We start from the raw sequence: 57,671 nt of genomic DNA on the forward strand, positions 1-57,671 counted from the left end.
GCTGGAAACGCTCCGCGACGCCAATTCTCGAACGACGGCTTTGAAATGCTCGCCCCTCTCCTCATAGTTTCGATACCAGTCGAACGACGCGCACCCGGGACTTAAAAGAACTGTGTCGCCCGGAGCGCTCGACTCGAACGCTGCTTCTACTGCATTTTCCATAGAAGGGGCGAGTGATACCGAGACTCCTTGAGCTGAGAGCAAATAGAAGAGGTCGGGACCGGACTCTCCGATACACACGACACTCTTCACTCGCTTGCTGCCTGCTATAGCCGACGAAAAAGCTGAGAGGTCGATTCCCTTGTTGCGACCGCCCGCTATAAGCACGACCCGGTCATAAGCGGACACCGCCGCAAGCACTGCGTGCGGATTCGTCGCTTTCGAATCATTCACAAATGTTCGACCGCACACTTCCTCCACCACTTCCATTCGATGTGGGAGCGGTGCGAACGATTCGATCGCAGATAATGCCTGTGTGGGATCTATCCCTACGGCCAAAGCTGTTGCCACGGCAGCTGCCGCATCCTCGGCAGGGATATTGCTAGCGGCCGCGCCCCTAGCGTGCCTGCGGTCCTGGAACCGTGGCATTGCCAGGATCGATCCATCCGGCAATCGCAGCGAGCCGTCTTGTTCAAAGACTACGTCACCGGAAGTTTCTTGGGTGGAAGCGGTAGCGAAGGGGATTCGATGTACTTCCGGTGGAATGCGAGACGCTGCTATGTCGATAACTGAGGAATCCGCGCAGTTGTAGATCGCGACATCCCCCTTGGACTGGTTCGCAAAAATCTTCGCTTTTGCTTCGGCGTAGTCATCTACATCGGGGTGCCAATCCAAATGGTCCGGCGCAAAGTTCAAAAACACGGAAACGTCGGGGCGAAACTCATCGCACAAAGCCAGCTGGAAACTGGACACCTCAACTACAAGCCAGGAATCGGAAGGTGCAGAAAGCGCAGTTTCTATAAAAGGAACGCCGATGTTTCCGCATCCGAAGGCGGTTAGCCCGCAACTTCGGAGAAGGTGCTCGATCAGTCGCACCGTCGTTGTCTTGCCGTTCGTTCCTGTAACCGCAACCAGCGACAGGGTATCGCCCAAACGACGTCGTGCCTCGACGACTCTGTATGCGAGCTCTACCTCTGACCAAACCAACCCGCATGCTTTTTCGCACACCTTCATCACCAATGAACTTTTGGGAACCCCTGGGCTGGGAACGACAAGACCCGCGCCCTCGAGGACCGAGTGGTCTAAAAGGGCAGCGCTACCAAGATGGGCCGCAAACGACACTGGAGCGCCCGAATCGGCTGCAATAGACTCGAGTTGCGCAGCGTTGGATGCTTTCTTCGGATCGCTTGCCTCTTCTACAGCGACTACCGAGACTCCAGATGTCAAAAGGGTTGCCGCTACCGCCATACCCGTTTTTTCGAGACCGATTACACATACTTTCGATGCAATACCGGCGCTCTGGAGCGCTAACAAGACAGCTTCTCTACCACTCGAAGTCGCCCTGTCGTCTTTCGAAGTTCTCTTCACCGATCCAGCCCTTCGTCCGAGAACCATGCTCCTTTACAACCCCGATCTGATGAGGAAATCGCCGTAGAAGATAGCCAGCCCCAAACCGACGAAGAGTCCACTGATAATCCAAAACCGCACGATCACCGTGAACTCAGGCCAGCCTTTTAGTTCGAAGTGATGGTGTACCGGAGCCATCAGAAAGACGCGCCTCTTGAACAACCTAAATGCAATCACTTGGACGATCACCGATATAGTCTCCAACACAAAAAGACCGCCGAGGATAGGTAGCAAAAGTGGGGTCGATGTCATCATGGCGGAGGCTGCAATACCTCCTCCCAATGCAAGGGCTCCTGCGTCCCCCATGAAAATCTTCGCAGGAGCAGCGTTCCACCACAGGAACCCGATACATGCCGCGAACATCGATCCGGCAAAAATCGCCATATCCAGTTGTGCGTCCAGAGCCTTTGTTGCTGGATAAAGATCGGTTGCCCTCTGATTGAATTGCCAGAAGGAAATGAACATATATGCCGCATACACCAATCCGGCTGCACCCGCAGCTAGGCCGTCGAGCCCGTCGGTCAGGTTTACAGAGTTGGAGCTTGCAGCGATCACTAAAAGGGCGAACGGCACGAACAACGCACCCAGCTCGATGCCCCCAGTAATAAAAGAGGCGGTCGTCGGTGCCCCAATGTGCATCGCGCCGCCCGCGAAAACACTAGCTATGGCTATCTGTCCTAAGAACTTGGTCGACTTAGAAAGGCCAGTCTTGCGAATCTGACGAGCCTTCGACCAGTCGTCCGCGACGCCCAAGGCCCCCATCGAGACAACAACGAAGTAACAAAGAATCGCTGGCCACGAAATGGGAACTGTACGCCTAAAAGGGAGATGAGCCACGGAGTATCCAAGAAGAGAGGAGATGACGATCACCACTCCCCCCATCGTAGGCGTACCCCGTTTCGAAATGTGACGCTCGGGGCCATCCTCTCTGATCTCTTCACCGATCCCGTGCCGTCGAAGAATACGGATGAACAATGGGGTGATCAACATAGCCGACAACCCCGAAGCCCCAATTGCCAAGGCGAGACTTACCATTGTGCGCTCCCTGGGCGAGCTTGGCGTCCTCGGAGAGCATGCAATGCCTCTCTTACGACCTCGCGATCGTCAAACGGTACCGTCTCGTCCTTGAAGATTTGCCCTGTCTCATGCCCCTTTCCCGCGATGACCACAACATCTCCGGGACCAGCCATGGAAATCGCAGTATGTATCGCTTTCCGCCGATCGAGCTCTGTCATAAATCGTCCAACTGGTCTTTCCGCTTGCTCGGCCCCAGCCACAATCTGTTCGAGTATGGATTGAGGATCTTCGCTGCGAGGATTGTCACTCGTGAAAACAGCAAAATCCGCTTCCTCGACAGCCGCTCTACCCATCAGCGGCCGCTTCGCCCGATCACGATCGCCACCACAACCAACAACGACAATTACTTTCGCCGTCTCTGAACCCTTGAGCGCACGAGCAGATCTAAGCACTGCTTTTACCGATTCGGGGGTGTGTGCATAGTCAACGACAGCGAGGAAGTCCTGTCCCTTCTGGACTATCTCAAATCGTCCCGGCACCGGTGGTGCAGCCTCGAGCCCAGCCAGCACGTGTTCAAACTCAATGCCCATAGCTGTTGCACACGCCGCAGCTGCCAACGCATTCCAAACCGCGAATGTGCCAGCCAGAGGAATTTCCACCCGAGCTTTGTCGTGCGAGCCAGCTGACCGGAGTAAACCGCTGCTCACACCACCATTCTTGGCACCTTTGGTGTCACCGGCCCGTCCTCTTTCAACCTCATCCGCGCGAGCCTTGCAGTGAAGAACAAAAGAGGTAGAGCTGGCCCCAAAAACCACATCCTCTGCGTACACATCTGCACCATCCTCTTTTTTCCCAAAAGAGACCCAAGGAACTTCTAGGCGTTGGAGTAAGCGCTTACCCCATTCGTCCGAGACGTTGACTGCCGCTGAAGCGGTGTACTCCTTTGAGAAAAGAGAGGCTTTTGCCTCGAAATATGAGTCCATAGTGTGGTGGAAATCCAGGTGATCTTGGGACAGGTTCGTAAAAACAGCCGTTTTGAAACTACAGCCCCTTACTCGTTCCAGAGCAAGGGCATGAGAAGACACCTCTATTGCGCATGCTTTCAACCCTGACTCCAGCATTTCGGCGAGAAGCTTTTGCAAATCGGGGGCTTCTGGCGTCGTGCGCACGGAGGGAAGTCTGCGATCACCGATGCGCACCTCGACGGTGCCTATTAGACCGCAGCGCACTCCGCCAGCTTCAACAATCGATGTCAAAAGCGATGCAGTCGTCGTCTTGCCGTTAGTGCCGGTGACTCCGATCAATGCAAGACCATTTTTAGATGGATCTCCGTAAAATGCCGCCGCCGCAATCCCCATTGCTTTGCGGGTCGAAGGGACTTCGATTACACAAAAACCCCTTTCGCGGTCAACACCGAGCCAATCAGGGTCGAAATGTTGGACAAAGATCGCCCTGGCGCCTCGATTCAAGACGTCCTTTATGTACAGGTGTCCATCTGTCCTTTCTCCGCGGATTGCGAAGAACGCATTCCCGCGCGAAAGTCGCCTGGAGTCGTAAGCTACTCCGGTTACTTCGATCTTCTCGAGATCCCCAGCAGCTCGAAGGTTGAAAGGGATACCTGCTTTCTCCAGAGTACTCAAGAGCGTTACAAGCCTCACGGACCGGAAGGGTTCGGCATCTCCCTTGGACATCGAAATTGAGATCTCCTCATCCGCCAGAGCCCACGCGTGCACGTCCTCGGGCCGAGTTAGAAGCAGTCACAGAGTCTTCCAGAGTCTCAGTGCGAGACCCTTTTGCAAAAGCAGATTGATCCCCAGAAGGGGGGATGTCGTAGTGCCTCAGTACAAAGCCCATGACATCAGAAAATACCGGAGCAGCAGACAATCCCCCGTAGTACGGGACCGGCTCGTCGAGTACCACTGCGACAACGAACTTGGGGCGCTCCACAGGAGCGAATCCGATGAAAGAGGCTACATAACGGTCGAGATACCCACCGCTTTCGGACGGCTTTCTCGCCGTTCCAGTCTTTCCGGCTACCTGGTAACCAGCGACAGCAGCCCGCTTTCCCGTTCCTTCCGCCACTACACCCGCGAGAATCTCGCGCAGCTCTTTCGCCGTTTCGGGTGAGACGACTCGGACCGATGCAGTCGTGGGTGCAAGCTCCTCGACTTTCCTGCCCTCGGGGTCTATCACTCGCGCTTTGAGAAGGCGGGGAGAAACCCGTACACCGTCGTTAGCGATGGTCGCATAGACCTGAGCCAACTGAACACCAGTTACAGCGATCCCTTGCCCTATTGGGATGGTGCCGATGGAAGTTGCCCACCATTTGTCCGCCGGCAGAACGATACCTTTAGCCTCCCCAGGAATGGGAAGCCCCGTAGGCGTTCCGTACCCGAACGCACGCAGATATTTGTCGAGAGTTTGCGCTCCCAAACGCTGGGCAATCTTTATAGTCCCGATGTTAGAGGAGTGAACCACGATGTCTCGTACGGTCCAAGACACAGGGGGGTGCTCCTCGGCATCTTTGAACTCTGCATCGGCGATGCGGTATCTGTTGGGAACCCCGATTTTTTCGTCGAGAGAAATCGCATGCTCTTCGAGGGCGGCAGCTGCAGTAATCACCTTGTTCGTAGAGCCTGGCTCGAAGACATCGGCAGTCAAGCGGTTTCTTCTAGACCAGCCATCTGCCTTCCAAAATTCGTTCGGGTCAAACGTAGGAAGATTAGCCATTGCCAAAATTTCACCTGTGTCGGCCTCCATCACGAGGATGGAGCCACCTTTAGCTTTGTAACGCTCGACCGCTGAGGCTAAAAACGACTCAGCGCGGTACTGGACATCACTATCGATCGTCAGCATTACGTCCGAGCCCGCTACTGGCGGCTCAAAGTGATACTCCGCTTGAGGGATGGGGCGACCTTGGGGATCCTGCTCGACCGCGAAAGATCCTGGGATGCCAGCCAAAAGCTGCTCGGCGCCTTTTTCGAGCCCTTCCAGACCTTGGTTGTCTGTACCTACAAACCCCAGAACAGAGGCAGCGAGGCTTCCACCGGGATATCGCCTGGTCGACTCCTCCACAAGGGTTATCCCGTCTAGCGACGCGGCTCGTATCTTCTCTGCCCTCGAGTAATCGATCTTACGAGCAACATATGCGAACTTCGAGTCTCCAGAGATACGTGCCAATACTTCGTGAAATGGAAGTTCCAAAATGCCGGAAAGGGTCGAGGCAACCTTTTCTTTGTCAGCGATCGCAGATGGATTCGCCACAACGGTCATCGCTTTGACCGAAATTGCAAGGGACTTCCCGTTGCAGTCCAAGATGTCCCCCCTCGGAGTGGAAAGCTGTGCCACTCGAAACCTTTGAGCAGTAGCCAGCTCCTTGAATCTGGCACCTTGAATTCCTTGTAACTGTACGAGTCTCGCTACCTCGCTAGCTGCAACAAGAAGAATGACCGCCAACAGGCCTCCGATCCTCCTGCGTCCCGCCTTGTCCGCTGCTTTTGCGGCACTTAGAGCCGGGTGTTCAACCACAGGAGCACCGGAGTTCATTTGATCTCCCCTGGCTTCGAGGAAACTCCCCCAGCATCGCCGTCATTGGTACTTTGAGCATCAAAGCGAGAAGGCGAGTTATCTGCTTTGAGCTCGGAGTTTGGCACCGAAAAAGAGCTGGGTCCAAAATCTCCGGTCCCAGGAGGTACCGAAGGTCCCATCTGAAGCGGTTCCTCTAGAGGAGCGTCCGAAAGGCCCAACTCGCCTCTGGCTCGCTGCTCTACCCGTTGTGGCAGCTTTGCTTCGGCTTCTTCCAGGCGTGCCCGCTCATACTCGGCTCGAGCCTGGTCGAGTTCCTTTTCCGCCGAAGATTTCGAGTATCCAGCTTGTGCAAGAAATACCTGTCCAGCTACGACAACAAATACGACAAAGGCAAGTACCGCTGCCGAGACGATTGTCGCTACCTTGCGACGCGCTAGTCCGCGCTTGCGTTCAAGATGGACTCCGCTGCGGCCTTGCTGAGTTAGGAGTTCAGCTCTCCCCCGGATCGTCGAGCTTTTAGAAGCATCCGCAAACTCCTGGGCTCTGACTGCTCTCGAGCTCCGAGAGGCGGAGCTTGAATGCCGGCCTTTAGCAGGCGTCCCCTCGCCATGCACGAGCCTCAAACGCGGTTTGACGAGTGTCCCATGCCGTAATCCGGCGTTCGATATATCTCTTTGGTTCTTCGACGCTGTCACCCTCCCCCTCCTCAATTGGCAATTGGAAAATCGATTGTTCTCTCAGCGGCTCTAAGCCGTGCGGAACGAGCTCTAGGGTTCTGCTGGCACTCTTCGCGGGAGGGTCTCACTACGCGTCTGGTGAGCTTCTTGAGAATCGGACGAGCTCCGCAGCCACACACTGCGAGCTCGGGTGGGCACACACATCCGTGCGACAGAGCTCCAATAAAGCGTTTCACAATGCGGTCTTCTAGCGAGTGATAGGAGATGCACACAAGGCGTCCGCCATTCATTGAGGGCGACGTAGGGACTTCGAGCACCTTGACGGCCTTAGACAGCGACACCCGGAGCTCTTCCAATTCTTGATTCACCTCGATGCGGATAGCCTGAAAGGTGCGGCGCGCCGGGTGCGTCATCGAGATGCTTCCACCTTTGGGGCCACCTTTTCTCATGTGGCGGCCCGCGCGATTTTTTGAGCGCAATCTCTGTGGAATCGCCGCCTCGATAGCTTCGACCAGCTCGGAAGTACTCTTTATAGGCCTCCGTCTTACGATCTCGGAGGCAATACTTCGGGCATAACGTTCCTCTCCATAACGCCTTATCACAGCCTCCAGAGCCTCTGCGGTGTAGGTGTTGACAACATCTGAAGCACTCAACGGGGTGTCTGGATCCATCCGCATATCCAGCGGGCCATAGTGCTTGTACGAAAAGCCGCGCTCGGGCTTGTCCAATTGCGGCGAGGAAACACCCAGGTCGTAGAAGACTCCGGCTACCTCGCGTACACCAACTTCTTTGAGCACAGAGTCGATCTGGGAAAAGCGACCTTTCACAATCAAAACCCTAGAGCCGAAGCGTGCCAACCGATCCTTAGCCGCCTCGATAGCATCCGGGTCCCGGTCAAGAGCTATGAGGAGCGCGGGGGGATGCGCTGACGACAAGAGACGCTCGGCGTGTCCTCCATAGCCAACTGTGCAGTCGAGTACCACTTTGCCCTCCGCCGTCGACAAGAGCTCGATGACTTTGTCGGCAAGGGAAGGGGTGTGGGCCTCGCCAGAACGGGAGCCCATTGTCGTCTCCCTCGCTTACGAGCTCCATAGAACTCGGTAACCTTCTCTTATGGTTTTCCACATTTTCGATCCAGCTCTCTGCGTCCCCCAGCAATCCCTCTTTCCTCTTCTATGGAAATAAGCGCTAAACTGAGAGCAATCGGCCCGGGTCATCGCCGGCCCTCCAATGCTTTGACGGAAGCGGGCGGAGTTGGGGCCTTCCACCTACGCAATGGAGGGCCGGGGATCACCCGGGCCTGCCTTCTGGCCTTAGCTGCCCCTTTGCAGGTCGGCCAGGCTCTGGGACACCTCCTGTAAGTGTGCGTCGGCTTCGAGAGTGACGCCGTCCCACGTTTCAGCATCCCAAATCTCTATATGGTCATCGACACCTGCAATGACCACTTCTTTGTCGATTCCCGCGTACTCCCTCAACTTTGGTGGCACGAGCACCCTGCCTTGTCCATCAGGCACCACGTCGGCTGCACTACCGAAGATTGAGCGGGCAAAAGCTCTCACTTTCTGGTCCATCTTCGAAAGCGAGCGAATTTGCTGTGCGTACTCTTGCCAGCCTCCCAGGTCGTAGAGGACCAAACACCTGTCCTGCCCTTTGGTGATAACGCAGCCGGCCCGCATGGCGTCACGAAACTTCACGGGAAGGATGATCCTCCCTTTCTGGTCTACCGAGTGCCGGTACTCGCCTAGGTACAAACCCAATCCTCACAGAAGTTGACTCTCCACTTTCCACCACTTTGTGGAAAGTGTACGCCACCATTCCCCACATTGCAACCCTTTGGCTAAAATTTTTGCTTCTACGTCTTCCTAGTCCCCACCAAGAGCTTTACCGTGGTACATTCCTATCTAACATGGACACTGCACGCGATAGGTCTTCTCAGGGTGAGCGAATAAAAGTCGGCATCGTAGGATGCGGCTTCATAGGCCAGTTCCACTCGTTCATGCTGACGCAGGCTTCCAGGCTGGGCCACTTACCGATTGATCGCGAGGCCGTTTACGACCTCGATCCTCAGCGCATGGCGACTTTTGAGCAGTGGGGGTGGAAAGCCGCTAAGAGTCTGGACCACCTCTTAGAATCCGTTGACGCCGTCTGGGTTTGCGTCCCAACCGCTTTCCATCTGGAAATCGTCCAAAGAGCGGCAGCGGCAGGTGTGGGCGGAATCTTTTGCGAAAAGCCGTTAGGACGTGACTTAGCCGAGGCCGTCAAAGTGGCCAATGCCGCCAAGGGCATACCCTCCCAGGTTGGCTTAGTGCTCCGCCACGCCCCTCCTTTTCGGATCGCAAAGCATCTTGTAGGCTCCGGCCGCATCGGTAGGTTGCAGTCTGTCTTGTTTAGAGACGATCAGTACGTACCGGTGATGGGAATTTACCGTTCGACTTGGCGAAAAGATCCGGAGGTCGCAGGCTCTGGAGTCTTACTCGAACATTCGATTCATGACGCCGACTTGATCGGCTGGATTGCAGGACCCATCGAGTGGGCATCTGGCCATACGAGAAGCCAAATCGGAATAGGAGAAAATATCGAGGATCTTGCCGTAGCAACATTTGGGACAGCTCAGGGATCGGTATCCACTCTAACTACCGTATGGCACAACGTGACAACGAGGTCTTCCAATCGTCACGTTGAAATCTTTGGAACCGAGGGCGTGATCACGATCCGCAACGAGGTGGCTGGGCCGGTGGAGATCGATTCACGAGATGGACGGGAGGTGCTCCAGGGCGACTCTTTGATCAAGCGATTTTTCGAGATAGAGCCTCCCTGGTTTGGTGAGACCGACGCCCTGGCATACGCCGCCAACGAAGACGCGCATTTTATTCGCGCCCTTATAGACGGACGAGATCCTACTCCGAACTTTGACGACGCGCTTAGAGCCCACGCGGTTGTAGAAGCTGTGTACACTTCCTCTCGGGAAGGGGGACAAAAGGTGCCCATTCCAAGCCTGGGCAGTCCTTCGTAAAGATAACGGGAAGTAAAATCGTGAAAGAGGTCCGATGGCTCAAATCCTCGTAGCAGAGGACGAACCGGAGATACGGGAACTTCTAGAACTCAACCTAACGCAGCGTGGTCACGTGGTAAAGCTGTGTCAAGACGGCGCCGAGGCGGTAGAGACCCTAATCGACGGCGATTTATCCCCCGACGCGATGATCCTTGACATCATGATGCCAGACACCGACGGGCTTGAAGTATTGGAGTTTGTGCGGTCCAGGGAAGAAACTCAAACCATCCCTGTGATCCTTCTCACGGCTCTTTCAAAAGAAGCGGACAGAGTAAGGGGTTTCGAACTGGGAGCCAGCGACTACGTGGTAAAGCCGTTCTCTGCCAAAGAGCTGGTCCTGCGTCTGGAGAAACTCCTTGAAGACCGAAGGAGAGAAGCTCAGCTTATAAAAAGAACGTTTCTCGATCCGGCCACTGGGTTTTTGAATGCCCGATACTTTTATTCGAGACTGCCCGAGCTGCTTGCCAGGTTCCAAGGGGAACTGAGTCTAGTTTGGATCCGAGTCGAAGGCTTTGAGAGTGCTCTTACCAGGGTTGGACACAGAAAGGTATACATAGCCATCGGGCTCGCCGCTCGGCGCCTCGGCCAACTACTCGAACCTGGAGACGAGGCATTTGGAATGGGTGGTCCTGACTTCGCGGTCGTGACGATGAAAACTGGCTCGGAAGCTTTGGGGTTCGCAACCAAAATCGAGGAGGAACTGCGAGGCGCTATATCGCCAGAGACAGTCGGCATTGCCCTGGCAGTAGACGCGCGTGCCTTTGTTCCTAGGATCGACGAGACTGTCGACGAGTTCGTGGCGCGCGCTTCGTCGTTCGGAGCAGTAGACAAGCGACTCGAGCAGCCCGCTCTCACTCAGAGGAAAAAGTCCATCGCTCAGATAATCGCTGAGCGCCACCGCCTGCGCAAGCAGCCGCAGTCGATCAGCTCTGAGGTACCTCAATCAAAGCCCTCGAATAGCGAAAGCCACCGGTTTCAATCCGGCGAGTATCTTCCGTTTCGTGGTTTCGTCCAGCGGGGAAAGCCCCCTAATACATTCACCTAAAAGTCCTGGACAGTAGCGTTAGCGTGTTTCGTGTGGCTGAGCGCGGACACCGGGTGCAAGCCGTCGGCACCAACATAGAAGGTCACTTTCTAACTTCTAGAGCTTGCTCCGGGGGGCGCGATTTGGGCGTGGTGTCGGTACGGATCGAAGAGGGAAAAATCTCTCAGATAGAGCCCGGCAAAAAAGCAGGCGCTTTAGTACTCGACGAATCTTTATGGCTAGCACCGGGGCTCGTCGACCTGCAGGTAAACGGCGGCTATGGTATAGACCTTCTAACAGCTCCAGATCGACTAGAAGAACTTTCGAAACACCTGGTTTTCACAGGAGTCTTGAGCTATCTCGCTGCTCTACCCAGCCCTTCAGCCTCCGATGCCATCGAGCTCGCTCGAGAGGTTATTTGCACCAATTCACAAGACGGCTTGCAGAAATCCCCCGCCGCTCCCAAGGCTGAAGTTTTAGGTATGCACCTGGAAGGACCAGTTCTGAATCCCACCAGAAGAGGTGTTCATCCACCTGAACGCCTTCTCTCGGGCAGAGACGCCCTGCGATTCTTCGAGGAGGTGATCTCGGTTGTGGATCCTAATGGAAGACCAGCGGTGCGAGCCCTCACTTTGGCTCCTGAAATAGATGGAGCAAAAGAGCTTGTACCTCTCGCAAAACGACATCAGGTGATCATTGCCGCTGGTCACACGGACGCCTCCTATGAAGAGGGCACCGAGGCAATTGCACTCGGGATTCGGGTCTTTACGCATGTCTTCAACGCGGTACGCCCCATCCATCACCGAGACCCTGGGATTTTGACGGCATACCTGTTGGATACCTCAACGATCTTGACGCTTATTTGCGACGGGGTTCATGTCTCCGAGCAAATTGTGAGGCTGTTGACGAAAATCGCCGGGCCGGCTCGGATCGCCCTCGTAAGCGACGCTGTCGCGGGCTTGGGCGACACGAGCGCCGGAGAAAAGTCGTTGCTCATATCCCGTGCCGCTACGGACTCCACAGGCCGGCTTCTGGGAGGGACTACACCGCTGTCACTGTGTGCCGCGCAGTTCGCCCGCTTTGCTCAGATATCATTCCCAGCAGCGCTTCACTGCGCCAGCGGGATACCGGCACGAATTCTTAAGCTTAGAGACAGAGGGGTTCTCAAGGTGGGTGCTCCAGCCCAGCTCATCGCCGTTTCCGAGGAGGGAGAAGTCAGCGCGGTTATACAGGGAAACAATCTGTTTCAGCTCAGCTCCGGAGATGCTGCTAATCGCCGGAGCACATAATGCTAATCGGCTCAAGATTTAGCGGATGGATTTCCGAATTACGTAGGAGAAGGTGGTATATCCGGCTCAGGTACAAGCGACCAGGAGAAGGTTATGCAAGGGAGGGTGCTGGTCGTGTCGGCGGATCCCGCCCGCCGACGGACATTCAGAGACAATCTGTTTCTAGCGGGGCACACAGCCTTTGACGCTCCGAACAGGTCAGCTGCTATCGAAGCATGCGAAGACTTCAAGCCCTCGGTAGCTGTCATAGACCTTGCCGGATCCGCACTGCGGGCTCAACAGCGCGCAGCTCGAGGTAAATCGGGTAAAACGTCCGTTGACTGTAACCTTCTTCGACAGATAGCGTCGCGTTTTCCGTCCGTTAGACTGCTGGCCATTTGCGACGGGGAAAACGGGCCGACGCCCGAGAGCGCTGTCCAGGCGGGAGCCCACGACTATCTGCGGGAACCAGTCTGTATCGGAGAGCTTCTTGTACGCGTCGACAAGCACCTTGGCATCTCTACGAAAGTCAAAAGGTTGCGTCGAGTATCACCTAGGCCGCGGAAGAAGATCATCCTTCGTTACATGGCCAGCGATTCCGCGCTGGAACTCGCCAAGACTTTGGCTTCCCAACTGTCAGAGAACGACAAATCTCAGACGACGCCAACAGACCCACCCTATGAAGTCCCTGTGCAAGTCTCCGAAGCAAACAGCGATCTTACTGCCTCGGGCTCACCGGAGCCTCTCGTGCGAGAAACAGGAACAGACAACTGGACCCTTCTCGCCAGAGACGGTTCAATCTCCGATACAAAGCGTCTCAGCGACCTCGTATCGGCAGATCATGCCAACGACGGCGCTACGATGGCTTGGATCTCCATGCAGGGTCTAGACAAAGCGATAAGCTTGGGCCTAGTTGCTTACGAGTCCGTCTCCAAGGCGCTTGATCCAGCAATTGACCACTACTTCCCCAATGCATCAAAGTGGTGGGCAGGATCGGAAGCAATTGTCGCGCTGAGCACACACATCGCATCCCCGGTCGAGATTGCAATAGAGCTGAAATCTGCTATTGCCGACATACTGGGGACGTTGGGGATATCAGACCAGATCGCCCTTCGAGTCTCGGCTACCACGAGGCGATGGGGAGAGGGAAGAGCGATCTTTCTCGCGAGAGCGACCGGAAGGATATCCAACGGATCTTTGCCGGTATCCCCGTTTGAAGCGGGATCGCGTCCACATCCAGAGGTCACGCTCCCCACCGAGGCAGCCAAGATACGCTCGACCTCGTCGAGCTCTACCGCTCCGACCTCGAGATATTCTTCCCGGGTAGAGGAAGAAAACGGTGTCGGGCTGAAATTCTAATTCGGCGTCGATACGTCGATACCTTCGATCATCGGAGACTCGTCCTTCTTACGACAATTGGACAATGCGTGAGACGGTTCTTTGGGAGCGCCCTCCTCTCAGCTGTATCCTGGTCATGTGGCCACAAAGAAAAAGTACGTCATCTCTCCTCCCGCCGGTGTCTCTACCCACGCGGATCCATACGCCGACCGGCCCCAAAAGTCCGAGCGCGTCCCTTCTAGGTTTTCGTCACCTGGCACTAATACCGAAGACCGACCTAGGTCACGAAAGGTAGCGAAACGCTTCCTGAAGTGGACAGCGTGGGCACTGCTCGTGACCTTGGTGGCCTCGGCTACATATGCATTTGCACTGTTGTGGAGGTTTAACTCGTCAATGCGCAAGATAGGCCCCGATGCCTCGTCCGCCCTTGCGCCGGGGGGTCTGTCGACTATCAATATCCTCGTCTCCGGCTCCGACACGAGACAAGGCGCCAACACATTTATTCCTGGAGACGTTGGTCCTGGGTTAGCCGACGTGATCATGATCGTTCAAGTTCGCTGGAACAAGGTCAAATTGTTGTCCATCCCGAGAGACACCCGAGTGGTCCTCGGTCGCCACGGCCATCAAAAGATCAACGCTGCTCTTCCCTTAGGTGGCCCGCCCCTATTAGTTCAGGCAGTTTCTGAACTGACGGGGCTTCGAATCCACAGATACATGGCGATAGACTTTGCTGGATTTGTCGCTCTAACAGATTCACTGGGTGGAGTCGAACTGTGCTTGGACGCTGCTGAGAGAGATTCCTATTCTGGGCTGTCACTGCCTGCAGGATGTCAACTCGTCAGGGGAGAGCAAGCGCTGGCATACGTAAGATCGCGGCACGCAGAAATCTACCGAAATGGCAAGTGGATACCGGACACAGGTGGTGACTTCAGTCGCATGCAGCGACAGCAGCTTTACTTCGACGCACTCGGCTCCAAGCTAAAAAACCCCTGGGTCGCGATTACCAATGGCTGGTCTATCTCCCGGAGACTGGGCGAGGCCCTAGCCTCCGATCGAGGATTTGGCTACTACACAGAGACTCGCCTCGCCTTTGCCATGGCGGTCTCGAAGCCTCAGGCCTACTCGTTGCCGGGAACTCCCCTCGAAAAAGGTGGCGTCTCATATGTCGAAATCGACAGGGAAAAGGCCAGATCTATCTTGGACCAATTCAGGTCCTGAACTCCCAGAGCGGCACCTAGCTTCTAGCTCACTGAATTTTGACAACCCATCCCGCAGGGATACGCTGCTCAGCGCCGCTTACGTGTTCCTCTTCGCCGTAGCTACCAGAGTCATATTCGTCATTTACGACGGCGGCTTCGGGTATGAACCTAAGGCAGACTCTCGAGACTTCCAGATGATCGCGGTATCGATAGCGAACGGAACGGGATACTCTCGGCTATATCCCGACCTGTCGTGGCGTCCTACTGCGTACAGGATGCCGCTCACCCCTCTCTTTTTGGCTGCGATCTACAAAACCTTTGGGCTAAGACCATTCACGGCTCGCCTCATATTGGCAGTGCTTGGAGCTGTGGCATGCACGCTTCTGGTCGTCGTCGGGATCTGTGTACTGGGGCGGCGCGAAGGGTTGCGCGCAGGGTTTTTTGCAGGCGTCCTTGCAGCTGGCGACCCCTTTTTGGTCATGAATCAGACGCTTATTCTTCTTGAACCCCTCCACGTTTTACTCGTTGCTTTCCTCCTGCTATCAGCGCTCAGCTACAGCCGAAATCCCAATGGCTTCCGACTGTTGATATTGGCAATACTTTCAGCGCTGATAGCCTTGAATCGCCCCGATGGAATAGCCTACGCTCTCGTCGCGGCCGCTGTTGCGGTTCTCAGCAGTCGACCTAAACCATCACGGTTGGCGCAACCTAAATTAGATGATTCGATTAGAGTAGAACGCCCTGGTGGAAACCGCAGCCAAGGGCAGTCAGGATGGCTCGCTTCTCTAAGGGGGCAACGTGTTTTCTCGGCCGCTACGGTCCTCGGAGTTACTATCCTTGCGATCATCCCCTGGAGCATTAGAAACTATCGCTCTCTCGGTACGTTTGTTCCACTAACAACAGCCAGTGGCGACCTGCTTTTGGGAGCAAACAACCAAGCCACGTACTCTCCAGGCCCTTTCTATGGATACTGGGCCTATGGTGCCCTCACCACGGGGGAGGCCGCCGCTTACGGCTTTGCAGGAGAAGTGAGAGCGGACCGAGAGCGGCGCCGCCTTGCCTTCGAATACGCATATCATCATCCACTAGAGGCAGCAGCCGTAGTACCCATCCGTATCTTGCGAGGGTGGGACCTCTTTGATCCGATCGGCAACGCTCGTTTTGGCGAGGCTTGGGGGCGTCCCAAAGCCCTTTCTCTGGTCGCGCTCGCGCTCTACTATCCTGGCCTAGCGCTCGCTGCTGTGGGAGGGATAGCGTACCGTCGCATGTGGAAAAGGATGGCTATTCTTTACTTACTCCCAACCTACGTTACCCTGCTTTTCGCTGTAGCAACCGGAGAGCCTCGCTACAGAGCAGGTGCTCAGCTAGCAATTTGGGTCCTCGCAGGAATGGGGGCATCCAGGCTTCTGAAACAAGAATCAGAAGACGTATCTTTAGAAAACGAATAGACACGCTAGAGCTAAGGGAGTCGTCCTGAGGTCCTGAGAATCAAGCGGAGGCAGCAGCTCTAAAGTATGGCTCCCACTCCGGATCAATCCGGCCATAGGAACCTCCTCTGAGGATTGGGTACAAAGGAGCACCAGGGCGACGCCTTAGACGCATTCCGGCCTCCTCGGGAGTTTTGTTTTCCTTGCGCGTGTTGCATCTCCGGCACGAAGCCACGACGTTGCTCCAGATGTGCGCTCCCCCGCGACTTCTAGGGACTATGTGATCTATGTTCTCTGCAACGCCGCCGCAGTACTGGCATGTGTGGCCATCCCTGGCAAAGATGGCTTTTCTGTTCACACCAGTTCTTAGTTGAAATCGAACATGCACGTAGTAGCGGAGTCGTAAAACAGAAGGCAGCGGGAGGGAGAGCTGTTCGCTTCGCACTACCTCGTCACGAGCGCGGAGCACTTCCGCCTTTTCCTGCAACACCAAAACGATCGCACGCTTGGCCGGAAGAACCATCAGTGGCTCCCAGCTCGCGTTGAGAAGCAAAGAGCTTCTCCCATCGAGCGGTGTGCTCACTCGAAGTCCTTTACGGTCACGCTAGGCTTGCCCGTCAACTTGCGAAACGCGATGATCGCCGCGCCTACAGCGATATAGGTAGGGGTAAGGAGAGTGTCGATAGTCTTGTCGAGCGGGCTATCGCTCGAGGCGCTATGGGTCCGCGCCTGCTGGGCCGCCCGCTTCACCAGCCACTTTTTTTTCAGTTCTTCTCGCCGCGACTTCTTGTCAGGAACAGAGCTGGAGTCGTGTCCCGGTTCCAGCGACATTTAGCCCCTCCTAAAGGTCGCTGTATTGCAATCAATGGTACGGTATCGACCCAAATCCCGACACCACTTGCCGAACTCTAGGAGATCCTCGCCCAGTGCATACACACTCTTGCGCCTCCCTCTAGATGCATAGACCTGGCTTCCATAAGCTGTCTGTATTCGCCACCGAACGACTTGGTCGCGGCCGGGAAAACAAATCAGTCTTAGCGCATATGCCACCAGCGACACTGCCACCGACGGCTGGCACAATAACGCTATGACAAAACCTCCAACCCCAGAAGCACCTAGTGAGGCGCGCCCGAACCCAAGACTTTCCTCGGGGTCAGTTGTCAACTGCGCCGCCGACCCCCTGCTCACGTCTGGCTGACCAGCCACTCATCTTCATCTGGATGGAGTGTCGAGCAGCCTTGCCAATCCGCGTAACCTCCGTTAGCGCAGACAACACAGTCGCTACGCACACTAAAAAACCAAAAACCGAGACCACCAACACGCTCGTCACGAGGCCAACAAAGATCATCCCTATGCCGAACAAAGCCCCGAGTCCTGCCTTCACTAAGGCCTTGGCAGAACTACGAAAGACGGAACTTTCTTCTACTTGCCGCACCAGATCGGGCGCCTCCCTCGACAGCGCTTCCTCGATCTGGTTTAAGATCCTCTGTTCATCTTCTGACAGAGGCACTTCTAACTCCTCGACGACAAGACAACTCGCAGGATCCTAAGGCCCAACATCAGACCCTTCCCCTTTCCTGCATTATAGACACTCACGCAAGAGGCGAACTTCGCCGCGCTGATCCGATTAAACATTTCGGCCCAATGTCTTCGTTGTCTGAGCGCGGCCTGGTCTTTTAGTAGCGGGATCGACACCCCTCCACAGAGGTTGTAACCTTAGAACCGTGCCTTAACTGGGGTTTTAAAAGACCGTGAAACAGTGGGGTACCAGAAAGCGTAAAATCTAGTAAAACGCTCTACGGAGCACTCTTCTGTGTCAAGCAAGCTGGGTGCGGTCTTTACGGCTGGGGAACGGGGGCTTCAAGATCCTTCCCTTCAGACCCGATAGACCAATAGGGCAATTCAAGGCGTAGCGGGAGTACTTGCCCGCTGCAGCTGCGGTCGGTTTTCTGGAGGCGTCCGGGTGCCGCGAATACTTGTCGTAGACGACGAAGACTCCTTACGAACACTACTAAGAACCAATCTTGAAGAGCATGGCTACGAGGTCATTGAGGCGTCCAACGGCGCTGAGGCTCTAGACAAGGTAGCGCTAGACACACCAGATCTGGTTCTTCTTGACTCGATGATGCCAGAACTAGATGGATACGAGGTTCTGGCCCAAATCCGGAGCGTTAGCCGGTTCAAAAACCTTCCGGTCATCATGCTCACTGCTAAGACCGCGGAGGCTGACAGGGTCAAAGCGTTCACTGCTGGCGCCAACGATTTCGTTCCCAAACCCTTTTATCTAGGGGAGCTCTTAGCGCGTATCAGAAGCCTGCTTACGAACTCGAGGCGCATGCAACAGCTTGTTCAGATGTCCACGACGGACCCGATTACTGGTTTGTCCAACTGGCGGTATCTAGAAAGCCGCCTTCGTCATAGCTTTCCTGCAAAAGCCACGCCTATCTACGGACTCCTTCTTGAACTCACAGGGATTGAGCGAGTACTGAAGAAACACGGAATTCGGGTAGCCAATGAGATCATGGGGAGTGCCGGCGACATTGTCTCGCACTGGGCTCGCAATCTAGGGAATGCACAAGGGTTTTATCTGGGAACTAGCCAGATTCTCGTGTTGGCAACCGGCGAAAAGAGCGACATCTACGAGAAGGGATCGGAACTTCAAAACGAAATTCATCAGGTTTGTCACTTTACGCCAGGGGCAGAGGGGATCGTCGTGCATCTAGCCTTTGTCGAGAGCGAAGAGGGCGAGACTGCCGAGTCATTCTTGTCCAGGCTAGAAGGTGCCCTTATGGAGTCCAGAGTGGACGATCCTGGCGGCATGGCGGTTGTCGAGGGTTCCCAGGCTCGATCAGCCTCGCTCGGTGCTGACCTTGAGCTCGCCGCTGGCCCAGGCATAGGTTCCCGTCCCGGCGAATTAGGAGCGCAGGCTACCCAGCCACCCCAGCGGGTTTCGACTTTCGACCAACCGTCTCCTGTCGGCCCTCCGCCGCAGGCTCCGGTCTCAGCCCAGGCCACACCACCGCCTGCTGCGGTAGCACATCAAGCCGCGACCACAAAAGCTGCGCCGGTACCTGCCGGGCGGGTCGCGCCTCAGCAGACAGATGTCCCCACTGCCGTAAAAGGAACCCAGTGGGAACAAGTTGCCTCCATGGAGGCTGCTGTCGATGCCGTCGGACCTCCGCCCGATGCCGAGGAGTTGTTTTCGCAAACCGTAGCAGCTCAGCAGCAAGAGACCGACGAGACAGCCAAGCAGCGGAAGCGCCGCTCCCAGCGGCTATCTATGCGAATGCTTTCACGAGAATTTAGCGGATTGAGAGACCTGAACAAGGAGTGACCCCAATCGCCTATTGTGGGTGTTGCGGGCGGTGCTCTCCACGCTTTAGTGATCTTCGTGTTACGCTTTTGTAATCAGTTTTCAAGCCGCGATATATCTCTGCTGGGGAGCGCAAATGGCAAGTAGGAGCGCTATCCGCCATGGCCGATATCCTCGTTGTCGAGGACGACGAAAGCGTTAGAACCCTCTTAGAGACTAACCTGTTGATAAAGGGGCACAACGTGCTTCGTGCCCAGTCCGGAAGCGAATGTCTATCCATTCTCGAAAAACAGGTTCCTAACCTGATCGTGCTCGACCTGATGCTTCCTGACGCTGACGGGATCGAGCTTCTAGAAATGATCAGAGAGAGGCCGGACTCCGAGCGTATTCCTGTCCTCATCCTCACAGCCAAAGGGGATGAGAGAGACAGGGTCCGAGGGTTCGCAGCCGGTGCCGATGACTACCTCGTAAAGCCGTTCTTCTCGACCGAGCTTCTACTTAGGATAGACCGCTTACTAAGCAACGCTGCGACCGGCTCTAGTTTCAGACAGCTCGCTCTTACCGATCGAGTCACGGGGTTGGGCAACCGGTCCTACTTCGAAACCCGTGTCGAGCAATTAAAAGATCAATCCGATCGAGAAGATGTCGACCTGACGTTGATGATAGTAGACCTTCCCGCCCTGCCCGAACAGGTACGCAAGTCTGGTTGGAAGACCACGGACATGGTGCTAGCAAAACTGGGATCGGCAATAAAAAGTGCTCTTCTAGACAGGGAGGAAGCGTTTTGGCTTGGAACGCAAGCTGTAGTAACTTCCTTGCAAATCGATACTGCGGCTGCTGCTCGGTGCCGCCTTGACGAATTGAAAAAGATCGTAAAGGACTGTTTGGACACTCACCGAAGGCAGGTTTCCCTGATCCCCTACTTTGGCTTTTGCTTTTACGAGCCCCCCGAAACAATCCCAGACCTGTTGGACAAGGCTATTCGCTCTCCCTACGGTGCCCTTCCCAGGGTAGCACCCAGGGAATCTGTGAAAAAGTCTCCAGAAGATGCTGTGGAGGCCGCATTTGGCGGCAAGCTAACTGGGCTTGCACCCGTCGATTACGTCCCTGAGGTTTCCACTCGACGGAGCCACCGTAGTACTGGCGAGCACAAAATCGATAAAAGATTAGCCTTGAGCCAGATAAGTCAAATCGCTGCCTCGCTTGAGGCCGTCTCTCAAGGAGAGGACGAAGATTCCGACACGATCCAACCCCGACCCGATCAAGCTGGCTCGCCCAAAACTCCAAGTCGACCGCGGCAAAGTTCGCCGCTGCAGACGTCCGGGTCGAAGACCACTACTACTCAACCCATCCCCATCACTCAGTCGGCAACCACCAGGCTCCCAAGATTGGATGAGAGCCAAGTCGCAGCTGCACTTCAAGAAGTGCTTGATGAAGCGACGAGAGATGTGCATGACGTGGCTGTGTGCTGCCTCGCCTTCGAGGGAGTTGAGGAAGTCAAAGGTAGGCTTGATCCGCAAGCAGTAGAGTCGCTTTTCGATACGATCGCCACCGAAGTCGCCACGGAAGCCGGTCTGGACAGATACGAATCCGCACAAGCGTTTTGGACTGGGACACACCTTTTTGTCACGCTGGCGGCCGCAAAGGTTCCGGATGCCAGGGAGGTCGCCAAGTCGCTCTCGGAGGCTGCTGCCACAAAACTCGCGCCCCACAGATTGAACCTCAAAGTCTCCGCCGGAGCCGGATACGTGTTCTTCGAATTTGAAGAGGCCGCTTCTGACCTTCTTGAGCGGGCCAAAGGATCTCCTTATAAAGGGGGTGTCCTGATCACACCGCTGGAGGCACGCAACCGATCTGTGGGAACTCCAGAATCGTAGACACCTAGAAGAGATACAACCTGTTTGCGGAAGATCCCACCCGCTATCGCCGGCCAAGCTCGGCGAGGACTTCTTCGTATACCCTGTAAGTACGCTCGTCGAAGCAGCAGAATCTTACCAGCTCGATAGCTGAGGAATTCTGGGTCCAATCATTACATACAGTGACCGCAATCTCTGTCGCGGGGCGAAGCGGATAACCATAAGCTCCAGTCGATATAGCGGGAAAAGCAATACTCCTAGCGCCCAGCTCCGCAGCGACCTCTAAGGACCTTCGATAGCAACTGGCCAACAGCTCAGGCTCTCCGCTGTCGCCTCCTCGCCAAACGGGCCCCACGGTGTGGATTATCCACTTTGCCTCTAGCCGGTATCCCTTCGTTGCTTTGGCATCACCAATTCTACAGCCCCCAAGCTGCTTGCACTCCTCCAGCAGTTCGGGTCCCGCAGCTCGGTGGATAGCTCCGTCGACACCACCTCCACCCAACAAAGACTGGTTTGCGGCGTTTACTACCGCGTCAACGCGCTCCTTTGTGATATCGCCTAGTACTATTTCAAGCTTTGCTGGCATTGGTACATTCCTTTAGACCACCTACCCTCGTCTAGGGCGCTTACCACATTGGAGAATGCGCTTACCGAGGCAGAGAAATCCTCGCTTTGTCGCCAACGCCGAAAGCGGTTTTCACGGCGCTAACCACCTCGGATGGTCCATCCCAGTGAGCATCCAAAATGTCTACCAGTGACGTAGACGAGTTGTCCATCAAAAAGGCCTCGAAGATTTCAGGGTCGCCTATCCAGCCCCCGTTCACTCGAGCTGCTGTCACGACCGACGGGATGACCTCCCCTTCTGTGACAAAGGCGCTTGGGGAGAGCCAGAAAATCCACCCTAACCAATCTCCTCTATCGAAAGCCACCAGCTTGCACCAGTTCTGAGTGTGAACTCTGATCGCAATCGTTGGACACCTCAGGGTCTTAGAGATCGACTCTGCGGTCACCTCGGCATCGGAGTCAACTTCCAAAACGACCGCACCGTCGAAGTTCTTGGGCCGCCCAACCACGAGACTATTGGGACAAAACAAAGTCTTGGCTTCCTCTCTTTCATCCTCCGACTCCCATAACGGCCCCATAGCCTCGTCCACCTCCGACCACAACTCGGAGGAGTATCGCTTCATGGCGGCGTAGCACTCCTCGAGGCTGACACCAAAGGCAATGACTTCGTCGAAGAACTGCCCCATCTGCGGGTATCCTTGATTCCAGGCTCCAGCAACATACCGAGCTCACAGCGACCTGCTCGAGGCGATGGTGTTCTCGCCGAGAGAGAAGGCTGTGTAGTAACACAGAGTACATTTTGTCTTCAACCATCGGTTTGGAAGCGGATTTGAGCACCGACTTTCAGAGGAAGTCGTGCAGAAGAATTGAGCAGGCTGCGTCTTGGCTTTATACTGCATCGCCGTTCGTCCTCGAAAACGAGGAGTGCTTAGTTTGTAGTCATAATCCGTAAAAATTCGAAGATGTCGGCCATCATCTGTTAGGAGGCCCAAGTTGGTAACCCTTCTCGCTGCAGCAGGAGAGGCACAGCGCCAAGACATTCGACTCGGGAGCACCGAGTGGGTGATCCTTGTGGGCGTACTATCGGCAGCACTGCTCGCCATAGCTCTGGCCTTTGTGCTCACCAGACTCATACTCGCCGAGGATCAGGGCACTGAAAAAATGAAAGAGATTGCCCGCGCCATTCAAGTGGGAGCACAGGCCTACCTGAACAGGCAGATCAAAACAATCTCGGTAATGGTCCTAGTGTTGTTCGGACTCGTTTTAGTCTCGGCTCTCGGCGATGGCGTAGGGGCTGCCTTGGGGCGCTCTGTGGCATTCGTCGCTGGGTGTTTCCTTTCAGGCCTTACAGGGTACTTAGGAATGAGCCTCGCAGTTCGAGGAAATGTTCGGACGACAGCAGCAGCATCCTCCAAAGGTCTCCCGGACGCACTGAGAATCGCTTTTCGGACGGGAGGAATAGCTGGTCTTTTCACCGTAGGACTGGGTCTTCTGGGAGCCACTCTAATTTTCATGATTTACCAGGGCTCAGCAACGCTCGTTCTAGTCGGATTCGGTTTCGGAGGCTCCCTGCTCGCCCTTTTCATGAGGGTTGGTGGCGGCATTTATACCAAGGCAGCAGACGTAGGTGCCGACTTAGTGGGAAAGGTAGAGAAAGGGATCCCCGAAGACGATCCCCGGAACGCCGCTGTCATAGCTGACAATGTCGGCGACAACGTAGGTGACTGCGCTGGAATGGCAGCCGACCTTTTTGAAAGCTATGAAGTAACCCTCGTAGCATCGATGATCTTGGGGTACGCAGCCATCGAATCCATCATGCCCGGCAAGGGAACCCTGGGTGTCATATTCCCCTTGGCGGCGAGGGCAATAGGGGTTCTTGCCTCGATAGTTGGAATCTTTTTTGTGAAAGCCCGCAAAGACGAAACGCGGGCCACAACTAGACCTATACAAAATGGTTTTTTGGTGTCGGCAATTCTCACCGCGATAGCAACTTACTTGCTCGCCCACTTCTACGTAGGAGATCTTCGTCTGGCCCACGCTGTTTTGGTGGGCCTGGTGCTCGCCGTTGCAGTGAGTTTTCTTACCGACTACTTCACTTCCACGCAGCGCGCACCAGTGTTGGAAGTAGCCGAGTCGACTCAAACAGGTCCAGCTACGACTATTCTTTCCGGATTTTCTGTCGGCCTCGAGGCTTCCGTGTGGGCCATTGTTGCGATCGCTGTTGCGATCTACGCCGCTTTGAAGCTCGCTGGTGGCAATGTTCAGCTGGCGTTCTATCTCGTCTCGCTCACGGGCATGGGTATGCTATCTACCACGGGCGTCATAGTCTCGATGGACACCTATGGGCCTGTAGCCGACAACGCAGCCGGCATCTCTGAAATGGCTGGTGAAACCGACGAAGAAGCTCTAAAGGTCATGGTCAGCTTGGATGCCGTAGGCAACACGACCAAAGCGATCACCAAAGGCTTCGCAATCGGTTCGGCAGTGGTAGCAGCCGTTTCCTTGTTCGCAAGCTATATCGAGGTCATCGGTACTCGACGGGGACTGGGCGTTACAGAGGCTCTGCGCGACATCCAGATAAACATCGCAGATCCCAAAACTTTCATCGGGCTACTCGTCGGAGGATCCATTGCCTTGCTTTTCTCGGGATTGGCGATAAAAGCTGTGGGCAGAACTGCAGGACGGGTAGTCCAGGAGGTGCGTCGACAGTTCCGGCTTCACCCCGGGATCATGACAGGCAACGAAAAACCAGACTACGCAGCTGTGGTCGACATCTGCACTAGGGACTCCCTAAGAGAGCTCGCAACCCCAGCTCTTCTAGCCGTTCTAAGTCCGCTCATCATAGGTTTTGCCCTCGGTGAGTACGCGATGGGAGCGTTTTTAGGAGCTGCTATTCTCACTGGGCAGTTGATGGCTGTAATGCTTGCAACCTCGGGTGCAGCATGGGACAACGCTAAAAAATACATAGAAGATGGACACTTAGGCGGAAAAGGCTCCGAATCGCACAAAGCAGCTGTGATCGGGGACACCGTCGGAGATCCCTTCAAAGACACAGCTGGACCCGCTATAAACCCGCTCATCAAAGTCATCAATCTGGTCGCAGTGTTAGCCCTTCCTGCCATCATAAGCTCGGCAGGCAACAAACCTTTGCGGGTCACGATAGTGCTCGTTTGCATAGGAGTACTCGGCGCTGCGATCGCTTTTTCGAAAAGAAAAAGTGAGTCTCTCTTAGAGGAAGAAGGAACACAACGGGAAACAGCCAAAGAGCCCTCGATCGAGCAGGCGAGGGCAGGAAGCGGAAACTGAAAACGGGGCAGGTGTGGCTCGTTCGCCACGGAGAAGTTTATAATCCATCAGCAGTCGTCTACGGAAAACTCCCCGGTTTCCCGCTTTCGGAGAGAGGCGCTAGGCAAGCTCGATCACTTGGATTGCGCCTTGCCAGCACGGGCGTAGCAGCCGTTTATTCAAGTCCTCTCGAAAGAGCTCGACAGACAGCGCAAATTCTCACCGAGACCGCAAGACTTCCAGATCCGGTGATATTGGAGGACTTAACGGAGTGGGAGCTTGGATCCCGTTGGTCCGGCCATACCTGGGATTGGATCAAGCAAAATCGTCCCAAAGAATGGGAGGCATACCGCTCGCATCCTGCTTCAATTCGGTTCATCGATGAGACCTTGGAAGTCTTGGCCCAAAGAATGCGGCGAGCACTGCGACATGCCTTGCAAGAGACCCCGGACTTTCCCCAGCGAGCGGTCTGTATCGTCTCTCACGCAGATCCCCTCAAAGTCCTTCTTCTGAGCCTGATGGGGGAAGACCTCAACAGCATCCACTCCGTCGAACTGGACGTCGGCTCGGGCATCCTCGTAGAAGTTAAAGTGGGCCCGTCTGCGGACCCTTCTAGTGTGAGCGGGACAAAAATCCTCGATCAAGCAACTGGTGACTAAAAGATGCAAGGCAGGAATACGAGCCAAGAGTCTTTAGCCCAGCGAATACCCGATGCGAAAGACCCCCTCTTGCGTCGCAGAAAGCTCTCTTGGCGTTGGCGCCTGTTCGTCGTTTTTACCGTGGCTTTGGCGGGAGTTGCTGGAGGGGCTATCGGCGCAGCTGTAGCTAGGCTCGGGTGTGAAGAGTGCAGCGCGCCCTCCGTTGCGCTGGGAGCAGCGCTAGGAATGGCGTTTGCAGGGATAGGAATGGCCATCCTTGCGGTGTTAGTGGCGAGGTCCTTCGTGGAATGGGAGGACTCGCGCCAATGTAGCTCGCCCTAGCGAAGCGGATGACCTTCAGGCTGCTAGGGTAGGGACGAGGTCCAGACCTACCGGTGGCCGTGACTCAGCGACAGAACCTTTTGAGCCAGCTCGATGTGGGGGAGCTCACCCACATCAGAGGAAAGTTCGCTCACGCTCCAGCGAGTGAGATCTCGCATCGAAACAATGCCTACGAGCTGGTTCTTGTCAATCACCGGAAGATGACGGATCCCTCTCATGACCATCGATCGTGCCGCCTCTTCCAAGCTCGTTTGGGGAGTCACGTACACGACATCGTGGGTTTCGTGATCCTTGGCTTTCGTTGTGTACAAGTCAAGTCCCTCCGCTACCGCCGCGATTACATCTCGCTCCGTGAGGATGCCCAAGACCCTCCCTTCTTCGACTATGATCACCGATCCAACACCTCTCTCATGGATGATCTTTGCCACGTCGGAGAGGGAAGCTTCCCCAGAAGCAGTAACAAGGTTTCTCTGCATAATCGATCCAACTTCCATAAAGCCTCAAAACCTCCGCTTGGCCAGAGTGAATATGTCTGGTGCCTGCGGTATCATGTTACCTAACGACACACGCGCTCTAACAGGTGATGCACACTTCCTTTGAAGAAATGGACAACTCTGTAACCACAGACTCTGGCCTTGTTGCTTTGGTCATCTGCGCCTTCTGAGTACCCTACTCCCTCTGGCTATGTCCGAAGAACTTCGTCCGAACCTAAAGTCGATGCTGTCGGAGGCGAAAGATACCTCCGAGATAATGGTCGATCTAGCGTATGCAGCTCTTTTCTACTTATCACCTGACATCGCTGAAGAACTTGATCGCCTAGAGAAGAGACTCACAGAGCTCATTTTTGACATGAGAATTTTGTGTTTGGTAGCGGCGAGGTCTCGTGAAGACGCCGAGGGTATGGCCTCAGTTCTTCAGGTAGTGGGAGCGATCGAGAAGATCGCTAACGCAGCAGTAGACATCGGTCGGATCGTCACGAGAAACCTCGGAATTCCAGCTGGCCTCATTCGAGACTTGTCCCAGGCCGAGGAAGTTGTGACGAGGGCCAGAGTGCGAAGGAACTCTCAGGGATGCGGTGCCACCCTTCGGGACCTACAGCTACCGACAGAGTTCGGTGTGAGGGTTATAGCCATCCGACGGGGGGACGACTGGGTCTTCGATCCAGCCGGACCCGACGTGGTATCCGAGGACGACGTTGTTTTCATGCAAGGGCCTCCCGACGGGATCGCAGCAGTCAGGGAGCTGTTCGGTGCGCCTCCCCTGTCTCCTCCTCCTTACGACCCCGAGGAAGAGTTCACGGATTTGGGCCGAGCCATAGACGTTCTAGTGGAGATGAAGAACATCTCCGAGGCCGCCGTTGGCCTCGCATACTCAGCTTTGATGTTCAACGACAGGAGCCTTGCGGCCGAAGTCCGTCGTCTCGAAGAGCGCATGGACGAGATGCGAGAACAGCTAGAGCTATGGACTCTGAGAGCGGCAGCGGCGTCGATTGACCCGAGGCCACTTAGAGGCCTTTTACACCTCGGCGTGGCGAGCGAGTCGATCGGAGACGCAGCTGTCGATATGGTGTGGCTCGTAGAAGAAAACGAGGAAATCCACCCCGTTTTTGCGCTGTCAATGGGCGAAAGCGACGAAACGGTTATAAAGACCCGAGTGGCAGAAGACAGTCGAGCCGCTGGTTCGACGCTCGGAGACCTGCGCGTAGAGGTCGAGACTGGGGTGCGGATTTTAGCCATTCGGAGAAAGGCGCGGTGGATATACCGACCACGCGGCTTTACACGACTAGAACCGGGTGACGAACTTATAGGAGTGGGCCCCCCAGAAGGAGAGGAAAGTCTTGCATTCCTAGTCGGCTCCACCGCTACTGCAGCCCGATTTGACTGATGGCTAAACCTCTTCTATTCGTCATGATCGATACGGTTTTAACCGAAATTCAGCATTGCAACCCCAGATGGTTTCTGAGGGTGCCGCGTGAAGCCCTTCTTCTAGGCGGCTCCTAGAAGGTAGGATGCTGTTTTTGCTCCTCAGTCGATGTAATCCGGGCGTGCAAAAACCAGGCATGCGTTGTGTCCGCCAAATCCAAACGAGTTCGACATAACTACATTCACTTCTGCGTTGCGTGGCTTGTGGGGCACGTAGTCGAGGTCGCACTCTGGATCTGGATCGTCGAGATTAATCGTGGGCGGCAACATCTGAGACTGCAACGCCATCACCGACACAACTGACTCCAAGGCTCCTGCTGCGCCGAGAAGATGGCCTGTCATCGACTTGGTAGAACTTACTGGGATTTCGAAAGCGGCACTGCCCAACGCATTCTTGATAGCCATCGTCTCCGTCCTGTCGTTGTAAGGGGTCGAAGTCCCGTGGGCGTTTATGTAGTCAAGGTCAGATGCTCCAATACCTGCGTCCTCCAGGGCCGCCAGCATACAGCGCCGCGCGCCATCGCCCTCAGGATCCGGAGCAGTGACGTGGTAGGCATCGCTCGAAAGGCCATATCCCAGCACTTCGGCGTAGATGCGAGCTCCCCGAGCCAAAGCCGCTTCTCTTTCTTCTAAAACCAGGCAAGCTGCTCCCTCTGCTATTACAAATCCATCCCGGTTGCGATCGAAGGGCCGGCACGCCTTCTGAGGCTCGTCGTTCCTAGTGGACAAAGCCTTCATAGAGCAGAACCCACCGACCCCCAGACGACAGATTGCTGCCTCCACGCCGCCTGCTAGCACCACATCTGCGGCTCCTCGCCTTATCAACTCGGCTCCATCACCTACTGCATTGGCGGAGGCAGCGCATGCCGTTAGCACACAGCTGGATGGTCCCTTTAGCTCCAGGCGAATTGAAATTTGGCCGGCAATGAGGTTGGGGACGAACATTGGAATCAGATACGGGCTGAGTCTTGTAGGCCCCCTAGTGAACATCAGCTCGAACTGTTTTTCAAGTGTGGATATCCCGCCAATCCCAGACGAGAAAATCACGCCGGCACGATTGGGGTCGTAGCTCCCCTTGTCGAGTTTGGCATCGGCGTATGCATCGGTGGCTGCTGCGATCCCCATCTGGCCCGCGCGATCCAGATGCTTTGCGTCTCGGGGCTCGAAGTATTTCGATGGATCGAAGTCCCGGGCCTCGCCGGCTATCCGCGATGCAAGATCCGAGGCATCAAAGAGCGTGATCTCGCCGATCCCACTCTTGGATTGCATCATAGCTTCCCAGGTGGTCTCCACACTCGCCCCGAGGGGCGTGATTGCTCCCATTCCGGTTACTACTACCCGTCGCCTATCGCCTTTTACGTGACCCATTTCTCAACCCTCTGATTTCTATTTCATTTAGGTTGCTTCGAGATCCCGACCGCACAACGTAAGCCCCTTTTTTCAGAGAGACAGCTTAGAAGCAACCAAGTCGATCGCTTCACCCACGGTGGTAAGTTTCTCGGCCTCTTCGTCGGGGATCGTGATGCCGAACTCATCCTCGACAGCCATGAGCATCTCTACAACCCCCAAAGAATCGACCTTCAAATCGTCTCCGAACGTCGCATCTTTTTTGATCTGTTCCTTGGGGATCTCTAAGTGCGAAGCCATCAGGTCAATCAGCTTGGCTTCCAGCTCTGCTCTGTCCATATTCTCTCCTTTCTCGTTATTTTGGATCAGTTCCTCGTTCACTGTCTTCGGCGCCTAAAACTCGCTGCGCGCCACTCGACAGCTCAGAGCCCGCCATCGACCGTGATGACGGCACCGTTTATGTAGGACGCCTGGGGAGTGCAGAGAAAGCCCACTATTGGCGCTATATCGGAAGGGGCGCCTAAGCGCCCTACTCCAATTCGCCGTCGCACCTCCTCGATCAAATCCTCTGGCAGGTCCGAGGTCATTTCAGTTTCAACAAAGCCAGGCGCCACGACATTTGCAGTGATCCCCCTGGATCCGACTTCCCGGGCTATCGACTTTGCAAGTCCTATCATCCCGGCCTTCGAAGCCGCATAGTTGGCCTGTCCGGCGTTGCCCTGTAGTCCGGCCACAGAGGACACAAAAACGAATCGTCCCCACTTGTTGCGAACCATGGTCTTGAGACAGGCTCGGGTGACATAAAAGGCTCCAAAGAGATTGACCCTCATAACCTCTTCCCAGGCTTCGTCGGAGATTCTCATAGCGAGGCCGTCTCTTCGTATGCCCGCGTTACACACCACGATCGAGGGGTCGCCGAGAAGCGAACCTACCTCTTCGACGAGGGCTGAAGCGGCAGCCGACTCCGAAACATCGGCCTGAACTACCGCGGCTTTGCTGCCCTGTGCCTGCACTAGGGAAGCCGTCTCGGAAGCGCCACTCGCATCTTTCGAAAAATTGATAGCCACTGAGGCGCCGAGCTTGGCGAGCTCTGCGGCGATCGCCTGACCTATCCCCCGGCTGGCGCCCGTTACGAGTGCTACTTTGCTCTCGAGGGGTCGCTGCATGAAGTGCGTACTCATTGCGTACACCGTGCCCTTTGCTTCTCACTACCACCTGACGAGCGCCGAGCCCACCGACAATCCTGCGCCGAAAGCAACTAGCAATACCAGATCTCCTTTGTCGAGCCTCCCCTCCGAAACCGCTTCTGCCAAGGCTATTGGAATGGTCGCCGAGGAAGTGTTGCCGTACCGCTCAATGTTGCATACAACTTTGTCGTGAGAGAGTTCCAAGCGCTTGGCCAGTGCATCTATGATGCGCTTATTGGCCTGGTGAGGAACTACGAGCTGAATCTCGTCTAGTGATGTCTTGGTCTCGTCCAAAAGAGCTCTTACAGTTTGTTCCATACCTACGACCGCGCGCCGAAACACCTCCGCACCCTCCATCTTCAAGTAGTGGAGACGTGAATCGACAGTGTCATGCGATGCGGGACGCTCGGCCATTCCTCCAGGGACGGTTAGAAGCTCAATCGCGGAGGCATCTGAACTAAACTTGGAAGCCAAACACCCCTCTTCCCTAGATGACGGTTCTAAAACGATGGCGCCCCCTCCATCGCCAAACAAAACACAAGTCGAACGATCAGTGTAATCGGTGAATCGAGTGAGGCCTTCCGCCGCAACTACAAGAGCCCTCTCAGCTGCTCCCGTCGAAATCATGCTCGTTGCGATCTGGAGCCCATAGATGAACCCCACACAACCTCCGTTTACGTCAAAAGCGGCAGCCGTGTCGTTTCCCAAAAGGTGCTGGACAGAGTTGGCTGTTGCTGGGATCGACCTGTCTCCCGTGCACGTAGTGACCACAATCGTGTCGACTTCTCCCACATCAAGTCCCGCCTTCTCGAGTGCCTCCTTGGCTGCCTGCGCTCCAAGCTGAGAAGGCTTTTCTCCCTCAGAGAGGACATGTCGCTCTATGACACCAGTTCGTGAGCGAATCCACTCGTCGGAGGTTTCTACGATTTGTTCTAAGTCGCTGTTGGTGAGCACTCGCGGCGGGACCGCCATACCCCAGCCAGTAATGGCAGCGAAGCAATTGTTCGGGGTCATAGCGATTCGCTCCTTGTCAACAACAGTGCGCGCTCGAAATAGTGACGGTGGCCGCCGTCGGTATATATGCGCCGGATTCGGATGTCACTCGATTAGACGCCTCACCCATCTACGGTCTCCACCGTGGGATTGGACGCGGAAGCGAACGTTTCGATCCTCACGATTCTCGCAGCGTTACCTGTTCGCTCTTTGTTATTCGCTAGAAGACAGCGCCTGGCAAGGCCGGCCATTGTATCCGAAGGCCCAAAACACACAAAGGCCGAGACCCCTGCGGTTTCCAGGTTCTGAAGAGTCTGCTTCCACCTGACGGGTTCTACCAGCTGGCGAGCAAGCAGCTTGGGAACCTCTTCTGGAGAAGGATATGGCTGAGCAGTCACGTTCGACCATACTGTCACAGGTGAGGACTTGAAATCGACCTTACTAACAGCATCGGATAGCAACTTCAAGGCCGGCTCCATGAGCGGTGTGTGGCACGCTCCTGCCACATCCAGCATCACTGCCCTGCGCGCACCAAAATGTCTAGGATTGGCTAGAGCCTGCTCCACTTCGGCTATATCTCCCGATATCACCACTTGCCCAGGACAGTTGAGATTGGCCACCCAAACTGCGCCGCCTCGAGATCGCCGCTCAGCACAGACTTCTTCGACTCTCTTTTCCTCTGCCCCGAGTAACGCAACCATGGCCCCTTTCGTCATTGCGCACGCCATTTTCATAGCCTCGCCTCTGGTAGCGACGAGTTCGAGACCTTCCGCAAAAGTGACCATCTTCGAGGCGACTAAGGCCGTGTACTCGCCGAGGCTATGGCCGGCAGCGCTACCGAACGAAAAGCCATCTGCAGTCTCGCTTATCTCGGCCACAGGAGGATCGGAATGAATGGATAAGAAGTTGGCATCTCCATCTAGACAGCCAGATGCAGTTAGCAGGGCAAGGGAAGTAACAAAGATAGCTGGTTGCACGAACGCGGTGTCGCTAAAGCTTCGGCTGTCGGCTTCTCTAAGCGCTCCCAAAAGGTCATAGCCCAGAACGCGTGATGCCTCCTGAAACAGATCCATTGCAGGCGGGCACTTCTCGACCGCCTCGACCATCCCCTGGAACTGGCTTCCCTGCCCCGGAAACAACAGAGCCGTCGTAGACGCCCGCTGGCTACCAGTACTCATTCGCACTCCCTGGACCCTGAAGCGGTAGACAACACCCCTACGGCAACTGCGCACTGGTACCGCGCGTCACCCCGCTAAATTTACACCACCTAGGGAGACGTATCTTCCCCGATGAAGCGAGGCTTTGTCACATCTAATCGCCTCTTTCTTATTTGCTCTATGCCTAGCTGAGCTCGTTGGAGAGGATCGCCATTTGAATGAAACAAATGCCGGACCGCTAGTTGACAACGTGTCGGAGTGTCTCACCCAGAATCGCCGCCGCTATATTCGAGGCTGTAACTTGCATGATGCGGCGTCTGGACTCGTCCGTAACCCCTGCTACGTGAGGCGTAACGATTACGTTCTCCAGAGAAAATAGCGGATGATCCGGCGGCGGCGGCTCTTCGGCAAAGACGTCGATGGCAGCGCCCTTGATGACCTTATTTTTTAGAGCCTCCACCAAAGCCTCCTCGTCGACAACCTCTCCCCTAGCCACGTTGATAAGGTAACCACGCTTTCCAAGCTTCGACAGGGCAGAGGCATCTATGAGGTGGTGTGTGTCTGGCGTGAGAGGCACGTGGAGAGAGACTACATCGGATCTAGACAGGAGTTGATCAAGGTCGCAACGGGACACTCCCAGTTCTTCTTCTATTTCCTGAGACGCAGGGACCACGTCGTAGTAGATAATTTGGCAACCGAAGCTTTTGAGTCGGCGAGCCACCTCTTTGCCTATACGCCCGAACCCGACTATCCCCCACGTTTTGCCGGCTAGCTCTAAACAACCCACCGACCCCACAGCCATCTGCGGCCACTCGCCCGCCCTCGTGTGAGCGTCGGCCCAAAACAAGCTTTTCAGAAGAGCGAGGCCGACCATTACCGTGTGCTCTGCGACAGATACGTCGTTAGCGCCACCAGTGTTCGCTACGGGAATACCCTTCCTTCTAGCGGCCTCAATATCTATCTGTTGATATCCCGCAGATGGCTGCTGAATGAGCTTGCACTTTTCCAGCCTACCCACGACCTCGGCATCAATGGGAATCTCGAAAGTGTAATCACCAAGGAGAATATCGGCCGACGGGGCCAGCTCCAACACCGCCTGTTTGGTACGCTCGGGCAAGGTCAGGACCTCGACAGCAATGTCCGTTCGCTGACGCTCGGCGAGAGCCGACTCTATTAGTCCTTTTATGATTAGCGCCGGTAGGGGCGCCGTGGAAACAATCGTCGTCAACGGTTCCTCCTTACTTGTAGTACACCACAAGGTATGGAAAAGTCGAAAGCGCCACAGTTCTCAGGTCGGGTTCAAGATTCGCTTTCCTTGCGACACATCGGATACGACACGAAACGGCCACACCTGTGCCGCCATCGATTGCTCTAGCCGCTCCGTTTTCGCCTCAGCGCGCGTGGCGGTTGAAAGCAGTACTGCTACGCCGTGTACATTAGCAGGGACCGCGAGGTGAACTGATTCCAACTCCGGCCGATCTAGGATCTCACATAACCAGGGAGGTGTTCGACAGTGGGAGTGATAAGAGCGCGTCGGTCGTGTCTGTCGGTGCCTGGCTCCAGTCCCAAGATGATGGCGAAAGCCCCGACTCTTACTGCAGACGAGGTTTTTCTCGATTTGGAGGACTCCGTCGCACCCGCAGCTAAAGAAGAGGCCCGGCCCCAGGTCATAGAAGCACTGAAATCGGGTGAATGGGGAGACAAAACAGTAGTCGTTCGAATCAATGCGATAGACACGCGCTTTGCCTATAAAGACTTGATCGAGATTGTAGAAGCTGCCGGCGACGTCATCGATTGCATCATGATTCCCAAGGTGCAATCACCTAACGACGTCACCTTCGTCGACACCACTCTGCGCATGATAGAAGACACGATTGGCCTAGAAAAACGCATAGGGATAGAGGCTCAAATTGAGAACCCCAAAGGGCTCAAAAACATTCACGACATCGCTCAAGCGTCCGATCGGCTGGAAACTTTGATATTTGGACCGGGAGACATGGCGGCATCGATGGGAATGCCACACTTGACCGTCGGTGACATCGTCGAGGACTACCCCGGTGACCACTGGCACTGGGTTCTTATGGAGATATTGAGCGCCGCTCGATCCGCGGGTTTGCAGGCTATCGATGGTCCCTACGCGAAAATCAGAGACCTAGACGGATACAGAGTTGTTGCTACCCGCTCTCGTATGCTCGGCTTCGACGGAAAGTGGGTCCTTCACCCAGACCAGATTCCAATAGCTAACGAGATATATACCCCTGATCAAGATGCCTACGAGAGGGCAGAAGCAATTCTGGAAGCCTACGAGAAAGCCACGACCCTTGAGCGTCGAGGCGCTGTCATGTTCGGGGATGAGATGATCGACGAGGCTAGCCGCAAAATGGCCGCAGTTACTGCAGAGCAGGGCCGCCGTGCAGGCCTTGTCCGTCAAAAAACTCTCGCAGACTTCATCGGGCAAGAGTAGAAGTTGCTCAGCCCGTATCGGCGACAAGAGGAGGATGATTCAGGTGCTTTTCGAAGACACGGAAGACCTGACTGACTTTCAAAAAGAAATCGTTGCTACCGTACGCGACTTCGTAGACAAGGAAGTCATCCCAGTTGCTGACGAGCTTGAGCACTCTGATACCTTTCCAGACAAAATCGTCGAGCAAATGAAAGAAATGGGGATATTCGCGCTAACGGTCCCCGAAGAGTACGGAGGGCTAGGGGAAGGTCTTCTGACTTACGTGCTCGTCGTTATGGAACTATCCAGAGGCTGGATGAGCCTTGCGGGAATTATAAACACTAACTTCATTGACATTTACCTCATCAACACTCATGGGACAAAGGATCAAAAAGAGAGGTTTTTGCCGCGAATAGCAGCTGGTGAGATCCGCGGGGCATTTTCGATGTCAGAGCCGGGAGCAGGATCAGACGTAGCGTCAATTAAAACGAAAGCTAGACGCGAGGGCGATGTGTATGTGATCGACGGCGAAAAAATGTGGGTTACTAATGGGCTAAGGTCTGGGTTTGTCGCAACTCTTGTAAAGACAGATCCAAAGGCCGATCCACCCTACAAGGGCATGAGCGTGTTCTTGGTTGAAAAAGAACCAGGTGTGGAGAAATTGGATGGCCTTACGGTAACACCCAATATTGACAAGATGGGATACAAAGGCGTGGAGACGACGGCATTGATATTCGACGGATATAGATGCCCTGCAGAAAATCTACTTGGAGGTGAAGAAGGGCGTGGATTCTATCAAATGATGGACAGTATAGAAGTGGGGAGAGTGAATGTGGCCGGCAGGGCAGTGGGGCTTGGAATGAGGGCATTTGAGGAGGCAATTCGCTATGCGCAGCAGCGTGAGGCCTTCGGCAAACCAATTGCGCAACACCAAGCTATTGCACACAAGCTAGCTGAGATGGCGACTCAGTTAGCGGCAGCGAGGGCACTCACAATCAATGCTGCGCGAAAAAAAGATGCTGGGGGAAGGGCAGATCTAGAAGCGGGTATGGCGAAGTTGTTTGCATCGGAGGCCTGTCACAACATCGTCACAGATTCTCTAAGGATACATGGCGGGTATGGATACTCGAAGGAGTTTACTATCGAGCGTCTTTACCGGGATGCTCCCTTTCTACTAATAGGTGAAGGCACCAGCGAAATCCAAAAAAACATCATCTCGCGACAATTGCTCAAACGGTACAAAGTAGACACGTAAAATTGCATTTTATAGTTGGCTTGGCCAGCTGAGCTCTGGCTCAAAAACGTGGGAAAAAGGTGCTGGTCTAGGATACGGAGTTGTAAGGATCGAAAATGGGGTTCGGAAGGTACTTAGAAGACTTTGAGGTAGGGGCCGTATACAAACACTGGCCTGGAAAGACGATAACAGAATACGATGATCACCTCTTTTGCATGATCACAATGAATCACCACCCACTCCACATTGACTCTAGGTATGCAGAGAACGAAACGCAGTTCAAACGCAATGTCGTTGTAGGAAATCTCGTGTATTCCCTAGCGTTGGGTATGAGCGTTCCGGACGTGTCCGGGAAAGCAATTGCAAACCTAGAAATTGAATACTTAAGGCATCCGGCGCCAGTCTTTCATGGCGACACTATCTATGCCGAAACGGAAGTGCTTGAAGTAAAAGAGTCAAAATCAAAGCCGGACCGCGGAGTCGTCAAAGTAAAGACCATCGCATACAAGCAGGATGGCACGGTTGTGTGCGAGTTTGTGCGGCGCGTAATGGTGCCGAAGCGCTCCGCTTACCCTAACGAGCAACCTGGTAGGCCCGAACCCAAAACCGAGGAAGTTGGCTGAGACAAGCTCCTGCCGAAATCGAGAGCATAGCGCGCAACCATCTTGGCAAGAGAGCTTCTATCACTATGATCGAGGAGTGATTTCCTTCCTAACCTGATCGCCGCTCGAAGCCGCCAGATCCGCTTCGACCATCATCTTCACTAACTCCTCGAAAGAAACTGTCGGTTCCCATCCCAAAACAGTTCTCGCCTTCGTCGGGTCGGCTCTTAGCTCTTCTACATCCGCGGGTCTCATGTACCGTTCGTCTACTGCTAGGTACTTTTCGTAATCGGAGATTCCGATGTGAGCCAAGGCCAGCCTGGCAAAGTCAGTGACACTGTGCGACTCGCCAGTCCCTACTACGTAGTCGGACGGCTCGTCTTGCTGAAGCATCAGCCACATCGCCTTTACGTAGTCGCCGGCGAAACCCCAGTCGCGGCGGGCGTTCAAGTTACCCAATACAATCTTGTCCGCTCTTCCCGCAGCGATATCAGCAACGGCTAGCGAGATTTTCCGGGTCACGAACTCTGGCCCCCGGCGAGGGGACTCGTGGTTGAATAAAATCCCGCTGCACGCAAACATTCCGTATGCCTCTCTGTAATGAACCGTTGCGTAGTGGCCCATTGCCTTGGCTATCGCGTACGGGCTGCGAGGGTGGAAGGGAGTGAGCTCATTTTGGGGCGTCTCTCTTACCTTCCCAAACATTTCGGAAGAGCTCGCCTGGTAGAAACGAACATTCCCTCCCGCACCTTGATACCTGCGAACTGCCTCCAACATTTTGTGGACTCCCAGGCCTGTGATAGCGTATGTAAGCTCTGGCTGCTGAAAAGAGACGTGGACGTAACTGATGGCGGCGAGGTTGTATACCTCGTCGGGTTGAGATTCTTCAAGGACTGACAGCAAAGAAGAAAAATCCGTCAGATCGCCGAATACCAGCTTGACCTCGGGAACCGTCTCTTTCACGATAGAGACTTTTGGATTCGCCTGGCCACGCACCATCCCGTAGACCGTATAGCCTTTCGACAGCAAAAACTCCGCAAGATATAAGCCATCCTGGCCAGTTATCCCGGTGATAAGTGCAGTCGGCATCCTACCCCGCTATCTCCTCAACACCGTTCCGGATTGATATGGCCGCTTGGGAAGGGGATCCACTCCTTGGTCGAGTAATAACTCTGCAGAAACCCGCTCAACGGAAACATCCACAGGTTTTACCTTTACGTACTTGCCCACAGTGCCTACAGGACCCGAGGTCTCAATCTTTACGTAATTGTCAGTGATACCGAAAAGGGAAGGTGCGACTCTTTGAGTTGCCGCACCCGAACTATCGGAAATACACCCTGATTCGGCTGGACCATGGCCCTCTATGAGCACCCCTTCTATAAGTCCTGCTTTTGCTTGCAGTTGGTGGAATTCAAGCCTAAGCTTGTCTCCTAACTCCCTCAGAGTCTTCGACCGTGCCCGTTTTTCATCCTCGGGTACTTGGTCTTCCCGCGAAGCCGCGGGAGTTCCTTCCCGCGGGGAGTAACGGAAAACATGCACCTTGGCGAAGGCAACACGCTCCACTATGTCCAGCGTGTTGCCAAATGCGACCAGGGTCTCTCCGGGAAAACCTACCATCACGTCTGTCGTGAGAGCAACTCCGGGGATTTTTTCTTTGATAGCGCTGACCACCTCCAAGTACCTCTTGGAGTCATATGGCCTTCCCATCGCGTCAAGCACTCCGTCGTCTCCCGATTGCAGAGGGATGTGGAGGTGCCTACAGAGTCGTGGCTCGCAAGCAATCAGTTCAACGAGACGCTCGTCTATAGAGGTCAGCTCTATCGAGGAGAGTCTGATCCTAAGGCTCGAGGGGAGCGACTCAAGCAAGCGGCAGACCAACTCATAAAGACCCACTCCTGTTCCAGAGTCGATCCCGTACCTGCCAAGATGCACTCCAGAAAGTGTCAGTTCGACTGCTCCTCGCTCCGCAAGAGAAACTCCGGCCGACACAACGTGTTCGATGTCTCTGGAATCGAGATCCCCTCGCGTGTAAGGCACTATGCAAAAAGTACACATCTCGTCACATCCGCTTTGAACCTTCAAAATCACACGGGGAGGGACTTGCGGCATACACGACGACAGCTGAAGCGTGCGAGGGAAGTATTGGTTTTGCAGGAAACCTACGATGGAGTCCTTCCCCTTGTTAGGAATGACATCGTCTACGCCGTCTACCGCTCTAACCTCCTCCGGTGCAGCAACCGCATAACATCCCGTCACTATGAGGCGGGCATTGGGATACTCCCTAGCGGACCTCGAGATCAAGCGGCGAGATGATCGCGTCGAATCCGAAGTGACAGTACAGGTGTTTACGATTACGACATCGGGGGTGTCGTTTGGCTCCGCCAGCTCGAACCCGGATGCCAAAAGCCCTTCCTCTATCTCGAAGCTTTCAGCCTGGTTCAGCCGGCACCCCAGTGTTCGTAGAAGAATTTTGGGCATATCTATCCTCTGTTCGCTTCGAAAGCGACTTTTCCCGCCTATCTCCGCCTTCGACGGATTTTTGCTCTCCTGCCTACACATGTGTGGGCAGGGGCTATCATTGACGCGGCCCCGCCTATCTGGGCGCATGGGCGTTGCGGCGCCCAGCGACAACACCCATTTGCACCAAATGGCGGAGGAACTCTTCTTCGTCCATATCCAAAAAAGCAGCGATAGCTTTGATGTCCTCTCGCCTGATTGCTATCTCCGTCTCATCGAGACTGCCCCGATCGATGCGAATCCGGTTTACATATCGCTCTACTATTCGGGCCTCTGGGTCTTGAGCAGTCTCCAGCGCCACCAAGTCGAGCCTCAGAGTGTCAGCGTCAGGTGTACGAAGCCCGGGTGTGTGAACGTGCTCGTCTTCGGTAGGCAGGAGCTCTTCCAAAGTCACCCCGTAATACTCCGCTAACCTGGCTAGCCTTGGAACGCTAATCGAACGCTCCCCTCTCTCATATGCGCCTACCACGGAAGCCTTAAACTCACCTTTACTGCGACGCTCTACATCACCCAAGGAAAGGCCGCTCTGTTTACGGATACTCCTAAGACGCTCTCCCAAGCGCCTAGAAAAATCGGGGGGCTTACGCATTTTTTGAAGAAGTTTCTCCTCTCAAGCCATGTTTGATCGCGAGATACACCGAAATATGATCACGCTTTGGACATCGTAGTCCTGCTATAAGATCCTCGCCGCTTGCCTCATTCAAATGCACTGGTCTACTAAATTGTCCAGCCGGCTCATTCTCAGATCCTCTTCTGTGCGGTCTCGGCACTATGATCATGTTTTAGTACACGCTCTCTTCGGATCTCGGCTATCCGTTCCAGCAGGGCCCGCTCCTCTGGATCCAATTCTGAAGGTATCACGACCCTCACCTTGATCACGAGATCGCCACGGCCGCCCCTATCGAGACGAGGAACACCGTGGCCAACGAGCCTAAGCTCTTCCCCGTCGGATACACCTCCCGGAATCCGCACGCGCAAGTCGCCGTCGAGAGTAGGGACTAGGACCTCGGTTCCCAGGACAGCTTGGACATAACTTATCACTACGTCGTAGAACAAGTCTGCACCGGAGCGTTTGAGTACAGGGTGAGGTCGAACTCGAACGCTAATGTACAAGTCGCCCGAGGGACCACCCCGAACTCCAGCATGCCCACGGCCGGGAACTCTTAACTGAGTCCCGTCCTCGATTCCTGGTTGAATAGGAACGGTGAGCTTCTCTTTGTGCAGAATTCGTGACTCGCCGCCACACTTTTTGCACGGCTCTACAACTACTGTGCCCTCTCCCTCGCATTCCGGGCACAGATAGCTAGTAATCATGCTTCCTAGGAGAGAGCGCCGGCGCTCTGTGATTTCGCCAGTACCGCTACACGCGGTGCAGGTCGCTCTCTTCGACCCTAGCTCCTCACCCGTGCCTTTGCACTCGTCACACTCGACCCACAACTCCAAATCGTCGAGGGTGAGTTCGGCACCGACTACAGCCTGCTCGAAATCAATCTCGACCTCGACTACGACATCTCTCCCTGGCTCCCCACTTCGGCGGGCGCGCCTTGCTCGTCTCGCGCTCGAACCAAAAGCAGAGGAAAAGAAATCCTCGATGATGTCGTTCAATGGGGCAAAAGGATCGTATCCGCCAGCTCGGAAACCGCCGAATCCAGATATATCAGTGGTTCCGAAAGCGTCATACTGAGCTCTTTTTTTCGGGTCGGAGAGGACCTCGTACGCCTCGTTTATCTCCTTGAACTTGTCCTCTGCGGATGGATCGTCTTTGTTAGCATCCGGGTGGTACTGACGAGCCAGTCGGCGATAGGCTCGCTTGATTTCGTCCTGAGATGCTTTGCGCGACACGCCTAGGATTTCGTAGTAGTCCTTCATACCGACACTCGCCTTCGAGATGTGGAAACTAAAGCAAATGCGCAGCCGGACAAAAAGGACTACCCGTAGGCCGCCACAAGCCAGTCGCCTATGCGCGACGAGATCTCTCGCACAACCGGCATAACTCGCGCGTAGTTCATCCTCGTAGGCCCGACGACACCGACCGATCCGACAACTTTGGAGTCAGCAACGATACTCCCAGCCACTACCGAGCACGATCTTAGGAGTCTAGACGGATTCTCCGAGCCAATGAAGACGCTAACAGACCCGCCCCCTGAGAGGAGCTTCAGTGCAGATATAACCGGCTGTTGCTCCTCCAGTGCTCTAAGAAACTCTTCGAAATCGTGCCACTCGTTGGTGGGCCACTTCCTCGCAACCCATGAAGTACCCCCCACGAAATATGGAATCGGAAATCGCTGTACGTCAGCGAACTCGCTCGCGATAACCCCAAAGAGGTGAAATGTCTCTTCCCGTAGTCCAGGGTCGTCGCCAACGCTTTCTCTCAAACTCTCGAAGGCCCGCGCCACGCTCAAAATAGGAGTGCCCCTCAATGACCTACAAGCTCGATAGGCTCGCTCTGCTGCCCTTGGAGAGAGAGGGCGATTCAGGCTGAGACTCTTCGCCACCGCGCGCCCAGAAGAGGTGACGAGGCTCACTAACACTAACTCGTCAGAAAGAAGCGAGAGGTGGACGTCTCTCAGAGTCTCATCCTCTGGATATGGCCCTACTACCACCGTCGCTTGTTGAATCGCGTCGGATACGAATCGCGAGATCGTCTGCAGCAACTCCTCTATTTTGCCGGTGCGATGAGCGAACAACCGGTGCACGGTTGCGCTCCACGACCGGGGAAGAGATTGCTCCCTCAGCAGATAATCTACGTAATAGCGATAGCCCTTCACTGTCGGTACCCGGCCTGCCGAGGTGTGGGGCTGATCAATAAGCCCCTGCGCCTCTAAAACTCGCATCTCGTTTCTAATGGTGGCCGCCGAGACGCCGAGTCTAGCGCGTCTGGCAACCGCGACAGAGCCTACTGGCTTCTCGGTCTCGGTATATAGCTCCACAACGGAAGCGAGAATTTTCTCCTTACGAGGGTCCAGTCGTTCGAGTTTCATCTCAGTCAAGCCTGTTTAACGTCCGCAAGCCCATCACCGCTGTAATTACTCGACGAACTCGAATCGAAATCTTACTCACGGTCCTAGCCGAAAACCAGGCCTCGCAAGCGATTTTATCAATCGTGTAGCTAGAGTGATAACAAACATCTGGCACGCTCAACCGGAGCAGCAAGCTTAGCCCCCCAACTACCCTGCTTCGATGAGATCCTGTGCCACTGCGACAACCACCTCGTTCAGGAGCGCCATCCCTTTGTGAGTGGCACGCAGGCGACCCCTTTCCATAGCTATCAAGCCCGAGGCTACAAGCCTCTGGGTCCGTACGCCTCCCACAAACGAGTCGGGGATGTCGATTCCTACCGACCTCCTCAACCCCATAAACACTCGGTCCATAACGAGAGTCTCGTCGTCCAGCGATTCTTTTCCAGCGGGAAGTGCCTCCTCCCACACGGCCTGGATATAGCAAACAGGATGTCGGGGATTCCAATACCTTGAGGTGCCGTCGAACGAGTGGGCTCCCGAGCCGAATCCCTTATACCGCCCGAATCCCCAGTAAATAAGATTGTGAAAACACTCGAAGCCTGGCAAAGCCCACGACGAAACCTCGTAGCGCCGGTAACCGGCGTCCTCCAAGAAGTTGGCTGCTAATTGCATCTTGTCGGCTTGATCGTCGGGATCCGGTGGCTGCGCCTTTCCCAACGCAACCTTTCGATAAAGTGGCGTGCCTCGCTCCAAACTTAACGCGTAGCAGGAAATGTGCTTGGGTCCACATCGCACAGCTTCCTCGAGTGTGCGTTCCCACGAAGAGAGGGTCTCTGAAGGAGAGCCGTAGATAAGGTCGATGTTGAAATTCGTAATACCGGCGGCGTCGAGGGAATCGATAGCAGCGTACACCGCCTCGGTGCTGTGAGTCCTATCGAGGTATCTAAGTACGGATGGATCGAAAGACTGCACACCTAAAGACACGCGACTGACGCTCCAGCGCGCCAACTCTTTCGCCTTGGCTCTGTCCAACGAGTCGGGATTGGCTTCCACACTCACTTCCAAGGGGCGGGTATCCAGCAGTGGTGCCACCGCTTCCCCAAGACAGTCCGGAGCGATCAAAGTCGGCGTACCACCGCCTATATAAAGCGTGGTCCCCGCCTTCGTTGGGCCCTCTAACGTCGACGCATCTGAACTAAAAGAATGTTGACTACGAGCTGCCGATAAACGAATATCCGTCTCCCCACAATAAGAGGAGAACCTATCGATCTCGTAGCGCAGCGCTCTCAGATATCGATCCGAGATACCTTCTAGTCCTTCAAAAGTTGCAAAGTCGCAGTAACCGCAGCGGCGTGCACAAAATGGAATGTGGACATAAAAGCCAAAAAGAGATGAGGCGAACTCGGCTTTATCCACAAGATCTTCAAAAAGATCAAATTCACCGTGTCTGGAAGGTAGGTCAGAGCTTGTATTAGAGTCACGCCCAGTCTTACTAGAACGTTTCACCTTTGGCGAGCGCCTTTTATCTCGTCGATGGCCATAACCGCGGTGAAAGCTTCTTGGGGTATCTCCACCTGGCCTATCATCTTCATCCGTTTCTTGCCCTCCTTCTGGCGCTCTAAAAGCTTGCGTTTTCTAGTTACATCACCTCCATAACACTTGGCGAGAACATCCTTTCGTTTGGCCTTTATGGTTTCCCTAGCTATTACCCTGTTTCCAACAGCAGCTTGCAGTGCTACATCGAAGAGTTGGCGAGGAACCACCTCCTTTAGCTTTTCTACAATTCGTTTGCCGTAGGAGTACGCCTTTTCCTTGGCGACAATGGCAGAAAAAGCATCGACAGGAGTGCCCGCTACCAAGATGTCGACCTTTACTAATTCCGCTCGCTCGTATCCTGCTGGCTCGTAGTCGAGAGAGGCATACCCCCGGCTACGAGACTTAAGCTGGTCGTTGAAGTCGAAGACCACCTCTGAAAGGGGAAGTATGTAAACGAGCTCGACTCGGTCCTTCGAAAGATATCGGAAATCGACCTGACGTCCACGGCGCTGCTGGCATAGATCCAAGAGTGCTCCAGAAGCCCACGCCGGGCCCAGCATGGTAGCCCTCACTACTGGTTCTTCCACATGGTCGACTTCAGGACCGGTCCGCCACTCAGCAGCGCTTTTAGCCAGAAGTACCCTGCCATCCTTCATATGAATCCTGTACTCGACCGTGGGTGCGGTGGCTAGTAACTGGATCCCATACTCCCTCGAAATGCGTTCTTTCAAGATGTCCATGTGTAAAAGGCCCAAAAACCCGCAGCGGAATCCAAAACCCAACGCCTGAGAGGTCTCAGGCTCGAAGCTGAACGAGGAGTCGTTTAGGGAAAGCTTTTCCAGCGCTGCCCGGAGATCTGGGTACTGATCGCCGTCGAGAGGATACAAACCGCAGAAAACTAGCTGCTTTGGTTCCCGGTAACCCGCAAGAGGCTGCGGTGCCGGTCGTTCGGAGGATGTGATAGTGTCACCGACCTTGGCAGCCTGGACAGACTTGATGCCAGCTATGACGTAGCCGATTTCCCCGGGGACGAGCCGGTCTACAGGGGTCATGTAGGGTGAAAATACCCCGACTTCTTCTACAGAGAAAGTCTTCTGCGTCGCCATAAGCTTTATAGATGTTCCTACTTCGAGAGTCCCCTCGACCACTCGCACCGTGCATACGACGCCGCGGTACTTGTCGTAGTAGGAGTCGAATACTAAAGCCCTAAGAGGCTGCTCAGGATCCCCCCCAGGGGGCGGAATGTCGGCTATAACTCGCTCTATAAGCCCTCTAACTCCCTCACCAGTCTTTGCGCTAACCCGCACCACTCGCTCTGGATCAATGCCCAAAAGAGAACCTACTTCTTCAGCTACTTCTTCAGGTCGGGCCACAGCTAGGTCGATTTTGTTCACTGCGGGCACGATTTGGAGACCTGCCTCGAGGGCCATGTAGCAATTGGCGAGAGTCTGTGCCTCTACTCCCTGAGCCGCATCGACGAGCAGTACAGCGCCTTCGCAGGATGCCAACGAGCGTGATACCTCATAGGCGAAATCTACGTGCCCTGGAGTGTCGACCAAGTTCAAAAGGTATATCCGGCCGTCGCCAGCCTCATAGGTCATCCGGACAGTCTGGGCCTTTATCGTTATCCCCCGCTCGCGCTCCAAGTCCATGGTGTCAAGAAATTGCTCACGCATCTGCCGCTCAGGTATCAGTCCGGTGAGCTCTAAGAGTCGGTCGGCAAGCGTCGACTTGCCATGATCGATATGGGCAATAATGGCGAAGTTTCTAATATGGAGACGGTTTTTCAAACGATACTCCAACTCTTTGAGCTGATAGCATCTAAAGCTCGCCGAAAGATCTAGGGGATGGCGAAGTGGCAAACATAAAGTCTCAGATCAAGCGCATCCGACAAAACGAAAAGCGGCGCCTGCGCAATAAGGCTGTGCGCTCGGAAATAAAGACTCGCATAAAGAGAGTCAAAGCCGCTGTATTGGAGGGAGACAACCAGGCACTCGAAGAGAAACTACGAGTCGCCACCAAACGCATCGATAAGGCTGCCTCAAAGGGCATCATTCACAAAAACAAGGCTGCACGGCTCAAATCCCGGCTTCATCGCTTCGTGTCAAAAGCTCACGCTGAATAAGATGTGCAAGGGGGTTCTTCGAATACGAGGCACAAACATGCTTCCTGAGCAAGTGAAGCCTCACGCCTCGGATAGCGCATTTGGTGTGAGAACTCAAGCGTAGCTGTTTTAATTTCACTTGCCCGAAAATGCCCAGCAGGTCGGCAGCCCCAGCAAGTATTTATTCCAGCGAGCTGACTTTCGAAAGGTCATGTTTTCCTCGAGATCGTGCGCGTGGGAGCCGAGACGACTTGGTTCGACCTTCCTCCTAGCAATTCGCAGACCTCGACAACTAGCTTTTCCAAAACGATACGAGGATCCAAGCCAGAGTCCCCCTTCATGTCCAGTTCCGCCTGTGCCAAGGTCACCAACAGCTTCTTCGATCCAGAGGCACCAAGCCTGCGCGCCAGCGACGAGATTCGAGACCTTACAGAGGGGGGAAGCTTCATTGAGGCCAAAAGCTCCTTATGTGTTACGGGAGCGAGGGCCAGATATGCAATGCGCCTGCAGCTTGTGTACAGCATCGCCAAAACTTGCAACGGGTGGTACCCTCCGTCCAGAAACCCTTCCAGACTCATTAGGGCAGTAGATACGTCTCCGCGCTCCACTGCCTGAATGAGCACCCAAGGAGGATCATGACGAGCCGGATCAAAAATCCTTTCTAAATCGGACAACCCTAGGCGGTTTTTTGATTCTCCACTCGGATACGCGTCAGCGAGCTGGGCTACTGCTGATTTCAATGCATTCACATCACCACCTGCTACAGCCGCCAGATATGCAGCTGCATCGGATGCAAGACTCAGGCCAGCTTCTCGTGCTAGTTCTATCACGAAGCGAGGCAAATCCGTATACGAAAGGCGCTCTACAGACTCGATGCGCGCACCAGCCGCTTCGAGTATTCGTCGGGCTCTTTGAGAGGGAGCGCGTTCACAACAGATCACAACAACCGCTGGGGGGGACGGGACTCTCTCGGCAACCTCGGCACCAGAAATCCACTCAAAGACGCGCTGTGCGTCGGTGACATCCAAAGTCCTACACTGCACCACGATCGCTCGGGGCTGGCCCGTAAGAGAGGGCGTGGCCGCAGCCCTGAGAGCTGAAAGGAGAAGTTCCGATCCCTCAAATTTCTCCACCAGCAGCTCGTTTGATGTACTCGATACTATTTTCCCCTCGAAAGAAGCGGTAAAACTTGCCAACAGTTCTCGTACCGCTGTAACCCTGGTAGATTCGTCCTCCCCCTCCACGACGATGACCCTCGGGCTAGGTGGATCCGGCTTTTCGTTACGAGACTCGACACCTTTCACGAGCGTAAGATCGCTTCCAGCATCTTCATAGCGAGCTTTACTTCGGCTACATTGTGAACCCGAACGAGCCGAGCGCCCTTTGCGACAGCGTATGACACCGCCGCCAATGTAGGAACGAGACGCTTTTCCACCGGTAGTCCCAAGGTAGCCCCGATGAAAGGCTTGTTGGAAGCTGACACGAGCACTGGGTATCCCAACGAGGTGATCGAAGACGTAGCTTCTAGAAGAGCCAGACTCTGCGCTGGGGACTTGCCAAGATCTAAGCCGGCGTCCAAAACGATACTGCGTGGATCGACGCCGACCTCAACCGCGTATCTGACTCGATCCGCGAGGAACTCTAACACCTCGGCCACAACATCTTCATAGTGTGGACTTGGGTTAGGTACCCTCGGTTTGCCTTTGATGTGAGTAATGACTAATGCTGCGCCCTTGGCTGCAGCGACACTTGCCATCTCAGGATCGGCGAGGCCCGATATATCGTTCACAATTTGGGCTCCGGCTTCGAGAGCCGCCGAGGCAACCTCAGCTACGAATGTGTCGACTGACACAATGGCTCGCTTTTCTGCAGCAAGCCTTTGTATAACAGGACACACCCGGTCGATCTCTTCTTGTGGCGAGACATGATCTCCAGGACCCGCTTTCTGCCCGCCTACATCGACTATGTCCGCGCCTTCTTCGATCATGCGCTCGGCGCGCCGCAAAGCTGCATCGAGCTCGAAGTAGCGGCCTCGGTCGTAGAACGAATCAGGAGTGCGGTTCAAAATCCCCATGACCAATATTCGGGATTGGAGGTCGAGATCCTCGTCTCCGACCCTCAATGAAAACGGCGACCTAATCGCACCCTCACCGTTCACGAGCTGCTTCGATTCGGAAATCAAGCTAGAATCACGCCTTGTAGCACCGCTTTCGGGTTCTAATACATCAAAAGATTTAATTGGTCGTTCATCTTGCCTCATTCGACCTTACGGAACATTGCCACAGCCACCACACACATGCACACACCAAACGCCAATAGGATGGAGAGTTCAGCACCCAGAGAGAGAGTCCGGCCAAAGACATTTATTGAGCTGCCGAAGCCAGCGGTGGAGTTCGATCCAAGCATCACACGGCGAAGAGATGTAACTGCGTAAGTAGCAGGATCGAGCTTTGCAAGTACTCCCAACCACGAAGGCAGTGTTTCGACAGGGTAGAGAGCGCCGGACAGAAAGAAGATCGGCATCAGGAAAAACTGCATGACCGCTTGAAACGACTCGATCCGCTGAATGCGTGCAGCGACCACTATCCCGAAGCTTGTAAGGGTGAAGGCCGCAAGCACCATGATCCCAAGAGAAGCCAGAAGGGCCCAAACCGAGAGATTGACCCCGACTGCGGGCGCTAAAAGAAGTACCAAAGAGCCTTGGATAGTCGACACAGATGCCCCTCCAAGGGCCTTTCCGACGACGAGTCCCGATCTTGGAACCGGTGCCACAAGCATCTCTCGCATAAATCCGAACTCGCGGTCCCACACGATCGAGACCGCTGAGAACACGGCACTGAAGATAATAGACATCACTACAACGCCGGGGAACAAGAACGCCTTGAAATCAAAACTAGGAATGGAGCGACCGATCAGTCTTCCCAAGCCCACACCAAATACGAACAGATATAGGATCGGCTGAGCAAGAGATGTGGTGACTCTCATCCTAGATCGAGCGAAGCGAAGTAGTTCACGACGCCATACGATTTCCACTGCGCGTAAAAATGCCTGCATCCGATGCTCCCCCACTGGAGCTTCAATGGGCGAGCCCCTATGGGGATGCTCGGCATGTGTGTTGGTCGCTCGTTCGGAAACCCCGACAGCAGCTTCTTGCACTTTCACTGTTGCTCCTGTTTCACCAATGTCCTGCCCTCAACTGGAATGTTCTCCTAGCGCCTTGCCAAGTGACCCCGTACCCAGGGGTTAGCCCGATTCATTTCCTCGGCTCCGGCTTCCGAGTCACGCATGGCTCTGCCCGTGTACTTCATAAACACATCGTCAAGAGTCGGACGCTGGGTAGCTATCGAGCGCACCGGAGTATCTATTGCCTCGAATACTTTCGGGATGAATGCAGCCCCTTCTGTCACATGGAAGATAATCTCCCCATCGCGAATAGAAGGTTCCACTCCTAGCTTGGCTCTGAGTTCTGCTGCAGCCCGCTCGTTGTCTTCGGTGGACAGCGTCACTCGATCCATGCCTACCGAAGCCTTGAGCGCCGAGGGAGTGTCGATGGCGACGATTTCTCCAAAATCAATAATGGCGATGCGACTACACCTTTCGGCTTCCTCCATGTAGTGGGTTGTCAGGAAAATCGTGACCTCTTCCTTGCGGCGCAATTCGTCGATGTACTCCCAGATATGGGCTCGAGTCTGGGGATCCAGGCCGATGGTGGGCTCGTCCAAAAAAAGTACTCTTGGGTTGTGCATAAGACCCCTGGCAATCTCGAGACGCCGTCGCATCCCCCCCGAAAAGTTTCTCACCAATTCTTTTCGCCGCTCCGAAAGGCCCACCATTTCGAGCACTTGGTCTATCCTCTTGCGCATCTGACTTCTGGGAAGGCCATAGAGCGCACCATGGAATTGGAGGTTTTGCTCGGCCGTGAGAAGATCGTCGAGCGTAGGGTCCTGAAACACTAGGCCAATGGAGCGTCTCACAGCATCGGGGAAAGCCACCACGTCGTATCCTGCCACCACAGCCCGCCCTGAAGTGGGTCGCAGCAGAGTGCATAGTATGGAGATCGTAGTGGTCTTACCGGCGCCGTTGGGGCCTAAGAACCCGAACATCTCTCCAACTTCTACGTCAAAGCTAACCTCTTTGGCGGCCTCTACAGGGCCGAACCGCTTTGTGAGCTTGTCCGCAACTACAGCTTTATCCGTCGATTCGGTCGTGTTTTCCCTCATATAACAGTTGGTCTTTCCGTATAGCTCGCCCAAAGCGCGCCCAAAACCGCATAGAGCGAAGCCTTAGACACGCCGCAATCGAAACAAAAAAGGCAACGGCAATGATTCCCCGCCACGTCTGCGGAATCGTCACTTCCAGCTTTGGAAATCGAGAAAATCCTTCGGCTGTCCGCGCGATTAGCGAGAGCGAGGGGCCAACGGCAATGTACGCCTTTCCTACAACCCTCGGAAATGCCAACGCGGGAATGGCCAAAGCGAAACCGTATAAAGATGCGAGTTCTGCTAGAGGAACTGCGAGCAAGTTCGAAAAAACTCCGGCAAGCTGCACCTCTCCGAATCGCCAGAACAGGACTGGCCAGACGAAAGTTTGTGCAGCAAAACAGATCGCAGCCGGCGCAGGAACTGCCGATATAACCTTCGCCGCAATGGGGTCGAATCCGCGACGCCCAAGGGTTGCTAGCATCTGCATTTTCGCCCACTCTGCCCACCGGAGTCCAAACACCAAAATCCCAGCTGTTGCCGCTACAGATAGCTGAAAACCAGCTGAGTCCAACAGAAACGGATCCAAAAAGAGCAAAAGTGCCACGCTGAGAGAGAGGACTTCGAGAGAGCTAGGCTTCCTACGCCATACCCAGAACAGCCCTAGTAGCATCATGAGCGCAGCGCGCATCACGGAAGGCTCCCAACGGGTCAGCACAGCGAAGAAAAGCGTCACCCCAGACAGTATGACCACCTTTCCCCAGGTGCGCCCCGACTCCCTACCAGTCGGGTTTCCTCTACCCACCAAAAGATTTGTGGCGAATGCCACCATCCCCAAAACTACGGCAAAGTTCTGCCCGGATACCGCAGTGAGATGTGACATTCCAGCGTTTCGAAACGCATCTTTTACTTCAGGGGGTAACCGAGTGTCTTCACCGATGAGTAGTCCTAGCATGAGGGCACTTTCGGTGCGGGGTAGCGAATAATAGACAGCCATACTCAGTCGATCTCTTACCCAGTTGCTGGCAGCGATCAATCGCCGTGGTGGCCCGCGAATTTCTACGTGCTCGGCTCGAAGAGCTGCAACTGTGTGGATCCGATCGTAGTAGGAGGACCGCGAGGACGGTAGCGGGGCCACAATTCCGACGATGCGAATTGTTTCACCCAGACGCGCGCCGACTAATCCTTTGTCTGTTGTCAAGACTCTCAACTGCTGTTGTAAAACCACATCGTCCGCCCGAAGCTCTGTAACCCGCAGCGTGAAGGTGTCAGCACCCCACAAGCGCTTCGGTTCGGACACCACCTCGCCCCACGCCTCGACTCTTCGATAAAAAAGGGTCGCTACAGATTCTTTGGCAGAGACTATTGCGTGCTCCTCGGCATAACTCCGCCACCCACAAGCAATTCCTATAAGGATCGGCAATGCCAGTGCGGTACTTCGACGTAGCGAGCTTGGCCTTGTGATTCCGGAGAAAGGCTCCGAGGCGACTCTCAAGTTGGAAGGGTCGGAGCTACTTTTTTGCCTTAGGACGATCTTTGGTCTTGAAGTTCCGCTGCCGTTGCCGGATTGCAGTGACCACGCCCCAACAGTAACGACACTTCCTATCCCCGCAACAGCGAGGCCTATCCAAACCAGACGATTCCCTGCTTGTAGTAATCGTCCAACTATGACGAAAAAGATGCAGACAGGCCCTGCACTGGCATACAGCCCAACTGACCTGCGCGGCAAGCAGCTTTGCTCAGAACGTAATGAGAGGAACGAGCTGTGCGATCTTGACATCGCCGATTCCAGGAACTCGTGCAAGATCCTGGGCTTTCTGGAACGGCCCGTTCCTCTTGCGATCAGCTACTATGCGCTCAGCGAGGGCTGGGCCGATTCCAGGAAGCTTTTCAAGTTCGGAGGCGGAAGCCTTGTTGATGTTTATTTTGGCAGAAGAAAACCCTGACTGACTTCTCGAGCCTCCCGCCTCCGAGCCTCCTGGCGACAGCGCTCCGGTTGCCGCCTGCGCATCCGGTGGATCTTCCCCAATCTGCGGAACATATATTCGAGTCCCATCCTCTAACGGAGCAGCAAGGTTGAGTCTTGAGATATCAGCTTCGGGCCTCGCTCCACCCGCGGCCTCTAAAGCCTCGACGACACGTCTCCCCTCCGTAAAGTAGTACACCCCCGGGGAGTTCACGGCCCCAGTCACATATACCGCCACAGGCAGCCTCCGACTCGAGGCACCAGTGCTTGAAGCCGGCGAAACCCCGTCGGAGCTATCCCCGGCCTCTTCAACAAAACGGGGAGCAAGACCCAAATCGGCTCTGGAGCTTCGAGATCCTGCCACGGGAGCCGGCTTTCCTAGTAAGAAAAAGCCTGCTAAAGCAACGATTCCAGCCCCGAGAAGAATCAGTGCCAACCTCCCGACAGCAAGACGGCTAAACCCAATACGAAAACCGCCCCGCTCTGGAGTGGACAATGACTGCCTGCTGTAGCGACTGACGCCCCAACTTCGCTTATCTATTCGCGCAAGACCGATCGGATTTCGACGAATGAGAGACAGGTATCCTTCTCGATCGACCAACTCCCCCCTCTTTTCTGGTTCTAGGCTCAAGCTCTTTAGCTAAACGCCCGCTCAGCAGATGATTTCTTGGCATGCCCAATTGGACAGAGAATAAAGGACGACTGTGACATTTTCGGATTCCGTCTTTGGGTAATGTCTCGGTATCTCACGCCTGCTGGATACTCTGGGCCTTCCGCCCTCAATTCGGTCTCGACCGTTCTGCAAAAAGCTCGCTACGTAGGGAATGTATCCAATTGCGAGAAAGTTCGCCGCTATCGACGCCCTACAAGCGGGTCACGTAACGATGTTTACGAGATGCCGCTGGGGGACAACTACAACCCGAGCAGGTTCTCGATTACGAAGAGCCTCCCGAATTTTCTCTGAGGAAAGAGCTACGCGCCTTTGCTCGTCTTCGGAGGCCGCTGCGTCGATCTCAATTCGGTCTCGAACCTTGCCATCGACTTGCACTACCAACGTGACCGTGCCCGCTCTAGCCAACTCGGGATCGGGCTCCGGCCACGACTGGGAATGTACATCGCCTTCAAAGCCCAGTCGCTCCCAAAGCTCGGCCGTGATGTGCGGGGCCATGGGAGCAAGCATCCTCAAATAGATGTGCATCGCTTCCCTCAAGGTCGCGGACCTTGGTCCTCTAGGCGACTGCGCCCACCTATAGGCCTCGTTCAAAAACTCCATAGACATAGCGATCGCAGTATTGAAAGAAAAGTTCTCAATGTCTTTGTTGAAGCGCACAAGTGTGCGGTGTAGCAGCTTGAGAATAGCTCTGTCTTCTGGCTCCTCCTCTCGGTCGATAGGAGTTGCGAGCTGGCCGAGAGCGAGACGCCATATTCGTTGGAGAAATCGGAGAGCTCCATCCACGCCCTCGTCCTGCCAGTCGAAATCCTCAGCAGGAGGACCAACGAACAGGTGGTAGACGCGCAAGGCGTCTGCCCCGTGGCTGCGGAAGTACTGGGTCGGAACTGCCACGTTCCCCTTGGACTTGGACATCTTGGTACCGCCCATGCGAACCATTCCTTGAGTGAACAAGCGGGCGAACGGTTCTTTTATGTCCATGAGTCCGAGATCCGAGATGGCCTTGGTGAAAAAACGAGCGTAAAGCAAATGCAAAATGGCGTGCTCCACTCCTCCTATGTACTGGTCGACCGGCATCCAGTGCTCGACTTTGGATCGATCGAAGATAGCTTGGTCGTTCTGAGCATCGCAGTAGCGCAGGAAGTACCAGGACGAATCCACGAAGGTGTCCATTGTGTCGGTCTCTCTCCGAGCTTTCCCTCCGCATCTGGGACACCTCGTTGACACAAACTCCTCCGACCTTGCCAGTGGCGACTCTCCTGTTGGCTTGAACTCGATCCCTTCTTCAGGAAGGAGCACTGGAAGCTGTTCCTCCGGTACAGGCGCTATGCCGCACGAATCGCAGTAGACAATTGGAATCGGGCATCCCCAGTACCGCTGGCGCGATATCAGCCAGTCGCGTAGGCGATAGTTCACTTTTCTTTTCCCGATACCTCGCCTTTCGAGCCACTCGATGACCGCCTCTTTTCCCCTCTGGGAGTCCAATCCCGTAAACTCGCCAGAGTTGATCATCCTGCCTTCTCCGACATAAGCAGCCTCTAGAGGCGTTCCACCCCAGCCCGGTGGCTCTATCACAACCTCAATTGGGAGGCCATGGGCCTTGGCGAACTCGAAGTCGCGCTGGTCGTGTGCAGGAACCGCCATGATGGCCCCTGTGCCGTATGTCATGAGGACATAGTCGGCGATGTACAGAGGGATTTTGGCTCCAGTGAATGGGTTGATTGCGTGCCGTCCAGTAAAAACTCCACGTTTTTCCCCGATAGATTCTGCAGATAGCCGCTGGACCTCCGATTCCCGCTTTACTTGTTCCACAAATGCTAAGACAGAAGCCTCTCTGTCTGTCCCAGCAACTAGCGGCATAACTAGAGGGTGCTCTGGGGCTAGTACGGCGTAGGTCATCCCATAAACCGTGTCAGGACGGGTGGTGAACACTCGAATCTTGCGCTCTTCTTCGGACAGCCCCGGTATATCCTCCGCAACAGTCAGTTCGAACTCACAACCCTCCGAGCGGCCAATCCAGTTGCGCTGCATGACTTTCACGCGTTCGGGCCAGTCCAGGGAGTCGAGATCTTCGAGAAGCTCTTCTGCGTACTTAGTGATTGCAAAAAACCACTGTTCGAGGTCCCGCTTAGTCACCCGAGTTCCGCAACGCTCACAGGTGGAGTCCTCCCCTACTACTTGCTCATTCGCTAAGACTGTCTGACACGATGGACACCAGTTGACGGGAGCCTTCTTGCGATATGCCAATCCGTTCTCAAAAAACTTCACAAAGAGCCACTGCGTCCAGCGGTAGTAGCGGGGATCGAGAGAAGAAATTTCGCGGCTCCAGTCATAGACCGCGCCAAGCCGCTTAATTTGTGCCTTCATGTTGGCAATGCGCTCCCGCGTATAGATTGCGGGATGGATACCGGTCTTTATAGCTGCATTCTCAGCAGGCAACCCGAAGGAATCCCAACCCATGGGCGAGAGGACCTTGTATCCCCTCATGGTCTTATATCGGCAGATTACGTCCCCCAAGGTGTAGTTGCGAACGTGACCCATGTGCAGATCGCCGGAGGGATACGGATACATGCACAAGTCGTAGAACTTAGGACGTGGGTCGTCCTCGGACACGTAGTATCGCTTCGTCTTATCCCAATGCTTCTGCCACTTGGCTTCGATGGCTTGGATAGTCTCGGCGTTGTAGGGCTGGGAAGCGACATCCGGCGAAACCCCATGGTATTTCTGATCTACCCGCTCGGAATGACGGGCTTGGGCGAGGCGGCCTTGGGGTGCGGATCCATCCGGGAACGGCTGGCCCGCGTCGCTTCCTGGCCGTCCATCCGGCTCTTGTTTTGTCGCTGATTCTTTATCTCCGTCTGCCCTCATATAACGATTCATCCTATTTCGTCTCATAAATTCTCTTTTGTGATCCGACACAAGTATTGCAACGGGTGCTGCGCGCCCTCACATTGCTTTGCCCCCCGCCTGTGCGGGTGCAGGCTCAACCGAAGCAGTAGACCTTCACCCGTTGGCGCTCACCCCAAGCTGAGAGTGAAGCCAGGAGAGAAAAGGTGGCGGAATCGAATTCCAATGAAACTACCCAGAAAACTGGGCTTGACGCGCGACCGAGGGTTCTTGTAGTAGACGACGAGCCTGGGGTTCGGCAAGTCATCAGAGTGAATCTCGTAATGCAAGGCCACGACGTCGTCGAAGCCAAAAACGGCGCTCAAGCGCTAAAAGCGATCGAGGAGAATGGAATCGACCTCGTCATCTTGGATCTCATGATGCCTAAAGTCTCGGGGTGGGACGTCTTAGAGGAGGTTCGTCAGCGAAGAGGATTGCGGGCCCTGCCAATCATCGTCCTCTCGGCGGTAACCACCGAAGATGCCAAAGTAAAAGCCTTCGACTTAGGCGCGGTCGACTATGTAGTAAAGCCTTTTGCGGTGGGAGAACTGCTTGCTCGTGTAAACCGAACTCTTCACGAGCGAAAGGAAAAGCAAGTCCTAGCTGAGTTCTCTATAACCGACTGGGTCACTGGATTGTTTAACCGCCGATACCTGGAGCTCCGGCTTCCCCAAGAAGTCTCCAGGGCTCATCGCTACGGTACACCCCTTACCGCCTTGTTCTTCGAAATCGACCAGCTTCCTTGGCTTCTGGAACAGAGGGGACCCCACTTTGTAGACGGAATACTTCAAGAGGTAGCTACTCTAGTACGGGGCCAAACTCGGGCATGCGACGTGCTTTTCAGATATGATGGTGACTTTTTTATCGCCCTCTTGCCCGACACGCCAATGGAAGGAGGTCAGGAAGTCGGGGACCGCATCAGGCGAAAATTACTCGAAACGGAGTGGCACCAGGGAGTCGGAATCTCGGGAAGTTTCGGAGTCGTCGAGCTCGAAGAGGGAGAGGAGGCAGCACATTTTATTGGCCGGGCCGAAGATGCTTTGATGCAAGCCAAGAGGCTCGGTGGTAACGCTCTGTGGCCGCCCAAACCAAGCCCCACTTACGCAGGAATGGGGAGTTATCCACAGAGTACCGCTGGGACAACTGCTTCGGCTGCCGAGGAATCAGAAACCATGTGGGAGGCTACCGAAGCTGGTTCGACATACTCTGATTCTGCTGGATTTGGCGGTGTCTTTGATCAGTATCCCGTAGAAGAGGGCGCCCCAGGACCTCTTATCCAGCAAGAGGTGGAGCCAATAACTCCGCATCCCAACCACACACAATGGGATGAGCTTGAATCCAGCACGACTCAGCGCATCGACCCCTCTCATTTGGCGCAAGTACGGCAACAGTTCGGCCGCGGCGACGAGGAAGGTTACTCAACCGACTTGAGCGATGCCGCTGCGACGTCGATTGGGGGAGCCGACTATGCCGAGGGCTACCTTCCGGGCCACTCTGAGCCCTACACCCACGGCGAGCAAAATTTTCCCACTGAAGTGCAGGCCCAAGAGTGGTATCACCCCGAGTATCCGCAGCAGTGGCCAGAATCCCAAGGGAATGACTCCCAAGAGTGGGTGACTCGCGACAAGACCGAAACGCTAAGTGGGGGATATTCGCACGATTCCCCATACAACGAGAGCTCTCCGCATGGTTCTTACTGTCCCGATCTTTCTGAGCCCGAGAAGTAGTTGCCAGGGACGCAACCGTTCTTAGATTCAGTAGGTAGGCTTCAGATAACAGGTTTCTATCGAAAGATCATCTCTCCTTTTGCCGGAAGGCACATGACTGATCAGAGGACAAGCTAAGCAAGAACCG

Annotated in this window: 54 protein-coding genes (2 of these 54 cut by a window edge); 17 read left to right on the top strand and 37 right to left on the bottom strand. The window is 54.9% G+C overall.

Annotated elements, in window-relative coordinates; translation table 11 throughout:
• A protein-coding gene (ftsW, locus tag C4318_02605; GenBank protein ID MER3454035.1) for a putative lipid II flippase FtsW crosses the window boundary here: on the bottom strand, positions 1-65 show its beginning. The gene continues 1,264 nt to the left of window position 1, outside the view; 65 of the gene's 1,329 nt are visible here — the first part of the coding sequence; its start codon is at positions 63-65; its stop codon lies off the left edge, out of view.
• Positions 1-1,554, bottom strand: the 5' portion of a protein-coding gene (gene murD / locus C4318_02610) for a UDP-N-acetylmuramoyl-L-alanine--D-glutamate ligase (protein MER3454036.1). It extends 21 nt beyond the left edge of the window; 1,554 of the gene's 1,575 nt are visible here — the first part of the coding sequence; its start codon is at positions 1,552-1,554; the stop codon falls past the left edge of the window. The genes ftsW and murD overlap by 86 nt, the downstream gene beginning before the upstream one ends.
• Before the next feature lie 6 nt (positions 1,555-1,560).
• The gene (locus tag C4318_02615) at positions 1,561-2,601 is read right to left on the bottom strand and encodes a phospho-N-acetylmuramoyl-pentapeptide-transferase (GenBank protein MER3454037.1); all 1,041 of its coding nucleotides are present in this window, start codon (positions 2,599-2,601) and stop codon (positions 1,561-1,563) included.
• Positions 2,595-4,274, bottom strand: coding sequence for a UDP-N-acetylmuramoyl-L-alanyl-D-glutamate--2,6-diaminopimelate ligase (locus tag C4318_02620; GenBank protein ID MER3454038.1), 1,680 nt, complete (start codon positions 4,272-4,274; stop codon positions 2,595-2,597). The genes C4318_02615 and C4318_02620 overlap by 7 nt, the downstream gene beginning before the upstream one ends.
• Positions 4,275-4,290: 16 nt before the next feature.
• Complete coding sequence (locus C4318_02625) at positions 4,291-6,129, bottom strand: peptidoglycan glycosyltransferase (protein ID MER3454039.1); 1,839 nt, start codon at positions 6,127-6,129, stop codon at positions 4,291-4,293.
• Positions 6,126-6,806 carry a hypothetical protein gene (locus C4318_02630; GenBank protein MER3454040.1) on the bottom strand — a complete coding sequence of 227 codons (681 nt, stop codon included), beginning with the start codon at positions 6,804-6,806 and terminating at the stop codon, positions 6,126-6,128. Before C4318_02630 ends, C4318_02625 begins: the two co-directional genes overlap by 4 nt.
• Before the next feature lie 11 nt (positions 6,807-6,817).
• Positions 6,818-7,852, bottom strand: coding sequence for a 16S rRNA (cytosine(1402)-N(4))-methyltransferase (gene mraW, locus C4318_02635; GenBank protein MER3454041.1), 1,035 nt, complete (start codon positions 7,850-7,852; stop codon positions 6,818-6,820).
• A gap of 249 nt (positions 7,853-8,101) precedes the next feature.
• Positions 8,102-8,545, bottom strand: a complete 444-nt coding sequence (locus C4318_02640; protein ID MER3454042.1) for a cell division/cell wall cluster transcriptional repressor MraZ — start codon at positions 8,543-8,545, stop codon at positions 8,102-8,104.
• 149 nt (positions 8,546-8,694) lie between these two features.
• Between C4318_02640 and C4318_02645 the strand changes: the two genes are divergently transcribed.
• From C4318_02645 to C4318_02660, 4 genes are all read left to right on the top strand, one after another.
• Complete coding sequence (locus C4318_02645; GenBank protein MER3454043.1) at positions 8,695-9,801, top strand: hypothetical protein; 1,107 nt, start codon at positions 8,695-8,697, stop codon at positions 9,799-9,801.
• 34 nt (positions 9,802-9,835) lie between these two features.
• Entirely contained in the window at positions 9,836-10,885 is a 1,050-nt protein-coding gene (locus C4318_02650) for a hypothetical protein (GenBank protein ID MER3454044.1), read from the top strand.
• Positions 10,886-10,908: 23 nt separating this feature from the next.
• Positions 10,909-12,153, top strand: coding sequence for a hypothetical protein (locus tag C4318_02655; protein ID MER3454045.1), 1,245 nt, complete (start codon positions 10,909-10,911; stop codon positions 12,151-12,153).
• Positions 12,154-12,246: 93 nt separating this feature from the next.
• Complete coding sequence (locus tag C4318_02660; GenBank protein MER3454046.1) at positions 12,247-13,491, top strand: hypothetical protein; 1,245 nt, start codon at positions 12,247-12,249, stop codon at positions 13,489-13,491.
• Positions 13,492-13,604: 113 nt separating this feature from the next.
• On the opposite strand, the gene C4318_02665 is transcribed toward C4318_02660, so the two are convergent.
• On the bottom strand, positions 13,605-13,871 hold the full coding sequence (locus C4318_02665; GenBank protein ID MER3454047.1) for a hypothetical protein: 267 nt from the start codon (positions 13,869-13,871) through the stop codon (positions 13,605-13,607).
• Between C4318_02665 and C4318_02670 the strand changes: the two genes are divergently transcribed.
• Positions 13,864-14,688, top strand: a complete 825-nt coding sequence (locus C4318_02670; protein MER3454048.1) for a hypothetical protein — start codon at positions 13,864-13,866, stop codon at positions 14,686-14,688. The two genes, C4318_02665 and C4318_02670, sit on opposite strands and share 8 nt — an antisense overlap.
• Positions 14,689-14,770: 82 nt before the next feature.
• Positions 14,771-16,117: a hypothetical protein gene (locus C4318_02675; protein MER3454049.1), complete on the top strand. Its 1,347-nt coding sequence runs from the start codon at positions 14,771-14,773 to the stop codon at positions 16,115-16,117.
• A 40-nt stretch (positions 16,118-16,157) separates the two neighbouring features.
• Here C4318_02675 and C4318_02680 read toward each other — a convergent pair whose 3' ends face one another.
• From C4318_02680 to C4318_02700, 5 genes are all read right to left on the bottom strand, one after another.
• Positions 16,158-16,619 (bottom strand): HNH endonuclease, encoded by a 462-nt coding sequence (locus C4318_02680; protein MER3454050.1) that lies wholly within the window; start codon positions 16,617-16,619, stop codon positions 16,158-16,160.
• Positions 16,620-16,675: 56 nt separating this feature from the next.
• Positions 16,676-16,927 (bottom strand): hypothetical protein, encoded by a 252-nt coding sequence (locus tag C4318_02685; GenBank protein MER3454051.1) that lies wholly within the window; start codon positions 16,925-16,927, stop codon positions 16,676-16,678.
• Positions 16,928-17,161: a hypothetical protein gene (locus C4318_02690; protein MER3454052.1), complete on the bottom strand. Its 234-nt coding sequence runs from the start codon at positions 17,159-17,161 to the stop codon at positions 16,928-16,930.
• An 88-nt stretch (positions 17,162-17,249) separates the two neighbouring features.
• A complete protein-coding gene (locus C4318_02695; protein MER3454053.1) occupies positions 17,250-17,606 on the bottom strand; it encodes a hypothetical protein in 357 nt (118 codons plus the stop codon).
• A gap of 2 nt (positions 17,607-17,608) precedes the next feature.
• A complete protein-coding gene (locus tag C4318_02700) occupies positions 17,609-17,791 on the bottom strand; it encodes a hypothetical protein (protein MER3454054.1) in 183 nt (60 codons plus the stop codon).
• A 205-nt stretch (positions 17,792-17,996) separates the two neighbouring features.
• Here C4318_02700 and C4318_02705 point away from each other — a divergent pair, with 205 nt between their 5' ends.
• Positions 17,997-19,430 carry a hypothetical protein gene (locus tag C4318_02705; GenBank protein ID MER3454055.1) on the top strand — a complete coding sequence of 478 codons (1,434 nt, stop codon included), beginning with the start codon at positions 17,997-17,999 and terminating at the stop codon, positions 19,428-19,430.
• Positions 19,431-19,570: 140 nt separating this feature from the next.
• A complete protein-coding gene (locus tag C4318_02710) occupies positions 19,571-21,286 on the top strand; it encodes a hypothetical protein (GenBank protein MER3454056.1) in 1,716 nt (571 codons plus the stop codon).
• Positions 21,287-21,329: 43 nt separating this feature from the next.
• Here the strand turns inward: C4318_02710 and C4318_02715 are convergent, their stop codons facing one another.
• Both C4318_02715 and C4318_02720 read right to left on the bottom strand, forming a co-directional pair.
• Positions 21,330-21,851 carry an O-acetyl-ADP-ribose deacetylase gene (locus C4318_02715; protein ID MER3454057.1) on the bottom strand — a complete coding sequence of 174 codons (522 nt, stop codon included), beginning with the start codon at positions 21,849-21,851 and terminating at the stop codon, positions 21,330-21,332.
• Between the two features lie 61 nt (positions 21,852-21,912).
• The gene (locus tag C4318_02720) at positions 21,913-22,515 is read right to left on the bottom strand and encodes a hypothetical protein (protein ID MER3454058.1); all 603 of its coding nucleotides are present in this window, start codon (positions 22,513-22,515) and stop codon (positions 21,913-21,915) included.
• Between the two features lie 352 nt (positions 22,516-22,867).
• Between C4318_02720 and C4318_02725 the strand changes: the two genes are divergently transcribed.
• From C4318_02725 to C4318_02735, 3 genes are read left to right on the top strand one after another with little or no spacing between them, the layout of a single operon-like run.
• Positions 22,868-25,135: a sodium-translocating pyrophosphatase gene (locus C4318_02725; GenBank protein ID MER3454059.1), complete on the top strand. Its 2,268-nt coding sequence runs from the start codon at positions 22,868-22,870 to the stop codon at positions 25,133-25,135.
• On the top strand, positions 25,132-25,773 hold the full coding sequence (locus tag C4318_02730) for a hypothetical protein (GenBank protein ID MER3454060.1): 642 nt from the start codon (positions 25,132-25,134) through the stop codon (positions 25,771-25,773). The genes C4318_02725 and C4318_02730 overlap by 4 nt, the downstream gene beginning before the upstream one ends.
• A gap of 3 nt (positions 25,774-25,776) precedes the next feature.
• Entirely contained in the window at positions 25,777-26,094 is a 318-nt protein-coding gene (locus C4318_02735) for a hypothetical protein (protein ID MER3454061.1), read from the top strand.
• A 47-nt stretch (positions 26,095-26,141) separates the two neighbouring features.
• Here the strand turns inward: C4318_02735 and C4318_02740 are convergent, their stop codons facing one another.
• Positions 26,142-26,588 (bottom strand): hypothetical protein, encoded by a 447-nt coding sequence (locus C4318_02740; protein ID MER3454062.1) that lies wholly within the window; start codon positions 26,586-26,588, stop codon positions 26,142-26,144.
• 190 nt (positions 26,589-26,778) lie between these two features.
• Between C4318_02740 and C4318_02745 the strand changes: the two genes are divergently transcribed.
• Positions 26,779-27,978, top strand: coding sequence for a potassium channel protein (locus tag C4318_02745; GenBank protein MER3454063.1), 1,200 nt, complete (start codon positions 26,779-26,781; stop codon positions 27,976-27,978).
• Between the two features lie 140 nt (positions 27,979-28,118).
• Here the strand turns inward: C4318_02745 and fabF are convergent, their stop codons facing one another.
• The 6 genes from fabF to C4318_02775 all read right to left on the bottom strand — a co-directional run bounded on the left by fabF (position 28,119) and on the right by C4318_02775 (position 33,928).
• On the bottom strand, positions 28,119-29,384 hold the full coding sequence (gene fabF / locus C4318_02750) for a beta-ketoacyl-[acyl-carrier-protein] synthase II (protein ID MER3454064.1): 1,266 nt from the start codon (positions 29,382-29,384) through the stop codon (positions 28,119-28,121).
• A 72-nt stretch (positions 29,385-29,456) separates the two neighbouring features.
• Positions 29,457-29,702, bottom strand: a complete 246-nt coding sequence (gene acpP / locus C4318_02755; GenBank protein ID MER3454065.1) for an acyl carrier protein — start codon at positions 29,700-29,702, stop codon at positions 29,457-29,459.
• 83 nt (positions 29,703-29,785) lie between these two features.
• Positions 29,786-30,529, bottom strand: a complete 744-nt coding sequence (locus tag C4318_02760) for a beta-ketoacyl-ACP reductase (protein MER3454066.1) — start codon at positions 30,527-30,529, stop codon at positions 29,786-29,788.
• 42 nt (positions 30,530-30,571) lie between these two features.
• Entirely contained in the window at positions 30,572-31,564 is a 993-nt protein-coding gene (locus C4318_02765) for a 3-oxoacyl-ACP synthase (protein MER3454067.1), read from the bottom strand.
• Between the two features lie 101 nt (positions 31,565-31,665).
• Complete coding sequence (locus tag C4318_02770) at positions 31,666-32,721, bottom strand: [acyl-carrier-protein] S-malonyltransferase (GenBank protein ID MER3454068.1); 1,056 nt, start codon at positions 32,719-32,721, stop codon at positions 31,666-31,668.
• 217 nt (positions 32,722-32,938) lie between these two features.
• A complete protein-coding gene (locus tag C4318_02775) occupies positions 32,939-33,928 on the bottom strand; it encodes a hydroxyacid dehydrogenase (protein MER3454069.1) in 990 nt (329 codons plus the stop codon).
• A gap of 342 nt (positions 33,929-34,270) precedes the next feature.
• Between C4318_02775 and C4318_02780 the strand changes: the two genes are divergently transcribed.
• The 3 genes from C4318_02780 to C4318_02790 all read left to right on the top strand — a co-directional run bounded on the left by C4318_02780 (position 34,271) and on the right by C4318_02790 (position 37,000).
• The gene (locus C4318_02780) at positions 34,271-35,164 is read left to right on the top strand and encodes a CoA ester lyase (GenBank protein ID MER3454070.1); all 894 of its coding nucleotides are present in this window, start codon (positions 34,271-34,273) and stop codon (positions 35,162-35,164) included.
• A 34-nt stretch (positions 35,165-35,198) separates the two neighbouring features.
• On the top strand, positions 35,199-36,398 hold the full coding sequence (locus C4318_02785) for an acyl-CoA dehydrogenase (protein MER3454071.1): 1,200 nt from the start codon (positions 35,199-35,201) through the stop codon (positions 36,396-36,398).
• Positions 36,399-36,493: 95 nt separating this feature from the next.
• Positions 36,494-37,000, top strand: coding sequence for a dehydratase (locus tag C4318_02790; GenBank protein MER3454072.1), 507 nt, complete (start codon positions 36,494-36,496; stop codon positions 36,998-37,000).
• Between the two features lie 63 nt (positions 37,001-37,063).
• Here C4318_02790 and gmd read toward each other — a convergent pair whose 3' ends face one another.
• The 7 genes from gmd to C4318_02825 all read right to left on the bottom strand — a co-directional run bounded on the left by gmd (position 37,064) and on the right by C4318_02825 (position 45,794).
• Positions 37,064-38,068 (bottom strand): GDP-mannose 4,6-dehydratase, encoded by a 1,005-nt coding sequence (gmd, locus tag C4318_02795; protein ID MER3454073.1) that lies wholly within the window; start codon positions 38,066-38,068, stop codon positions 37,064-37,066.
• Positions 38,069-38,077: 9 nt separating this feature from the next.
• Entirely contained in the window at positions 38,078-39,613 is a 1,536-nt protein-coding gene (locus C4318_02800; GenBank protein MER3454074.1) for a tRNA (N(6)-L-threonylcarbamoyladenosine(37)-C(2))-methylthiotransferase MtaB, read from the bottom strand.
• Positions 39,573-40,085: a transcriptional regulator gene (locus C4318_02805; GenBank protein ID MER3454075.1), complete on the bottom strand. Its 513-nt coding sequence runs from the start codon at positions 40,083-40,085 to the stop codon at positions 39,573-39,575. The genes C4318_02800 and C4318_02805 overlap by 41 nt, the downstream gene beginning before the upstream one ends.
• Before the next feature lie 152 nt (positions 40,086-40,237).
• Positions 40,238-41,365: a molecular chaperone DnaJ gene (dnaJ, locus tag C4318_02810; protein MER3454076.1), complete on the bottom strand. Its 1,128-nt coding sequence runs from the start codon at positions 41,363-41,365 to the stop codon at positions 40,238-40,240.
• 59 nt (positions 41,366-41,424) lie between these two features.
• Entirely contained in the window at positions 41,425-42,477 is a 1,053-nt protein-coding gene (gene hrcA, locus C4318_02815; GenBank protein MER3454077.1) for a heat-inducible transcription repressor HrcA, read from the bottom strand.
• A 186-nt stretch (positions 42,478-42,663) separates the two neighbouring features.
• Positions 42,664-43,962, bottom strand: a complete 1,299-nt coding sequence (locus C4318_02820) for a coproporphyrinogen III oxidase (GenBank protein MER3454078.1) — start codon at positions 43,960-43,962, stop codon at positions 42,664-42,666.
• Positions 43,959-45,794: an elongation factor 4 gene (locus tag C4318_02825; protein ID MER3454079.1), complete on the bottom strand. Its 1,836-nt coding sequence runs from the start codon at positions 45,792-45,794 to the stop codon at positions 43,959-43,961. The genes C4318_02820 and C4318_02825 overlap by 4 nt, the downstream gene beginning before the upstream one ends.
• Positions 45,795-45,847: 53 nt before the next feature.
• Here C4318_02825 and C4318_02830 point away from each other — a divergent pair, with 53 nt between their 5' ends.
• Positions 45,848-46,117 carry a 30S ribosomal protein S20 gene (locus tag C4318_02830; protein ID MER3454080.1) on the top strand — a complete coding sequence of 90 codons (270 nt, stop codon included), beginning with the start codon at positions 45,848-45,850 and terminating at the stop codon, positions 46,115-46,117.
• Positions 46,118-46,305: 188 nt separating this feature from the next.
• On the opposite strand, the gene C4318_02835 is transcribed toward C4318_02830, so the two are convergent.
• From C4318_02835 to C4318_02865, 7 genes are all read right to left on the bottom strand, one after another.
• Positions 46,306-47,400, bottom strand: a complete 1,095-nt coding sequence (locus C4318_02835; GenBank protein MER3454081.1) for a hypothetical protein — start codon at positions 47,398-47,400, stop codon at positions 46,306-46,308.
• The gene (folP, locus tag C4318_02840; protein ID MER3454082.1) at positions 47,397-48,170 is read right to left on the bottom strand and encodes a dihydropteroate synthase; all 774 of its coding nucleotides are present in this window, start codon (positions 48,168-48,170) and stop codon (positions 47,397-47,399) included. Before folP ends, C4318_02835 begins: the two co-directional genes overlap by 4 nt.
• A 182-nt stretch (positions 48,171-48,352) precedes the next feature.
• Positions 48,353-49,258, bottom strand: coding sequence for an ABC transporter (locus C4318_02845; protein MER3454083.1), 906 nt, complete (start codon positions 49,256-49,258; stop codon positions 48,353-48,355).
• A 47-nt stretch (positions 49,259-49,305) separates the two neighbouring features.
• Positions 49,306-50,316, bottom strand: coding sequence for an ABC transporter ATP-binding protein (locus C4318_02850; protein MER3454084.1), 1,011 nt, complete (start codon positions 50,314-50,316; stop codon positions 49,306-49,308).
• Positions 50,285-52,075 (bottom strand): hypothetical protein, encoded by a 1,791-nt coding sequence (locus C4318_02855; GenBank protein MER3454085.1) that lies wholly within the window; start codon positions 52,073-52,075, stop codon positions 50,285-50,287. The genes C4318_02850 and C4318_02855 overlap by 32 nt, the downstream gene beginning before the upstream one ends.
• Positions 52,035-52,892 (bottom strand): hypothetical protein, encoded by an 858-nt coding sequence (locus C4318_02860; GenBank protein ID MER3454086.1) that lies wholly within the window; start codon positions 52,890-52,892, stop codon positions 52,035-52,037. The genes C4318_02855 and C4318_02860 overlap by 41 nt, the downstream gene beginning before the upstream one ends.
• 243 nt (positions 52,893-53,135) lie before the next feature.
• Entirely contained in the window at positions 53,136-55,799 is a 2,664-nt protein-coding gene (locus C4318_02865; protein ID MER3454087.1) for a leucine--tRNA ligase, read from the bottom strand.
• Positions 55,800-55,984: 185 nt separating this feature from the next.
• On the opposite strand from C4318_02865, the gene C4318_02870 reads away from it, so the two are divergent.
• Positions 55,985-57,544: a hypothetical protein gene (locus tag C4318_02870; GenBank protein ID MER3454088.1), complete on the top strand. Its 1,560-nt coding sequence runs from the start codon at positions 55,985-55,987 to the stop codon at positions 57,542-57,544.
• Positions 57,545-57,671 lie beyond the last annotated feature (127 nt).

The sequence above is a fragment of the Acidimicrobiia bacterium genome, assembly GCA_040289475.1.
In the GTDB taxonomy this organism is placed as follows: Bacteria; Actinomycetota; Acidimicrobiia; order ATN3; family PSLF01; genus PSLF01.

Bases quoted from the DNA above. Each gene is read 5' to 3' on its own strand.
- hrcA (MER3454077.1), bottom strand. From the start codon at position 42,477: ATGAAACTCGAACGACTGGACCCTCGTAAGGAGAAAATTCTCGCTTCC.
- C4318_02615 (MER3454037.1), bottom strand. From the start codon at position 2,601: ATGGTAAGTCTCGCCTTGGCAATTGGGGCTTCGGGGTTGTCGGCTATG.
- C4318_02785 (MER3454071.1), top strand. From the start codon at position 35,199: ATGATTCAGGTGCTTTTCGAAGACACGGAAGACCTGACTGACTTTCAA.
- C4318_02720 (MER3454058.1), bottom strand. From the start codon at position 22,515: ATGGGGCAGTTCTTCGACGAAGTCATTGCCTTTGGTGTCAGCCTCGAG.
- C4318_02760 (MER3454066.1), bottom strand. From the start codon at position 30,529: ATGCAGCGACCCCTCGAGAGCAAAGTAGCACTCGTAACGGGCGCCAGC.
- C4318_02790 (MER3454072.1), top strand. From the start codon at position 36,494: ATGGGGTTCGGAAGGTACTTAGAAGACTTTGAGGTAGGGGCCGTATAC.
- C4318_02850 (MER3454084.1), bottom strand. From the start codon at position 50,316: ATGAGGGAAAACACGACCGAATCGACGGATAAAGCTGTAGTTGCGGAC.
- C4318_02685 (MER3454051.1), bottom strand. From the start codon at position 16,927: ATGTCGCTGGAACCGGGACACGACTCCAGCTCTGTTCCTGACAAGAAG.
- C4318_02735 (MER3454061.1), top strand. From the start codon at position 25,777: ATGCAAGGCAGGAATACGAGCCAAGAGTCTTTAGCCCAGCGAATACCC.
- C4318_02660 (MER3454046.1), top strand. From the start codon at position 12,247: ATGCAAGGGAGGGTGCTGGTCGTGTCGGCGGATCCCGCCCGCCGACGG.
- C4318_02645 (MER3454043.1), top strand. From the start codon at position 8,695: ATGGACACTGCACGCGATAGGTCTTCTCAGGGTGAGCGAATAAAAGTC.
- acpP (MER3454065.1), bottom strand. From the start codon at position 29,702: ATGGACAGAGCAGAGCTGGAAGCCAAGCTGATTGACCTGATGGCTTCG.
- C4318_02745 (MER3454063.1), top strand. From the start codon at position 26,779: ATGTCCGAAGAACTTCGTCCGAACCTAAAGTCGATGCTGTCGGAGGCG.
- gmd (MER3454073.1), bottom strand. From the start codon at position 38,068: ATGCCGACTGCACTTATCACCGGGATAACTGGCCAGGATGGCTTATAT.
- C4318_02680 (MER3454050.1), bottom strand. From the start codon at position 16,619: ATGGTTCTTCCGGCCAAGCGTGCGATCGTTTTGGTGTTGCAGGAAAAG.
- C4318_02650 (MER3454044.1), top strand. From the start codon at position 9,836: ATGGCTCAAATCCTCGTAGCAGAGGACGAACCGGAGATACGGGAACTT.
- C4318_02865 (MER3454087.1), bottom strand. From the start codon at position 55,799: ATGAGGGCAGACGGAGATAAAGAATCAGCGACAAAACAAGAGCCGGAT.
- fabF (MER3454064.1), bottom strand. From the start codon at position 29,384: ATGGGTCACGTAAAAGGCGATAGGCGACGGGTAGTAGTAACCGGAATG.
- mraW (MER3454041.1), bottom strand. From the start codon at position 7,852: ATGGGCTCCCGTTCTGGCGAGGCCCACACCCCTTCCCTTGCCGACAAA.
- C4318_02765 (MER3454067.1), bottom strand. From the start codon at position 31,564: ATGACCCCGAACAATTGCTTCGCTGCCATTACTGGCTGGGGTATGGCG.
- C4318_02855 (MER3454085.1), bottom strand. From the start codon at position 52,075: ATGTCAAGATCGCACAGCTCGTTCCTCTCATTACGTTCTGAGCAAAGC.
- C4318_02670 (MER3454048.1), top strand. From the start codon at position 13,864: ATGCGCAAGATAGGCCCCGATGCCTCGTCCGCCCTTGCGCCGGGGGGT.
- C4318_02770 (MER3454068.1), bottom strand. From the start codon at position 32,721: ATGAGTACTGGTAGCCAGCGGGCGTCTACGACGGCTCTGTTGTTTCCG.
- folP (MER3454082.1), bottom strand. From the start codon at position 48,170: ATGGGGATTTTGAACCGCACTCCTGATTCGTTCTACGACCGAGGCCGC.
- C4318_02715 (MER3454057.1), bottom strand. From the start codon at position 21,851: ATGCCAGCAAAGCTTGAAATAGTACTAGGCGATATCACAAAGGAGCGC.
- C4318_02710 (MER3454056.1), top strand. From the start codon at position 19,571: ATGGCCGATATCCTCGTTGTCGAGGACGACGAAAGCGTTAGAACCCTC.
- dnaJ (MER3454076.1), bottom strand. From the start codon at position 41,365: ATGAAGGACTACTACGAAATCCTAGGCGTGTCGCGCAAAGCATCTCAG.
- C4318_02625 (MER3454039.1), bottom strand. From the start codon at position 6,129: ATGAACTCCGGTGCTCCTGTGGTTGAACACCCGGCTCTAAGTGCCGCA.
- C4318_02740 (MER3454062.1), bottom strand. From the start codon at position 26,588: ATGGAAGTTGGATCGATTATGCAGAGAAACCTTGTTACTGCTTCTGGG.
- C4318_02620 (MER3454038.1), bottom strand. From the start codon at position 4,274: ATGTCCAAGGGAGATGCCGAACCCTTCCGGTCCGTGAGGCTTGTAACG.
- C4318_02805 (MER3454075.1), bottom strand. From the start codon at position 40,085: ATGCGTAAGCCCCCCGATTTTTCTAGGCGCTTGGGAGAGCGTCTTAGG.
- C4318_02780 (MER3454070.1), top strand. From the start codon at position 34,271: ATGATGGCGAAAGCCCCGACTCTTACTGCAGACGAGGTTTTTCTCGAT.